We start from the raw sequence: 55068 nt of genomic DNA on the forward strand, positions 1-55068 counted from the left end.
TGGCGATGGCGAGATGGTCACCGCCGACGGCTACAGGCTCGACCCGGTCATCCGGGTGCCGGCCGAGGCGATCGACATCTCGATCAATGAATCCGGCCTGGTCTTCGCCAAGCTGGAAGGCCAGGTGCAGCCGCGCCAGCTCGGCCAGATCTCGCTGGTCAATTTCGCCAATGATGCCGGCCTCGAGCCGCTCGGCGGCAATCTCTACCGCGAGACCGTCGCCTCCGGCCAGCCGAACGAGGGCAACCCGACGAGCCCCGGCTTCGGCAAGCTGCGGCAGGGCTATCTCGAGGCCTCCAATGTCGATCCCGTCAAGGAGATCACGGCGCTGATCTCGGCGCAGCGCGCCTATGAGATGAACGCCAAGGTCATCACCGCAGCCGACCAGATGGCCGGCACCGTCGCAACCGGCATTCGGTAGGGACTGATCATGGCCCGTGCTCTCGCGCTCTCATCGCTCCTGGCGGCCGTATTCCTCTGTGCCGGCGCAGCCGTGCCGCTGCGGGCCCAGACCAACGAGACCATGCTGCCGGTGCCGACCGTCACGCTCTATCCCGGCGATCTGATCACCGACGCGCATATCACCGAGCGGCCGTTCCGAACCGGTTTGCGCACGCCGCTCGCCGCGATCGAGAACCGGCTCGCCATCGTCGGCAAGGTCGCGCGCCGCACCTTGCTGCCGGGCCAGCCGATCCCGAGCAATGGCGTCGACGATCAGAAGGTGGTGCGCCGCGGCGTGCCGACCCAGGTCGTCTTCCGTGAGAACGGGCTCGTCATCACCGGCATCGTCGAGCCGATGCAGGCCGGGGCCGTCAACGAGATGGTCAAGGCGCGCAATCCCGATTCAGGGCTCACCGTCATCGGTGTGGTCCAGGCGGACGGGACCATTCGCGTGGGTATGGAATGATGCGGCGGATGCCAGGACTGCTGACGGCTCTCGTCGGCGCGCTCGCGCTGATGCTTGGCCTTTCGACCGTTGCCACGGCTGCTGTCCGGATCAAGGACATTGCCGGGCTGCAGGGCGTGCGTGACAACCAGCTTGTCGGCTACGGTCTCGTGATCGGGCTGCAGGGCACCGGCGACAGCGTGCGCAACTCGCCCTTCACCGGCCAGGCGCTGCAGTCGATGCTGGACCGGCTCGGCGTCAATGTCCGCAACGAGACGCTGCGCACGCGCAATGTCGCGGCGGTGATCGTCACGGCCGACCTGCCGCCCTTCGCCGGGCGCGGCAGCCGCATCGACGTCAATGTCGCCTCGCTCGGCGACGCGACCTCGCTGCTCGGCGGCACGCTGATCGTTACCTCGCTGGCTGGGCCGGACGGGCAGGTCTATGCGCTGGCGCAGGGCCGGCTCAACGTCTCCGGCTTCTCTGTGCAGGGCGAGGCCGAGCGGGTCACGCAGGGCGTTGCGACGGCGGCGCGGATTCCGGGGGGCGCGCTGGTCGAACGCCTGGTGCCGGACCAGCTCGCCAGCCTGCATGTGCTCTCGCTCGAGCTGCGCAATCCCGATTTCGTCACGGCGGCCCGGGTCGCCGGCGTGATCAACGCCTATACCCAGAAGCAGTACAAGGTCGCCGGCGCCTTCGCGACCGACCATCGCACGATCAGCCTGACCAAGCCGCTCCAGCTTTCGACGGCGCGCTTCATCGCCGAGATCGAGCGGCTCTCGGTCGAGCCGGATTCGCCGGCGCGGGTCGTTGTCGACGAACGGACCGGCACGGTGGTGATCGGCCGCGACGTCCAGGTCTCGACGGTCGCCGTCACCCACGGCAACCTGACCGTGCGCGTGACCGAGACGCCGACCGTCTCGCAGCCGGAGCCGTTCAGCAACGGCCAGACCGTGGTGACGCCGCGCACGACGGTCGATGCCGTCCAGGGCAATGGCCGCCTCGCCATCATCCAGGGCGCCAACCTGCATACGCTGGTGCGCGGCCTCAACCAGATCGGCCTGAAGCCGGCCGGCGTGATCGCCATCCTCCAGGCGATCAAGACCGCAGGGGCGCTGCAGGCGGATCTGGTGGTGCAGTAGCTGGAGCATTTCCGCCTTTCTCAAAACTGCGAAAATGCTCTATCTATTTGTTTTGACGCATTTTCTTCACGCGAACCGGTCCCCACTTCGCTGGAAAATGCTCTGGTTTCAAAATCCCGGCCCTTTGTCCCGAAGGGCCGCACTGCGGCGTCCCGAAGACGGTCCAGCGGGCCATCCTTCGAGACGCCGCTTTTATTGAAACGGCTCCCTGCCATTGAGCGCCACGACCAGCCTCGCGAAAGCATCGCGACGTAGAACGGCAGGGTCTTCTTCTTACCGGATTGGTGATGATGGCATCCGACAGGTTTGCACTCACATCGCTGCGCAGCGCCTGCGTTGTTGCACTGGCGCTGGCGCTCTCGCCCCCAGCCGCGTTCGCCCAGCCACCGCGGATCCCGCAGCCGGCCGCCGCGACACCGCAGGCCTCCGCGACCCCGCCGGCAGCCACCGCGCCGACGCCCGATTCCGAAGCCTTCTGCACCAGCATCCGCGACCCGGCCGCCGAGGCGCGCTTCGCCTGGCAGGCCAAGACGCTGAAATCGCTCGAAGGCAAGCTCGCCGACACGCTCGCCAAGCTCGAAGAGAAGAAGGCCGAGCTGCAGCAATTGCTGGATCAGCGCGATGCCGAGACCAAGCAGGCCGAGACCCGCATGGTCGAGATCTTCTCGCGCATGCGCCCGGAAGCCGCCGCGCTCCAGCTCGCCGCGATGGACCAGGGCATCGCCGCCTCGCTGCTCGGCAAGCTCGCCCCGCGCAATGCCAGCGCCGTCCTCAACGAGATGGAGGCGTCGCGCGCCGCCCAGCTCGCCCAGGCGATGAATGGCGAGCGCCTGAAATCAGCCAAGGACACCTCTCCCGCCCCCGGAGCCCGGACCCGATGAAGGCCATATCCCTTGCGGCAGCCTGCGCCGTCCTGCTCGGCGGCTGCATGAACGACATTTCCGAATTCAACCGCGCGCCGATGCTCTCGCGCGTCGGCAGCGGGCTCGATGTGCCGCGCGACCCGATCCCGGTGACCTACAAGACGGCCTATTCGCCCGAGTCCTCATTCAACTCGCTCTATTCGCGCCATACCGAGGACCTGTTCCGCGATACCCGCGCGATGAAGGTCGGCGACGTCGTGACCGTGAGGATCGCGATCAACGACAAGGCCAAGCTCGACAACAATACCGACCGCTCGCGTGACTCGCGGGCTCAATTTGGGCTCGATTTCCTGGCCGGACTCGCGGGCAAGTCGACCGCGGTCGCGAAAGTCGATTCCAACATCGACTCGCAGAGCTCGTCGCGGGGCAGGGGCCTGACCGACCGCTCGGAAGAGGTTCAGCTCTCGGTCGCCGCCGTCGTCACCGAGATCCTGCAGAACGGCAACCTGGTGATCAGCGGCTCGCAGGAGGTGCTGGTCAATTACGACATCCGGGTGCTGAACATCGCCGGCATCGTGCGTCCGCGCGACATCACCGGCAACAACACCGTCTCCTACGACAAGATCGCCGAGGCGCGCATCGCCTATGGCGGGCGCGGCCGCAGCATGGAAGTGCAGCAGCCGGCGTGGGGCCAGCAGCTCTACGACAGGATCACCCCCTTCTGATGGCGCGGACAAAGCAGCTGACCGGGCCGGAGAAGCGCAGCTGGCCCGGCGAGAACATGCGCATGATCGGCGGCCTCGTGCTGGTCACGGCGCTCGCGATCGGAGCCGGGATGTTTTCCGGCACGCGCCTTGCCGGCACGGTCGAGAGCAATGTGATCAAACGCATCGAGTCCTCGCCGCCGGCATTGGCGGCCGACGCCGCCATGGCGGGCGCGCTGGTGCTGAAGAAGCTCGCGCCGATCGTGACCAATCTCGCTGCGCCCGACAATACCTGGGTCCGGCTCGAGGCGGCGGTGCTGATCGACCGGAAATCGGCGATCAATGCCGAGCCGATGATGGCCACTGTCGCCGAGGACATGCTCGCCTTCCTGCGCAGCGTCTCGGCGCGCCAGCTCGAAGGCGCGGCCGGCCTCAAGAACCTGCGCGAGGACTTGAACGAGCGGATCGCGATCCGTTCCAAGGGGCTCGTGCGCGACGTCGTCATCGAAACCCTGGTCGTGCAGTGATCAAGCTTGCTATCGTCTCGGCTCTGCTGCTCCTGGTCGCCATCACCGGAGCGGAGGCGCAGTCCCTCGGCCTCGACGGGCTGCTGCCGCAGGGCGGCGCCTCGGTCTCCGGCCGCCTCGTCCAGATCATGGCCATGCTCACCGTCCTCTCGGTGGCGCCGGGCCTGATGATGATGGTGACGAGCTTCAGCCGCTTCGTGATCGCGCTCTCGTTCCTGCGCTCGGGCCTCGGCCTGCAGAGCACGCCGGCCAACCTGATCCTGGTGAGCCTGGCGCTGTTCATGACCTTCTACGTGATGGCGCCGACCTTCGACAAAGCGTGGCAGGAGGGCGTGCAGCCGCTGGTCGAGAACCGGATCAGCGAGGGCGAGGCCTATGGCAAGATCACCCAGCCCTTCCGCGAGTTCATGCTGGCGCAGACAAGGCCCGCCGATCTCAAGCTCTTCGCCGACATGGCGCCGGAGAGCATCCGCCCGACCGATCCGCAGACGCAGACGGTGGACCTGCGCGTGCTGATCCCCTCTTTCATGATCTCGGAACTGCGCCGCGCCTTCGAGATCGGCTTCCTGATCGCCTTGCCCTTCCTGGTGATCGACATGATCGTGGCGACGATCGTGATGTCGATGGGCATGATGATGCTGCCGCCGACGGTGATCTCGCTGCCGTTCAAGGTGATCTTCTTCGTGCTGATCGACGGCTGGAACCTGCTGATCGGCGGCCTGCTCAGATCGTTCAACTAGCGGGCGAGGGGCGCTGCGCGCATCAAGTCGACCTGTCATCGGTCTACTAGTGGACCCCCGAGACCCGGTGTTTCACGCAGCCGGATCAGGCTTTCGGCGGTCGCGACGATGGCGGCGTCCCGCGAGCGCGGTGCCCAACCGAGCAGGCGTATCGCCTTTTCGCTGGTTGCGTTCATGTTCAGCCCAAGCAGGGGGAGGGCGCCCTTCATCACCGGATTTCTGAGGGTGATGAGACGGACCAACCAATTGGGCAAAACCCGCGTCGGGACCTTGCTGGCGGCCGCCCCCAGGCGCTGGCGCAGCACCCTCGCGACATCGATCACCCACATGCTTTCGCCGGAGATTGCGAGGAAGCGCTCTCCCTTGGCGGCCGGATGGGTCATGGCGAGCAGATGCAGGTCCGCCACGTCTCGTACATCGACAAATCCGGAATTGATCTTCGGGCATCCCGGCTGTCCGGCCAGCAGATTCCTGATCAATCCGATGGAGTGCGAATAGTCTGGACCAAGAACAGGTCCGAGAACGGCGGTCGGGTTGACGGCCGACAGTTCCAGCCGGCCTCCCTCCCGCGCGATGAAATCCCAGGCTGCCCGCTCGGAAAGGGTCTTCGATTTCTGGTAGGGCCAGACATGACGCGCCGTAAGGTCGCTCCAGTCCGACTCGTCGAACGGCCTGGTCATCGGCTTGTGTCCAGCGCAGATCGCACCGAAGGCGGAGGTCAGCACCACACGCTTGACCCCGGCGTCGCGGGCGGCGCGTAGGACCCTCAGATTGCCTTCGACGGCCGGCTTGATCCAATCCTCCTCGCGGAGCTGCTCACCTGTTGGTGTCGGCGACGCGCCGTGCAGCACATAGGTGCAGCCGGCGACGGCCTGCGCCCAGCCCTGGTCGGCGGTGAGATTAGCGACGGTGAATGACAGGCGGTCACCCGGCTCGGCGCCGCCGACCTTGAGATGCGCGCGCACCTCGGCTTCCCGCGACGGCGAACGGATCGTGGTCCGCACGCGATACCCGGCCTTCAACAGCGCCAGGATGCAGTACTGCGCAATAAAGCCCGTTCCGCCGGTTACGAGTACCAATTGGTCGTCCATGCTGATGCCCCGAGTCCATGCCGATCGGGGCGGCCGAAGCCGCTGCCCGGCGGTCGATCACCGCTATGGCTCAGCCGAGATAGGGCAGGGCATTCGGACTGTGAATGCTTGAAAATCCGCTTTACTTGCGCAAAAGTCCGGAATGAACGCCGACCCCTTCTCCGACATCCTCAAATTCACGAACGCGGAATCGCTCGTGACCGGCGGCTTCACGGCGGGAGGTGCATGGGCCATTCGCTTTCCGGCGCCGGACAAGATCAAGTTCTTCGCCATCGTAAAGGGCGAGTGCTGGGTCAGCATCGAGGGAGAGGCGGAGCCGCTCCATTTCGAAACCGGAGATGTGGGCCTGCTGTCGGCGAAGCGATCATTCGTGCTGGCCAGCGACCCGAGCCTGCCGCCCGTCGATGCCATGGGCCTGTTTTCCGGCGCCGGCAAAGCGGTAGCAATTTTGGGGGACGGCACTGATTTCGCCCATATCGGCGGCCATGTCCTGCTCGATCCGGCGAGCGGCCGGCTGCTGGCGGATGTTCTGCCGCCATGGATTCATGTGCCCGCGGCGTCGCAGCAGGCGGCGGCCTTCCGCTGGCTGCTCGACCAACTCGTCGAAGAGCGGGCCTCCGACCTGCCGGGGGCGCCGCTCGCCTCGGCGCAGCTCGCCCAGCTCCTCTTCATCCAGATCCTGCGTGCGCATCTCAAGACGTCAGGTGCGATGCCGGCCGGATGGCTGCGTGCGCTGGGTGACGCACGCGTCGCTCCCGCCCTTCGATTGATGCATGGTGATCCCGGTCGGGCCTGGCATCTCGACGAGCTCGCCAGGTCATGCGCGATGTCCCGAACGACCTTCGCTTCGCATTTCAAGGCCGTCGCGGGCGTCGCGCCGCTGAGCTATCTCACGCAATGGCGGATGCGCCTGGCCGAACGCACCTTGCGGGACGAAGCCACCGCGGTGGCGGTCCTCGGCCAATCGCTGGGCTACACGTCCGAGAGCGCTTTCAGCAGTGCCTTCAAGCGCGTGACCGGCATTTCACCCAAGGCCTACCGGAATGCCGCGCGAGCGTCCGCTCCGCACATCGCCGGAAGCCGGAGCAACGCCGCCGCTCCAGGATGAACGCCAAGGGACCTGCCCCGTGTTGATCGCGACTGGGGTTCAGGCTCTTCCTCAGACCGAGGCTGGCGCCGTGACCGGGCCTCTACTGGGCCATGGTCCAGTAGAGGGGCGGCCGATTTATCGGTACGCCTGCTTGAAAGCCTAGCGATCATCGTCGGCCAAAGACGATGGCTGACAACCCGAGAGCAGTATCCCGCGCGGACGCAGCTCGTTGCTGCATTGCGACCGTCCGGTGGCTTGCCGGCCGCAATCCGCGGTCGCGTCGGCAAGCTATGCCTGCTTCCAAGACCTCGGGTGCGGAGTTCCGAAGACCTGGAAGGGGAGGATACGCCATGCAGGCCGAGATTTTCGCCGGAACAACCAATATTTCGCCCGCTGACAATCGATCGAGGCTCAGCGGCATCATCGACAGCGCGTACAAGACGACGCGAGCGGCTCTTCTGGGCGCGACCGCGTTCATCTGTGCCGCGACGGCGACGCCGGCCGCCGCGCAGGTGCCGGCGCCGGCACCCGCCCAGGCGCCGGCCCGACCGAACATCCTGTTCATCATGGGTGACGATATCGGCATCATGCAGCCGAGCATCTACCATCGTGGCCTGATGGTCGGGGAGACGCCCAATATCGACCGGATCGGCCGGGAGGGCGCTCTCTTCACGCATTACTATGCCGAGCAGAGCTGCACGGCCGGCCGCAACGCCTTCTTCACCGGCATGCATCCGCTCCGCACCGGGATGATCCCGCCCCAATTGCCGGGCAGCCCGTCCTATCTGCGGCCCGGCACCCCGGCGCTCGCCAAATTCCTGCTCGATCTCGGCTACAATACCGGCGAGTTCGGCAAGAACCATCTCGGCGACCACACCGATGCGCTGCCGACCGCGCACGGCTTCCAGGAATTCTGGGGCTATCTCTATCATCTCGACGCCATGCAGGGCGTGAGCTTCCCGGACATCAACAGGACCCCGACCCAGCAGACCGTCGCTCCACCATGCATCAACACGCCGATCCCGGGGCTGACCCCGGTCCCCGGCGCGGTGGATCCACGAACCTCGGTTTGCCTGACACCGCCGCGTCCCGTGATATTCTGCACATCGTCCAACGGCACCTCGGCCAACCAGACCTGCCGGGATGAGGGGCCGCTGACCCTGGAACGCTCGAAGACCGTGGATGAGGAAATCTCGGCCAAGGTCGTCGACTTCCTCGAGCGCAACGATCCGAGGCGGACGAACAAGCCGTTCTTCGCCTGGTACAATCCGGCGCGCATGCATGTCACGACGGTTCTGTCGCCGAAATACGAGGCCATGATTGGCGAGCCCGGCGGCAAGGACTGGGGCCTCAACGAGGCCGGCATGAAGCAGATGGATGACAATATCGGCGTCGTGCTGAAGAAGCTCGAAGACATGGGCCAGCTCGACAACACGATCATCGTGTTCACCACGGACAATGGCGCTGAGACCATCACCTTCCCGGACGGCGGCACCACCCCGTTCAAGGGCGGCAAGCTGAGCACCTGGGAGGGCGGCATGCGCGCCCCGGCGCTCATGCGCTGGCCAGCCGGCGGAATTCGCCCGGGCACGGTCAAGAACGACATCTTCGCTTCGCTCGACTGGCTGCCCACGCTCGTCAATCTCGCCGGCGGAGACAAGGGCGATGCGTTGAACCAGCGCATCATGGCGGGCAGCTATCCCGGCATCGTCAAGACCAAGCTCGACGGCGTCGATCAGGCTGAATACCTGCTCGGGCGCTCGGACAAATCCGCACGTGACACGTTCTTCTATTACTCGGGCAAGGATCCGTCCGCGGTCCGATACAAGAACTGGAAGATCTACTTCGCGATGGTGTCGGACTCGCCGGCCGGCTTCATCTCGGGCGTCCAGCCCTTCGCCTGGGCGCAGGTGGTCAATATCAAGCGTGATCCCTTCGAGACCTCGATCGGTACGCAGTTCAAGACGCTCATGGGCATGGGCGGAACGATCGGATCGCCCTCCACCGCCTATATCTACGATTGGAACATGCTGCCGATCGGCCAGGCGCTGTGGTTGAAGGAGCTGTTATCCTACAAGGACTTCCCGCCGATGCAGGATCCGGCGAGCTACAACCTTGAGCAGGTGATGGACCAGATCAAGAATGCCAAGGGGCGGTCCGACTGAATTCCGGCGAAAGCGAGGAAGCGGCCATCCGCAATCGGGAGGCCGCTTCCCTCGAGCCGAGCCTCATGACTGTCGGTCGTTCACCGCGGCGGCCGCGCGGATGAGACAGCAAGCCGGAGCGCGGCCAGATTCATCCGCAGCAAGCCTGGCCGCGCCGACCGGTGCGGCCAGGCGTTTCGCCCGACAGGCTTCGTTCAATAGGGCGAGGACGACGGCCATTCGATCGAGCTGCCTAGCAGTCGGCCGATATCGGCAGCATCCTTGGGTTGCATTTCGTGATGCGCTATGGTCTAGACCTTTCCTGAGCGGAAAGGTCATCGAGGGATGGACGAAGGGCTGCGCACACAGGAGAAGGCTCGGCAGCAGTTCGGCGCCGTTCCGCTTCGCACGGCCGCGGACGGGTCGCTCGAAATTCTGCTGATCACCACGCGCACGACCGGACGCTGGACCATCCCGAAGGGCTGGCCGATCAAGGGCCTGAAGGCCCATGAGGCCGCCGCGCGGGAAGCGCTGGAAGAGGCCGGCGCCATCGGAACGATCGACCGGACGCCGGTGGGCCGCTATCTCTATTGGAAGCGGATGGACGGATATTTCCAGCTCTGCGAGGTGGAGGCCTATCTGCTCACGGTCGAAAGCCAGCTCGACGACTGGCCGGAGCGCGACCAGCGGCGGCATGAATGGTTCAAGCTGAACGACGCTGCCGACCTGGTCGAGGAGCCGGGACTGAAGGCGGTGCTCCGTTCGCTCGACAGCGCCTGAGGCGCGCGCATAGCGATCTGCGCAACCGTGAAAAGCGGGCATGGCCGATGTCGCGATCCAAGCTCGTCCCGAGAGGACGGTTATGGGCGACGCCGATATCCGCTGGTGACGCCGGGTGAACCTACCACGGTCATCGTGCAGGTCGGGCCGCCGCCTTGTCCAGACATCCAGGCTGCGCGCTCGCCGGACGCCAAAAAAATCACTCAAATTTTCGCGTTGGGCCGCAGTCCCTTTCAAGTTAGTTCGACGGAAAATAGCCGGCGAATAACCTTCGGCAATACCGAATGCGGGATAAGCAAAGCCGTGTTCAGCTAATCGAGTTCCGCGCTTAATATATCGAGTTCCGAATATAAGATAAATACGTGGTATCGGCCTATATTTTTAGCATTTAAACATCGTATTCTGAATTCAAGAAACCGTTAATCTTGCGTCATATTCATCGCCCATCCCGCGGCCAGAACATTGCTGTGGTTGGAAACACGCGACCTCGGTCGCGCAGTGATCACCTGTTGGCTCCCACACCTTCGTTCGTCGCACCTGCGCGTTCCGCGCGCGGGCTGGTTGCCTTTTGACTTCGACGAGGATTGCACATGGCTTTTGGTCCCGGTTCCATCGCTTTCACCGGCTACAGCGCGGACAGCGCCGACGCTGTCTCATTCGTCACCCTGACCGACATGCCCGCGGGGACGGTGATCTACTTCCACCAGGGCAAATGGGACGGGGATAGCTTCAAGAACGGCGGCGGTTCGCATTGGAGCTGGACCGCGACCAGCGATGTGCCGGCCGGCAGCGTCGTCAACATCGCCATGTCCGCCTCGGCGCCGCCGACCAGCAATATCGGGAGCCTTGCTGTTCAAAGCTCCGGCGGCACGATCAGCCTCTATCTCGCCGATGCCCTCTATGCCTATGTCGGCGCGTCCAACGCTCCGGAGGCTTTCCTCGCCGCCATCAGCCCGAAAGACTTCCTGGGACAGTCTTATGACCCGCTGACGCTCGCGGGCACGGGCCTCGTCGAGGGCGAGACCGCCGTCGCCCTCGGAACCACCCTCCCATCGGGCTTTGCCGAGATCGGCGCCTATGACGGGCCGCGACTGGGTTCCGGCAGCTTCGCGGACTACCTGGCGCTGATCAACGACCCGGCCAACTGGATCTCGCAGAGCGCGCCCGGCACCGAGGCCTCCGACGGGGTCGGCCCCGACGTGCCGTTCTCGCTCGCCGGCTTCTCGGACGATCCGAACGCCCAGTCGGTCAGCTTCGCCGCGGATTCCCTTCAGATCACGCAGGCCGAGGGCGATAGCGGCGACACGCTCTTCACCTATACCGTAACGCGGACCGGCGGCACGACCGGTACCATCCACTTCACCGGCTCGATCGGCCTGGCCGGATTGACGGGCGCCGACGATTTCGGCGGCACCGTGCCCCTCAATTTCTCCGGCACGATCGCAGAGGGACAGAGCTCCGGCACGTTCACCGTGCGCGTTTCGGGTGACATGCAGTTCGAGCGCAGCGAGATCTTCAAACTCCTGTTGCAGACCGTCACCAATGTCGGCGGCCCTGATGCCGTTCTCGGCGAGGACACTCTGGCGGGCGGGACGGTCGTCAACGACGACCCGGCGCAGACGAGCATCGCCTTCGTCGGCATCAACACCGATGGCGGCGACAATCTCGCCTTCGTGGCCGTCTCGGGCATTGCCGCTGGCACCGTGATCTACTTCAGCGACAACGCCTGGAACGGCTCGGCCTTCACGGGCAGCGAAAGCGTGTGGAGCTGGACCGCCGGCTCCGACATCCCGGCCGGCACCGTCATCACGATGGACAAGCTGAACGTCGCGGGGGCTGCCTCCAGCAATCACGGCACGATCAGCTTCATCACCGGCAGCTCGGCCAATCTCGACGAGAACAATCTCGTCGAGCAGGTCTACGCCTATCTCGGCGCCCCGGGCCAGCCGAGCGCCTTCCTGACGGCGATCTCGAACGGCGCGCTCAGCCTGACGGGGACCGGTCTGACGGTCGGCGTCGACGCGCTCGCGCTGACCCCGGCGGGATCGGACATCGCCTATTATAACGGCCCGCGCACCGGCATGACGACGATGGAGGAGTATCTCGCCGCCATCAACAACCCGGCGAACTGGCTCAAGCAGGACACCTCCGCCGACAACGCCAATGACGGCATCTTGCCGGAGCTGCCCTTCCCGGCACATTCGTTCTCGACAGATCCGAACGTGCAGGTCGTTCAGTTCGCGGCCGGCTCGCTCAACCTGGCCAAGAGCGAAGGCCAGAACGGCACCGAGACCGCCTTCACCTTCACCATCGAGCGCACCGGCGGCACCACGGGCGATGTCGCTTTCAGTGTCCGCGTTCCAGCCGGCACCTATGCGACCGCCGCCAACGGCGCCGATTTCGTCGGCGGCGCGCTGCCGATGATAACCGGCACGATTCCGGCCGGCGCGAGCTCGACGACCGTCACCATCCTGGTGAAGGGCGACGGCCTGTTCGAAGTGGCCGAGCGCTTCCTGCTGGTGCTGGAGTCGGCGTCCAATCCGAATGCCAGCAGCATCGTCGTCGGCAACGACTCGATCGCCGCCGGCACGATCAACAATGACGACAGCGCCCCGACCAAGATCCTCGCCGGCGAGACCCACTCGGCGCTGATCAACGTCGCCACCCAGCTCGTCATCGACCAGGGCGGCAGCCTCGTGGTCCCGACAGGAAACGCCATCAACTGGCAGTCCGCGAGCGCCAATGTCGTGATCGAGAATTCCGGCCTGATCGGCGGCGGGATTACCAGCGCCAACAACAATGGCGGCTCGTTCACGCTCAACAATCAGGCGACGGGCGTGATCCGGGGCGTGATCGACCTCGGCTCGGTCAAGGCGGGCACGCCGGTGACGCTGAACAATGCCGGCCGCATCGAATTGACGACCGACCGGATGGATCTCCGTGACGCCAAGGCCGGCCCGATCGTGGTCAACAACCTCGCCGGCGGCCTGATCCTGCAGACCACCGTCACTCCGGACGTCCTCCGTCCCGGCGCCGGCAGCGTCGTCAACAACTACGGCACGATCAAGCATGCCGACGGGCTGGTCGGCGGCGGCGACGGCGTCGATCTCGCCGCTGACGCCGGCAACGTGAACAACTATGCCGGTGGCGTCATCGAAGCCTCGCGCCATGCCGTCACCGGCGACGGCAAGATGCGGGTCTACAACGAAGGCACGATGATCGGCCGCAACGGCTCGGCCGTGAACATGGACAATGACGGCACCGAAGCGGAGCGGGCTGTCATCATCAACCGCGGCACCATGGAAGGCCGCTCGGCCAATCTCGCCGATAGCGATGGTGATGCCATCGATATCGACGGCCTGCTGACGCTGGACAACTATGGTCGCGTGGCCGGTCTGGGCCATAACGGCTACCATGACGGCGAGCCGAACGTGTCGGAGGGCATCGCCATCGGCGGCGGCATCATCCGCAACTATGCCGGCGGCGAGATCTACGGCCATGGCCGCGCGATCCAGATCGACAATTCGAGCAACGCCAACGCGCTCGGAGCGTCGACGATCACCAATGAAGGCCTGATCCGGGGCGCCGGCAACCTGCCGACCAATGTGACGCCGGCGGAGATCGCCCTGTTCGCCGAGCGCATGCGCGGCGGCGAGGCTATCAACATCGTCGGCAGCTTCGGCGATACCCTGACCAACTCCGGCACCATCATCGGCGGCGTGAAGATGGGCGGTGGCGACGACGTGTTGACCAATTCCGGCACGATGACCGCGACCGGCGGCTCGGCGATCGACATGGGCGACGGCAACGACCGCGTGACGCTCGAAGCGGACGGGGAAGTCGCAGGCGCAATCCTGCTCGGCGCCGGCAACGACACGCTGACCGCCGTCTCCGGCGATATCGAGATCGATGGCGGCGCGGGCAACGACACCATCACTAGCGGCGAGGGCGACGATATCGTGTTCGGCGGCGCAGGCGACGATGTGCTCGATGGCGGCGAAGGCGACGACATCCTCTCCGGCGACGACGGCGACGATGTGCTGAAGGGCGGTGTCGGCGATGACGCGCTGATCGGCGGCATCGGCAACGATGTCCTGTTCGGCGGCGAGGGCGACGATGACCTGATCGGCGGCGAGGGGGTCGATACGGTCGATTACTCCGACGCGGCCGCGGCCATCGTGGTCGATCTCGCCGCCAACGCGGCCGAGGGTGACACGATCGGCTCCGATACGCTGACGGGCATCGAGAACGTCGTCGGCGGCGCCGGCAACGACCTGATCACCGGTGACGATCTCGCCAACGTGATCGACGGCGGGGCCGGGAACGACACGCTGAACGGTGGTGCGGGCGACGACCTCATCCTCGCCGGCGCCGGCGATGACGTCATCGACGGTGGCGCGGGCTTCGACACGCTCGACCTCTCCGGGCTCACCGGTCCTCTCTCGCTCGACTTCGCTCGGGGCCTCGTCTCGGGCGCCGGCATCGGTTCCGACCGCTTCTCGAATATCGAGCAGGTTCTGTTCGGTGCGGGCGATGACGTGCTGACCGGCGGCAATGGCAACGACGCCTTCGACGGCGGCGCCGGCAACGACACGCTGAAGGGCGGCGCCGGTGACGACACACTCTCGGGCGGTGAAGGCGACGACCTGCTCGACGGCGGCTCGGGCAACGATGCGCTCGATGGCGGCAACGGCATCGACACGATCAAGGCGGGCTCGGGCGATGACACGATCGATGCTGGCGCGGGCAACGACATCATCGATGCGGGCTCTGACAACGACATCGTCCTGGCCGGTGCCGGCGATGACAGCGTCGATGGCGGCTCGGGCGATGATCGGCTCACCGGCAGCGTCGGCGACGACGCCCTGACCGGTGGCTCGGGCCATGACGTCTTCGTCTTCGCCGCGGGCTTCGGCAAGGATGCGATCGCCGATTTCAGGACGACGGGTTCCAGCTCGGACGTCATCGAGTTCGCGACCAATGTCTTCGCCGATTTCGGCGCGGCGATCGGTGCAGCTCATCAGGTCGGTGCGGACACCGTCTTCACGATCGATGCCGGCACCGCGCTGACACTGAAGAACGTTCAGCTCGCCAGCCTTCACGCCGACGATTTCCACTTCGTCTGAGCGTCACGGCCAATGCCAAGCGAAAGGGCGCCTTCCGGCGCCCTTTCCGATTCCGATCAGGTGGTCGCTCGGGGACGGCCTATTCTCTGTCTTCGCGACGGGGTGGCTTGAACTCCCGCGCCACTGCTTCGGTGCCCCGCGCCAGAATTCCGGCGTCGATCGCCACCGCCGTGAAGAGCGTTCCCATCTCGATGCAACGCTTGGCGAAGGCGGTATCCGGCGTCAGGATGCCGGCGGGCTTGCCCACCGCGCGGATGCGCCGTATCGCGTCCTTGATCGCCGCCACGACCTCGGGATGGCCGGCATTGCCGACATGGCCGAAGCTGGCCGCCAGGTCGGCCGGGCCGATGAAAATGCCATCCACGCCTTCGACCGCCGCGATCGCCTCGATCTGCTCCAGGGCTTCGCGCGTCTCGACCTGGACGAGCAGGCAAAGCTCGTCCGCTGCAAGCTTTCCATAATCTGCGATCCGCCCGAAGCGCGTGGCGCGGGTCAATCCGGATACGCCGCGAATGCCGTCCGGCGGATATTGGATCGCCGCGACCGCCGCGCGCGCCTCGGCGGCATTCTGGACATAGGGTATCAGCAGGCTCTGCGCGCCGAGATCGAGAAAGCGCTTGATCAGCACGGCGTCGTTGCTCGCCGGGCGCACGATGGCCGAGACGTCGTAGGGCGCCACCGCCTGCAACTGGGCGAGCACCGTGAGCGGGTCGCCCGGCGAATGCTCGGTGTCGAACAGCAGCCAGTCATAGCCTGAGCCGGCCACCGCCTCCGCCGCATAGCTGCCGGGGAGGCTGCACCAGAGGCCGATCTGCTGGCGGCCCTCGCGCAGCGCGCGCTTGAAGCGGTTTTCCGGAAGCTTCATCACCATGCCTCAGACGAAGGAGACGCCGATGGCCCCGAGCGGGCCGTAGTCGGCATGGATGATATCGCCCTTGCGAATGTCAACCGGCCTGGTGAAGGAGCCGCCGAGCACGATCTGGCCCTTCTTCAATCCCGCACCGACATCGCGGAGCTTATTGACCAGCCAGGCGATGCCCGCTGCCGGATGGCCCATGATCGCCGCCGAGACGCCGGATTCCTCGATGATGCCGTTCTGCGAGAGCGTGGCGCCGATCCAGCGCACGTCGACATCGAAGGGGCGGATCGTACGGCCACCGACGACGATCGCGCCGAAGGCGGCATTGTCCGCGATCGTATCGACGATCGCGCGCGGGACCTCCGTGCGATAGTCGATGATCTCCAGCGCCGGAACGACGAATTCGGTCGCGCGCATCACATCGTAGATGCGGCAGCCCGGACCCGTGAGGTCCGCGCCCATGATGAAGGCGAGCTCGACCTCGAGGCGAGGCTTGATGAAGGCCTCGGTCCTGATCTGCGCGCCGTCATTGTAGAGCGCATCGTCGAGGATGCGGCCATAATCGGGCTCGCTGATCTTCGAGGCCATCTGCATCGCGCGCGAGGTCAGCCCGATCTTGTGGCCCGCGACGCGCGCGCCATTCGCGATGCGGGCCTCGGCCCAGAGATCCTGGACGCGATAGGAATCGGCGATCTCCATCTCGGGAAACAGCTTGGAAAGCTGGGTGCAGGGCTTGCGCTCGCGCTCGGCCCTGAGGATGAGGTCTGCGGCCTTGCGGCGATCGTCTTCGCTAAGCATCGGGGTCTCTTTTCAGCGCGGGAGCATCGGTCCGGGGGGCGACGGTCGCTCTCAGGCAGCGCCCGGCCTGGCGCCGTTGCGTCCGAGAAGGCGGTCGCCATTGCGCCATTCGCCGATGTTCCGCTCGGAGACCCACTGCGCGAGCTCGTCGTGCCGGACGATCCAGACGCCTGGAAAACCCTTGATATAACGCAGGATGCGGTCGAGCTGCGCCGCCATCAGTGGCCGCCCGCCGAAATGGCAATGCAAGGTGATGTTGAGATAGGGCGTCGGCTCGTTCTCGTAGAGATAGTCGAACGTGTCCTTGTAGACCTCGAACCAGTCGCGCGGATTGGCGCGCAGGACGCGATGATCCGCGAAATCCGTATGCGGGATCGCCACCAGCCGGCCGGACTCCGTATCGACGCAGAAGGGCAGATCGATATGATTGTAATCGCCGTACCAGAGGAAGCCGGCCTCGGCGATCAGACTCTCCGTGCTTGCCGTCGGCGCCAGGACGGGGCTGAGCCAGCCCTTGGGAGGCGCTCCCGTCAGCTTCTTGAAGACGTCGACGCATTTCTGGATGAGAGCCCTTTCCTGATCCGGGTTCAGATAGGCCATCAGCGCATCCTGCGTATAGGAATGGGCCGCGACCTCGTGGCCCGTCTTCAGCATCGCCTCGACCGCATCGGGGACAAGTTCCATCGAATGCGCGTTGGACACGAAGGTCGAGGGGACCTGGTGATCGTTGAGGATCTTCAGCAGCCGCCAGACGCCGTTGCGGGTTCCGTAGGTGCCCCAGGTCATCGCGGCGCGATCATGGGTGCCCGGCTTCAGCGAGGTGGTCTGGACCGAGAATGGTGGTCCCTGGTCGCCGGACCAGGTTTCCAGCAGGCACGTCACGACGACGGCAATCCGGGCACCGTTCGGCCAGGCAAATCCATTCACGTCAGGGGGCGACGCAACCATCTCGGAGACTCCAATCCATCATAAGGTCATAGGCAGATCTCGCGGCCGGTCCGTCGAAGCGTTCCCGCGCTCCGGCCACGATCGTTCGTTGACGCGAATACGCTTGACGTTCAGGCGGCCCGGAGGCCTGCCGCCTTCATGATCGGCAGCAATTGCTCGCGCTCGAGCGCGAGGAACTTGCGCGCATTGGCCGAGCCCGGCTCCTTCCAGGGTTCGAGCCCGGAGACGGACAGGACTTTCGCAAAATCCTGATCGGCCAGAACCTTCGCCGCCGCCGCTTCCAGCCTGGAGGCGATCGCATCCGGAGTCTTGGCAGGCGCGATGACACCACAGCTCAAGCGAACGACGAGGTCGGGCACGGTTTCACTGGCGGTCGGAATCTCGGGGACGGCCGCAAGGCGCTGCGGCGAGAGGACGGCGAGAATCCGGATCTTCCCGGCGCGATGCAGCTCGAGCACCTGCCCGGTGATGTTGGGGGTCGCCACCTGCACCATGCCCGCGACGACATCGTTCAGCGCCGGTCCCGCGCCGCGATAGGGCACGTGGTCGAGCTCCGGAAGGCCGGCCCTCTGCTTGAGCGACTCGCCGGCAAGATGCGTGACGGTGCCGACCCCGGCCGAGCCGTAAGACAGCTTGCCCGTGTTCTTGCGGGCGTAGTCGATGAATTCCTTCAGGGAATTGGCGGGTATGTTGGGATGGACGACAACCGAGGTCGAAGAGGTCGCGAGCATCGATATCGGCAGGAAATCGGTCAGCGCGTCGTAGGGCGGATTGTCCTTCATATAGGGCGCGATGGTGAGCGAGCTCGTGTCCCCGAACAGCAGCGTCTGGCCATCCGGGTCTGCGCGCCGGACGGCGCTCGCGCCGAGAAGACCACCGGCCCCGCCCTGGTTTTCCACGACGAAGGAACCGACCAGAGCGCTCATCTTCTCGGAGAAATGCCGCGCGACCGCATCGACGACGCCGCCCGCGGCGAACGGAACGACAAGCTTGACCGGGCCGTTCGGATAAGCGGCTTGCGCATAGCTCCGCGGGGCGTGCAGTCCCGCGACCGCTGCCACCATTCCACCGATCATCAATTCCCTGCGATTCATCCTGACCTCCCCGCCGATGCGCCCGATTTCGAGATCACTTGGCCGATCTCGGCACACACACATTATTCTTCATGCGAAAGCACCGCGGCTCGCTGCGAGCGGCAATCAATCGCCAGTCATGATCAGCAAATTTGCTTGGGGCGATGCCGCTACACGATGAGTATTGGCCGTAGCTCGCAAATCTTGCTTGCGAACGAAGCCTTCCCTGTCAGCGGCAACTGCGACTTGCCGAGGGTTTGCCTCAGATTATTCTGGATCTCTCCCCGTGCGGCCGATCGCCTTCTTCCCATTAGAGGTGCATGTGACTTATTGATCAAACGAGAAATTTATATCATTTGATGAGCTATGCTTATGAATATGAACATGCGATCGGCGATACTGCGGCGTGGATGGCTGCTTCGCTCCAAGGGCACCCTCCAATGCGCCTTGCTCGACGGTGAGGCGCGATGAATGTCACCATCCGGCAGTTGCGCGCCTTCGCCCTGGTGGTTCAGCTGAAGAGCTTCACCAAGGCGGCGGCGCAACTGCACCTGACGCAATCGGCGCTGAGCCTTCTCATCCGGCAGCTGGAGGAGAATCTCGAGGTCCAGCTCATCGAGCGCTCCACGCGCCGCCTCGAGCCGACAGCCCTCGGACTTGAGCTGATGGCGAGCGCTGAAAGGCTGTTGGACGATTTCGATGCGGCCATCGCGAACGTGGCCGAACTCGGGGCAAAGCAGCGCGGCAAGGTCACGATAACCGCGCCCTACATTCTGGCGACTGCTTTCCTCGCGCCCGTGGTCGGCGCGTTCAAGGCTCGCCATCCCGGCATTTCCGTGGTGCTGCGCGACTCGTTGCCGGAGGAAGTGGTCGCCCAGGTCCGTAACGGCGCCGCCGATCTCGCGGTCGCCAGCTATCAGGGACCCGAAGCCGGCCTGCGCTGCACGCCGATCTTCGAGGAACCGCTGGTCGCGGTCTATCCAAAGGCCCATGCGCTCAACGAGCTGCCACGCGTGTGCTGGCGAGACCTCGTCGATCTCCCCGTGATCCTCCTCAGCCGCCAGAGCCTGCTGCGCCACTTGGCCGACGAGGGATTCGTGCGGGCCGGCTTCGCGATCAAGCCGGCATATGAACTGGCCTATGCGGGCACTGCGATCGCCTTGGTCAAGGCCGGCTGCGGGGTTGCGATCCTGCCAAGATCCGTCGAGGTCCTGGTCGACGCGGCCGTCAGCTTCAGCGAAATCGAGGGGCCCGAGATCAGGCGCGACGTCGCGGTGATCACCCGCGACGGCAAGACCTTCTCTCCGGCTGCGGAGATATTCATCGAGGCGCTGCTGGACCATGCGAAAGCAATGACGTTTCCGACGCCGGTCCGGCACCCGAGCAAGCGCTCGACGCCCGGGACCGGCGCGCCGCAGTTCCGGCGCAGGTAGCCTGGGCGCCCGTGAACGCGCCCCAAGGCGCGTGCGCTCAGGCCGCGAGGCGAACGGGCCGACGGGAGACCACGACCGCGAGCAGCAGCATCGGGATGGCCGGATTGACGATCTGGATCGCAATGAGGGCGGCTTGACCGATCCAGCCGACGAGATAGGCCTTGAGCGAGAGCATGAGCACCGCGTGGATCAGGATGCCGCCAAGCACGGTCGCGACGACGGCGCGGGCCCCCAGTTCCGGCCGCCGCAAGGCAACCCAAAAGGTCCAGAGCGATAGCGGCAGGAACAGCAGGACCGCCGTGACGAGTCCTGGATTGTAGCTGCCGCTCGCCAGGGCCGGGCCGATATGCGCGGCTGCGTTGACCGCCGGCACGCTGAAATAGCTGAGCGCGATCTCCGGCCAGCGGCGCCCGAGCAATGCCGAGATCGGGCCGGCCAGCCAGACCACCGGAATGTTCACCGCGGTGATGAAGGCTTCCGGGATCGGGCAGGCAGCCGCATCGGGAAAGCCGAATGTGCCACACAGCGTGCCGTGGAAAGCGTAGGACGCGCCCTCGGCGTCGATGCCGTGCTCCTCGAACTGATGGAGCAAATAGGCGGCGGTCGCGGCCCAGGCGAGCCACACCATGTCCTGGCTGCGTGGCCGAGTGCGGTCGCCGCGCATCTCGCCGAAGAGCAGGCCGGCGAGCAGCGCCGCGGCGAGGCCAAGTCCGAGCCATGGCCAAAGGTGAGAGAACGAAGGCATCGCGGAAGCCTAGAAGCCGTGTCGTGTCGCGGCCACCCCCTTCGCTGACGCTGTGCCTATGCACCGGGTGCCTCGAACCAGGCGGGCCAAGTGGCGGCCGTCATGGGGCGTCCGTCATGGGGCGTCCGTCATGGGGCGTCCGTCCCTGCAGATCGCTCAGCCGCGCCCGCAAAGACGCGCGCCACCCAGTCGATGAAGACTCGCACGCGCGGCGAGAGCTGGCGGCTGCGCGGATAGAGTAGTGAGACAGGGGTCGGCGTCGGCGCGTTGTCCTGCAGTACCGGGAGCAATGTGCCCCGAGCGAAATCGGCTTCGAGATGATAGCGCGGCGCCTGGATCAGGCCGAGGCCGAGGCGGGCGGCCGTGACATAGCTTTCGGCGCCGTTGACCGAGACGGTCGCCGGCAAGGTGATGTGACGAACCGCACCGGCTTGCGTGAATTCCAGCGGCAGCACGCCGCCCGTCGCCGATGAGCGGAAGCCGACCACGCGATGACCGTCGAGCCTCTCGATGCTTTCGGGCAGGCCGTGGCGCTCGATGTAACCTGGGGCGGCGCAGGTGACCTCGTCGAGCATGGCGACGCGGCGGGCGATCATGTCGGAATCCTGCAGATCGCCGACACGCAGCACGCAATCGATGCCCTCGCGCACCAGATCGACCAGCCGGTCGCCTTCGCTCATGTAGAGTTCGATCTCCGGATAGTCGGAGAGGAAGGCCGGCAGGTGCGGCAGGACGAAATGGCGCGCCAGCGTGCCGTGCACGTCGATGCGCAGCAGCCCCTTGGGCTTGACCCCGGCAAAGGCCGCTTCCGCATCTTCCAGATCGGCGATGAGCCGCAGGCAGCGCTGGTAATAGGCCTCGCCGTCGAGTGTCGGGCTGACGCTGCGGGTGGTACGCTGGAGCAGGCGCACGCCGAGCCTGGCTTCGAGCTGCTTCAGCGCGTCGGTCACGGTCGAGCGCGGCAGGCCCAAATCCTCGGCGGCCAGCGTGAAGCTGCGCCGCTCGACGATGCGGGTGAAAAGGCGCATCGCGTCGAAACGATCCATTGTTCTGCTTATCCGAATTATATTGCCGGAAAGTGCCTGATTATCCGCTTCAAGGGAAGGGGCATTGTCTCGTCATCCCGCCGTTGGAGCGGCGAGCCAGAACGGAGATCGACCCATGACCGAGCATGCAAACAAGGTTGCCATCGTCACCGGCGCGTCGCGCGGCATCGGCGCCGCGATCGCGGAGCGCCTGGCCCGTGACGGCCTGACGGTGGTCGTCAACTATGCCGGCAATGCCGGGGCGGCCGAGGCGCTGGTGCGCAAGATCGAGGCGGCCGGCGGGCACGCCATCAGCGCCCAGGCCGATGTCAGCGACCCGGCTGCCGTGGTGCGGATGTTCGACTCGGCCGAGGCCGCTTTCGGGGGCGTCGATGTGCTGGTCAACAATGCCGGCGTGATGAGCCTGAGCCCGATCGGGGAGAGCACCGACGAGCTGTTCGACCGCCAGATCGCGATCAACCTCAAGGGCACGTTCAACGGGCTCCGCGAGGCGGCACGGCGGCTGCGCAATTACGGGCGCATCGTCAATTTCTCGACCAGCGTCGTCGGCACGAAGATGGAAGCCTATGGCGTCTATGCCGCGACCAAGGCGGCGGTCGAGACCTTGACGGCGATCCTCTCGAAGGAACTGCGCGGCCGCTCGATCACCGTCAATGCGGTGGCGCCCGGCCCGACGGCGACGGATCTCTTCCTCGACGGCAAGTCGCCGGAGCTGGTCGAGCGCCTGGCCAAGATGAACCCGCTGGAGCGGCTGGGCACGCCGGAGGACATCGCCAATACCGTGTCCTTCCTGGTCGGGCCGGATGGCGGCTGGGTCAATGGCCAGGTGCTGCGCGTCAATGGCGGCATGGTCTGAAGGCGATGCCAGGGCGGGAGGCTGCGCCGGGAGCCTCCCGCTTTTTTCAGCCGCGCAGGAAGGACAGCAGCGCGGGGATGGTTTGATCAGGCGCCTCGTCGATCAGCCAATGACCGGAGCCCTTGACGACGACACCCTCGACATTCTCGGCAACGAGCCGGCCCTGGGCGATCAGGAACTCGCCCGAGGCCTTCTCGCCGGTGAGCACCAGCATCGGCATCCCAAGCCGGGTCGCGGCGAAGCCGGCAAAGTCCCTGGCGTCGCCTTCGAAGCTGCGGAACACCTCGAAGCCGGCCCGCATCGCGCCCGGTTGCGCATAACTCGCCGCATAGAACTGCCGGTCCGCCTCCGAAACCGACTTCTCAGGATCCGCGGCGAAGTCGTTCCAGAAATGCTCGAAATAGATGCGCTCGCGGCCATCGACCAAGGCCAGCGGCGTCTTGCCGTAGAAGTGAAAATGCCAGAGATCGCGCAGGAGCCAGACGGTCGTCCAGTCGCCGACACCCGGCAGGAAAGCGTCCATCAGCGCGATGCGGCTGACCTCGCCGGGATATTGCGCGGCATAGGCATAGGCGACCATCAGGCCGATATCGTGCCCGACAACGGCGGCGCTGCCCAGGCCGAGGGCAGCGGCAAGCGCGTGGATGTCCTGCGCCATCGTTTTCTTGTCGTAGCCAGCCTCCGGTTTGTCCGAGGCGCCGAATCCGCGCAGGTCCGGCGCAATCACCTGATGGGTCTTGGCGAGTTCGGCGATCAGCGGGCGCCACATATGGCTGTTCTGGGCATAGCCGTGCAGGAGCAGGACCGGCTTGCCTTGGCCGGCGAACAGGTAGTGGAGGTTGATGCCTTGGACCCTTGCGAAGCGGCTTTCGATTGTGACGGTCATTGGCGTGGTTCCATACGAGGCGAGGAGGGCTGAGCGTGAAATGTCACGGTCGGTCCCAGTCTTCCCACTGATTTGCCGCGACGCAAATCGCCAAAAGAGCATTTCCGCGTTTCTTCGAAACGTGGAAATGCTCTAAGCTTTTGTTTTGTCGCATTTTCTTCACACGGGCCGATGCCAGCTTCGCTCGAAAATGCTCCAGCGGGCGGGCATGACGATCAGATGCGCCGGAAGACGAGGCTGAGATTGTTTGCCGGCATTTCGGTTACCTCTGGCGCGACGAAACCGGCCTCAGCGGCGAGCCCCGCGACGGCGTCGAGCTCGCGCAGGCCCCAGGCGGGATCACGCGCCCTCAGGCTCTCGTCGAAGGCGAGATTGCTCGGCTCGAGCGCGCGGCCGGGGCGGCGATAGGGGCCGTAGAGATAGAGCACGCCACCCCGGGGCAGGATGCGGCCGGCCTCGGCGATCAGCCCCTCCGCAGCGCTCCAGGGCGCGATATGGATCATGTTGATGCAGATGATCGCGTCGGCGGCCCGGATCGGCCAGGCTGGAGCGGCGGCATCGAGCTGGAGCGGGGGGCGGATATTCGGCAGGCCGCTATCACCGGCATGGGCGGCGATACTGGCGAGCGCCTCGGCGGTCGGATCGCTCGGCTGGAAGGTCAGCTCCGGCAGCGCCGCGGCGAAATGCACGACATGCTCGCCTGAGCCGCTGGCGATCTCCAGAACCAGGCCGGACGCGGGCAGGGCGGCGCGCAGGACGGCAAGGATCGGCTCCCGATTGCGCAGGGCGGAGGGCGCGGACAGGCGTGGGTCGCTCATCTATTCGGTCCGATCTCGAAGAGGGTGCCGTGGTTGCATGCTGAATACCGGCGATATTCTTCGCGGCTACCCATCGCCACGCCGGGGCGATGCGTTATAAGGGACTTCAAAGCAGGCCGATAGCGAGTGCGGCCATGCATGCTGCGGGCGGGTTTTGTTAACCGAGATCTTGATCGTCGTTGCCCTGACCGTGATCAACGGTCTTCTCGCCATGTCCGAACTCGCGGTGGTCTCGTCCCGACCGGCACGGCTCAAGGTTCTGAGTGATCAGGGCAGCAGGGGCGCCACCACGGCGTTGCGTCTCGCCGAGAATCCCGGCCGCTTTCTCTCCACTGTTCAGATCGGCATCACGCTGGTCGGCGTGCTGTCGGGCGCCTTCTCCGGCGCTACGCTCGGCCAGCGGCTCTCCGAATGGCTGGCGGGGCAGGGCTTCTCGCCTTCGGTGTCGGACGGGTTGGGCGTCGGCATCGTCGTCGTCATCATCACCTATCTCTCGCTGATCATCGGCGAACTGGTGCCGAAGCAGATCGCTCTGCGCGATCCCGAACGCATCGCCGCGCGCGTCGCGCCCTCCATGTCGTTCCTCTCGCGCATCGGTGCGCCGCTGGTCTTCCTGCTCGATATCTCCGGCAAGGCGGTGCTGACCCTGCTCGGCCAGAAGGGCGAGACGGAGGAGCGGGTCACCGAGGAGGAGGTCCGCACCATCATCGCCGAGGCCGAGACGGCCGGCGTGCTGGAGCGCGACGAGCGCGAGATGATCTCGGGCGTGATGCGGCTCGCCGACCGCTCGGCCCGGGCGCTGATGACGCCGCGCCGCGAGGTCGAGATCATCGACCTGTCCGATACGGCCGAGGAGATCCGCACGCAGGTGCGCGAGACGCGACGCTCGCGGCTGCCGGTGCAGGATGGCGAGGCCGATGCGATCACCGGCGTCATCCTGGTCAAGGACATGGTCGATTTCCTCGCTGGCGGCGATATCGAGGATTTGCGTGCGCTGGTGCAGGAGGCGCCGATCGTGATGGACACGGCGAACTCGCTGCATGTGCTGCGCGAGATCCGCTCCTCGCGCGTCCATATGGCGCTGGTCTTCGACGAATACGGCCATTTCGAAGGCATCATCACGCCGGGCGATGTGCTCGAGGCGATCATCGGCGCCTTCCAGGAGGACGAGGAAGACGAGCAGCCGATCGTGACGCGCGCAGACGGCTCCTATCTCGTCGCCGGCTGGATGCAGGTCGACGAATTCTCGCACGAGCTCGGCATCCATATTCCGCGCGATGCCGATTTCCAGACCGTGGCCGGCTTCATCCTGGCCGAGCTCAACCGGCTGCCCAATGTCGGCGAATCCTTCGAGAAGGGCCATTGGCGCTTCGAGGTGGTCGATCTCGACGGGCGAAGGATCGACAAGGTGCTGGTCTCGCGGGTGGAGTGAACGACCGTTCGATAGGGCTATCGGCGAGTCCGCCTGACGCGGTTGCCAGCCGGCCGCAATCGCAAATTGACGAGGCGAGGTGGCGGTGGTGTAATTGCCGCATGGGGTTCATCGCGACGACCCCGTGAGGCGTCAGCCCAAGGTTCGCGTCCACCTCCTGTCAGGGAATGGACGCCCATGGCCTCGTTCACGCAAATCTCCACTGCCCAATTGTCACGGCTCGTCGGCCTGCCCGACGCGCCTCTCCTGGTCGATGTCCGCACGCCCGAGGATTTTGCGGCCAGCCCCAACCTGTTGCCGGCTTCGGAGCGCCGCGCCCATGGCGATGTCGCCGATTGGGCACGGGCCTATCGCGGCCGGCGCGTCGTCGTCATCTGCCAGCGCGGCGAGAAGCTCAGCGAAGGCGTCGCCGCCTGGCTGCGCCATGACGGCGCTGCCGCCGAGACGCTGGAGGGCGGCTACGAGGCCTGGCGGCGCGATGGCGGAGCAATGGTCGCGGCGGGGAAGCTGCCGCCGCGCGATGCGAACGGGCGCACCATCTGGGTGACGCGGGCGCGGCCGAAGATCGACCGCATCGCCTGTCCCTGGCTGATCCGACGCTTCGTCGATCCGGAGGCGGTCTTCCTCTATGTTGCGCCGTCCGAGGTCGGCGCGGTCGCCGAGCGCTTCCAGGCGACGCCCTTCGATATCGACGGCGTGTTCTGGAGCCATCGCGGCGAGCGCTGCAGCTTCGACACGATGATCGAGGAATTCGGCCTGTCCGTGCCGGCGCTCGAGCGGCTGGCGGAGATCGTGCGCGCGGCCGATTCGGCGCGGCTCGACCTCGTGCCGCAGGCGGCGGGTTTCCTTGCCGCCTCGCTCGGCCTCTCACGCATGTTCAAGGACGACCTCGAGCAACTCGACGCGGGATTGTTGCTCTACGACGCCTTTTATCGCTGGTGCCGGGATGCGACAGAGGAGACGCATAACTGGCCCGCCGGGCCGCAAAAGCTCTGAGGCCCGCGACGATGGACACCACGACGAACGAGGTGGCGCCGCGCTCCGCAGTGGAGGTTCCGACGCTCGCGGAGGCGCTGCGCGTCTGGGCCAAGATCGGCGTGCTCAGCTTCGGCGGCCCGGCCGGGCAGATCGCGATGATGCATAAGGAACTGGTCGAGGAGCGGCGCTGGATCGGCGAGCAGCGTTTCCTGCACGCGCTGAACTACTGCATGCTGCTGCCCGGCCCGGAGGCGCAGCAGCTTGCGGTCTATATCGGCTGGCTGATGCATCGCACGCTGGGCGGCCTGATCGCCGGGCTGTTCTTCGTCCTGCCCGGCGCGCTGGTGATGCTGTGCCTCAGCATTCTCTATGTGCTCTACCGCCATGTGCCGCTGATCGACGGCATCTTCTTCGGCATCAAGGCGGCGGTGCTCGCGGTCGTCATCGAGGCCGGACTGCGGATCAGCCGGCGCGCGCTGAAGAGCGCTCCGATGGTGGCCATTGCCGTCGTCGCCTTCTTCGCGATCTTCTTCGTCGGCGTGCCGTTTCCGGCGATCATCCTGGCAGCCGGGCTGATCGGCTGGCTCGGCCATCGCTACCGGCCCGATATCTTCGACCGCAACGGCCATGGCGCGGCGACGGGGCCGGATGTCGGCGGCATCATCGACCGGCTGTTCGAGCGCGGGGAGATGGAGCACACGCGGCCCTCACGGGCCAAGGCGCTGAAGACCCTGGCGGTCTGGCTGCCGCTTTGGCTGGGACCGGTCGCATTGCTCTGGCTGCTGACCGGCGCGAGCAGCGTCTGGACGCAGATCGGCAGCTTCTTCAGCATGATGGCGGTGGTCACCTTCGGCGGCGCCTATGCCGTACTGGCCTATGTTGCGCAGGCGGCGGTCGAGACCTATCACTGGCTCGCGGCCGGCGAGATGGTCGATGGTCTCGGGCTCGCCGAGACCACGCCCGGGCCGCTGATCCTGGTGCTGCAATTCGTCGGCTTCCTCGCCGGCTTCCGCGCGCCGGGGGCGTTGCCGCCGTTGCTCGGCGGCAGCCTGGGAGCGCTCCTGACGATCTGGGTGACCTTCGCGCCCTGTTTCCTCTGGATCTTCCTGGGGGCGCCCTATGTCGAGACCTTGCGCGGCAACAAGGCTCTCTCGGCGGCTTTGGGCGCGATCACGGCGGCCGTGGTCGGCGTGATCATGAACCTCGCTGTTTGGTTCGGCCTGCACGTCGTCTTCCGCCAGGTTCGGCAGGTCGCGTTCCTCGGCCTGTCGCCGGACCTGCCGGTGCTCGCCTCGCTCGACTGGCGCGCGGCCCTGCTTTCGGCTGCGGCGATGGTCGCGATGCTGCGCTTCAAGGCGGGCATGCTACCGACGCTCGCGGCCTGCGGCTTCGCCGGTCTCCTGCTGACGCGCTTCGCCTGATCAGCGGCGCGGCGGCTCGCCGGGCTCGATGATGCGGTATTCGGCGTCGATGACATCGACGCGCTCGCGGTCCGGCTGCGGCCGGCCGAAAGGATTGCGCGGGTCGATGCCGGCGGCCTTCAGCTTGCTGCGGATGCGCCACGCGGCGAAGGCGCCGACTGCCAGAACGACAGGGATCAGGATGAGCGCGAGGCTCGCCGCGAGCACGAAGAGCGCGACGCCGACGACCAGGCTTGCCGCCATGGTCAGCCAGGAGGCCCAGCGTGGCATGGTGCGGCGCGGGCCGGAGAGCTCATAGAGGTTGACGCGGATCATAAGTCGCTTTCGTCCAATGGTCCTGAACCCATAGATAGGGAGGGAATACGGCGAAGGCGAGATGTCCAGGCGTCGCGTTCGATCAACCCTCATCCCGAGGGGCGCTCGCATAGCACGTCTCGAAGGATGGTTCAGGCGACCCGAGCCCCTCGTGGAACATCCGTTGAGACGCCGCCAAGACGCCGCCAAGACGGCCCCTCGGGGACGAAGGCTCCGTGAGCCGCTAGTCCTCGTCGCGCCAATCGTAGAGCCAGTCGAAACGACTGCGCATGCCGTCGGGGCCGAGGCGTTTGAGCATCAGGTTGCGGGCCCAGCTCAGCGGCGGGCCGAGATGGTAATTGTGGGCGTTGGCGCGGCTCGCCGCCTGCACGCGGGCGGCACGCGCCTGACGGGCCTTGGCGTAAGCCGCGAGCGCGACCGGCACGGCCGCGCCGCCGCCTTGTCCGACATGGGCCGAGAGCTCGCGTGCGAGAACGGCCGCGTCTTCGATCGCGAGCGCGGCGCCCTGGGCGAGGAAGGGCAGGACGGGGTGGGCGGCGTCGCCGAGCAAGGCGAGGCGACCCTTCGCCATGGCGGCGGGCGGACGGTCGAACAGCGACCAGACCTGCCATGCCGGCGCCGCCCCGACGAGCCCGCGCAGCGCCTGCGAAGCCTGCCTGGTTTCCTGCTCTGGCAGGCCCGGCTCGCCCTCGCGGCTCCAGCCCTCGCGGGCCTCCCGCGCCGCACGGATCAGGACGAGATTGATCTCGCGGCCGCCGGCAACCGGATAATGAACGGCATGGTGGCTGGTGCCGAGATGCAGATTGACCTGGCCGACGCCGCTCGGCGCCTCGCGGACCGGGATGAGGGTGCGCCAGGCCTCGTAACCGGTGAAGCTGGGCGGCGCGCTGTCGCCGCTGAGGTCCCGGACGCGCGACCAGAGCCCGTCGGCGCCAATGAGGGCCAGCGCCTGCATCGTTTCGGCCTGGCCGGATTCGGAGAGGAAGGTCGCGGTGATCCCGTCCTCATGCTGCTCCACCTCGCGCAGGCCGCGGCCGACGCTGAGGCGGATGCCGGGCAGGGAGCGGGCAGCGTCGAGCAGCACGGTATGGAGATCGGTGCGACGCAGGGCGCGGAAGGGCGTGTCGGCATCGCCCGGGCTCATCGGCATGGCGACGAGCTCGCGCCCGTCGCGCCAGCGCCTGACGACCAGGCGCTCGGAGCGCACGGCGGAGCGCCTCAGGGGCAGGCGCAGGTCGAGCGCATCGAGCACGCGGCCGGCATTGGGCGTGACCTGAATGCCGGCGCCGGTCTCGCCGAAGCCGGTGCGCTTCTCGGCGACCGTGACGGCGAAGCCGCGGCGCGCCAGGGCGATGGCAGCGGTCAATCCGCCGATGCCGGCGCCTGCGATCAGGATATGGGGAGCCGACACGAGCTGCTCCCGGCCGAAACCGGCCTGCGGCCTCGGATCACGCCGCCTTGGCTGCGTCTTGGTACTCGCATTCAGGCGGCGTGCAGGTGCCGTGTTTCAGCGAGGGCTCGTATTTGAACAGGGTCGAGCAATAGGGGCAGACGATCTCGTGGTCCGAGCCCATGTCGAGGAAGACATGCGGGTGGTCGAAGGGCGGCTTGGCGCCGATGCACATGAACTCATGGGCGCCGACATGGATGACGGCGACACCGGCGTCGTTGTGGAAATGCGGGATGCCCGTATCGGCCATGATCGTATCCTGCGAATGACTGCGCCGGAGGTTTAGCCTGTCGCGGGGCGGGGCGCCAGTGCGGCATCGCCTCGCGTCTCATTGCTGGTCGCGATAGCAGGCGCGGGCGATCGCGCGGGTGCGCTCGGTCTCGGCGCTGTTCAGCCTGTCGGTCAGCGCCTTGCTCCAGAGATTCTCCTGCTTCAGGCCTTCGACGGCGCAGTCGCAGACATTCGTGCATACCCGCAGCTCCGTGCCGGCATCCGCGCAGCTGCGCTGGCAGGTCAGCACGAAGCTGCGCTCCTGGGGGGCGCTGACCGGCATGATCTGCAGGGCCAGCATCAGGGTGCCGATGAAGACCGGCTGGTGCACGAGATAGACGGCGAGGCTATGGCGCCCGCCCCAAGCGAGGACGCGCGCCGGCAGGATGCGAGCCTGCCAATTCTGCCAGCGTCCGCCCAGGGGCAGCACGATCTTGGCCAGGGCCATGCCCGCCAGAACGCAGCCGAACCAGGGGAAGACCGGCACGAAATCGGCGGTGCGGATCGGGACGCGGGCAAGCCCCAGCCAGAGCAGCCAGTCATGGTCTAGCCAGGGATGAACGACGAAAAACGGCACGGCGAAGACAGCGGCCGCGCTGATGATGACCACAGGCGCCGGCAGCCGCAGGAAGGGCAGGGCAAGTAGGCTCGCCAGCGCGATCTGATGCAGGATGCCGAAGAAGATGTAGCTGTCCGGCATGGCGAAGCGGGTCGCGAGCGTGACCAGCGCGGCCGCCCCCGCAACCATGGCGAAGCGGCGGAAATAGGCTCTGCGGTTCAAGCCTTTGCGGGTCGCCAGCACCAGGCTGAAACCGACGATCGTCAGGAATGAGCCGGCGATGCAGCGCGCGAACCAGCGCCAGGAGGGATCGACCGGGATATCGGTCTCGATCAAGCCGAAATAGGAGAGGTCATAGGCGAAGTGGAAGACGAACATCGCCAGAAGCGCGAGGCCGCGGGCGACGTCGATGAGATCGATGCGGCTGGGGGCGGCGCTGGCGGTCGTCTGGCTCATGCCCCCTCATAGGCAAGCTGCACGCAGGCCGCTACCCAAAGCCGCGTGTCCATGGCAGTTGCTATGCATTCATCGCGAGTCCGGTTGTCCCAGATGCAGAATTTTTCCTCCGACGGCGTCCAGATCGCCTTCATCGACCTCGAGCCGACCGTCGAGCCGCGCCATGAGACCGTGGTGCTCGTCCACGGCTTCGGCTCCAGCCACATGGTCAACTGGGTCAATACGCAATGGACGAAGACGCTGACCCATGCCGGCTATCGCACCGTGGCGCTCGACGATCGCGGCCATGGCGAAAGCGAGAAGCTCTATCATCCGGCCGCCTATTCCTCGCAGATCATGGCCGAGGACGTGCGCCGTCTGATGGACCATCTGCGCATCCCCTCGGCCCATGTCATGGGCTACTCGATGGGCGCGCGCATCTCGGCGCATCTGGCGCTGGCGCATCCGGAGCGGCTCGATTCGCTCATCCTCGGTGGGCTCGGCATCCACCTGGTCGAGGGCGTCGGCCTGCCGCTCGGCATCGCCGACGCGATGGAAGCGCCCTCGCTCGACGTACTGACCGACCCGATGCAACGCATGTTCCGCGCCTTTGCCGAGCAGACCAAGAGCGATCTCATGGCGCTTGCCGCTTGCATCCGCGGCTCGCGCCAGACCTTGAGCGTCAACCAGGTTGGCAGCATCTCCGTGCCGACCCTGGTCTGCGTCGGCACGAAGGATGATGTCGCCGGTTCCGCCTCGGAGCTGGCGGCGCTGATCCCCGGCGCGAAGTCGTTCGATATCGACGGACGCGACCATAACCTCGCAGTCGGCGACAAGACGCATAAGCAGGCGGTGCTGGACTTCCTCGCGGCGTTGTGAGGCGCCGGCCGGATTGCAAATAAGTATTTTCTTCCAATTGACTGCGGCGCACGGCTCGGATTTTGATTCCGGCCGCTGCGCGTCTGGCTCAGGGCTGCGGCGCTTTCGCGTTTGGCGCCGGCACCCGCCAGCATGCTAGACTGCTTTTCCATCGGACAGGGCAACCGGAGAATGATCATGCCGTCAGGCCGCTCCGTCATTGATACGCGCGACCCGGTCACGGGGCTCGATCGGGTCGACCCGGTCTGGGCGCGCCTGCGCCGCGAGGCCGAGCAGGCGATCGAGACCGAGCCGGCGCTGGCCGGGCTGATGCTCGCCTCGATCCTGAACCAGCCGAGCTTCGAGGCTGCCGTCAGCCATCGCGTTGCCGCCCGGCTCGCGCATCCGGCGCTTGCCGCCGACCTGATCGAACAGGCCTTCGCCGAGGCGGTCGCGGCCGATCCGGAGATCGGGCTCGGCTTCCGTGCCGATATCGTCGCCGTGGTCGATCGCGACCCAGCCTGCAACCGGCTGATCGAGCCGCTGCTCTTCTTCAAGGGCTTCCACGCGCTGCAGGGACACAGGCTGGCGCATTGGCTGCTGAAGCAGGGCAGGCGCGATTTCGCGCTCTACCTGCAGAGCCGTTCCTCTGAAGTGTTCCAGACCGACATCAACCCGGCTGCACGTATCGGCAAGGGCATCTTCCTCGACCATGCCACCGGGCTCGTCGTCGGCGAGACGGCCGTGATCGAGGACGATGTCTCGATGCTGCAGGACGTGACGCTGGGCGGAACCGGCAAAGAGGGCGGCGACCGCCATCCGAAGATCCGCAAGGGCGTCCTGATCGGCGCCGGCGCCAAGGTGCTCGGCAATATCGAGATCGGCCAATGCGCGCGGATCGCGGCCGGCTCCGTCGTGCTCCAGGCGGTGCCGCGCAACAAGACCGTCGCCGGCGTGCCGGCCAAGGTCGTTGGCGAGGCCGGCTGCGCCGAGCCGGCGCGCTCGATGGACCAGATCCTGAAAAAGGATTGCGGCGCTTATATTTAGCTCGTCCGCTCAGTCCGCATCCTAGGGAGCCGCGATCTGCGATCGCTCCTCAGGATGAGGGCTGAGAGTTCGCGGATGACCCAAGCCATTCCATAACCGCCGCAACTCGCGGATGGCTTGGGCCATCCGGTGGTGCCAGCAGCGTCAGCCTGTCGGGCATGGTGAGCCGATATTCGAACGGCGCCGCCAGCCTGCCGGCCTCGAGATGCGGGCCGATCAGGCTCATCCGCCCCATCAGCACGCCCGCGCCCGCCAGCGCGGCGTCGAGCGCCAGCGCATAGAGCGAGAAGGCTGGTCCGCCGTGCGGGTCGATGGTTTTTGGCGCTCCAGCGGAGGCGAGCCAACGGGCCCAATCGTCCCGCCAGACGGCATCATGCAAGAGCGTCTCGTTGGCGAGATCGGCGGTGTTCTCCAAACGCCTGGCGATGGCTGGCGCGCAGACCGGCAGGATCGCGTCGGGGTCGAGTGCTTGCGCTGTAGTGGGGGCGTCTTCGAGATAGAAGAGCGCGAGATCATAGGGCTCGCGCTTGAGGTCCGGCGGTTGCTCCATCGCGGTGATCGAGACGAGCAGCCCCGGAAAGGCCTGCTGCAGGGCTGGCAGGCGTGGCGACAGCCAGAGCTGGGCGATGCAGGGCAGCGCTGCGATGGCGAGCGCACGGTTTTCATGCGCGGCGCGCAAGTCCTGAACCGAATGGGCGAGCATGTCGAAGCTGCGCGAGAGCCGCGGCAGTGCGGCGCGGGCGGCCGGTGTCAGAGCCACGCCCTGCGCCAGCCGATCGAATAGCCTGATGCCGAGCCAGGCTTCCAGTTGCCGGATCTGCTGCGTCACTGCGCCGGCCGTGACGCCCAACTCCTCGGCCGCCTTGGTGAAGCTCTCGCAGCGCGCTGCCGCCTCGAAGGCCCGAAGTGCATTGAGCGAGGGCAGGCGCGGGCGCGGCGGGGCGAGCGGCATGAGATTTCCTGACGAGACTTAGATTATCTCAGTCTTGCGGCGACGATAACTCGTTTGCGCTCCCGCCGGCAAATCGCTCCAATCACGGTGGTTTCGCGGGGCGGCCCGCGATTGCGGGAGAGCATTCATGACGGCTTTGGGCAGGCGCGACTGGGTGCCGGGGGCGAGCGAGGATTACGTGCTGGAGATCGCCGGCGCGGTGGCCGGCCGGAGCCTCGATGCCACACAGTCGCGGATCGAGGCCCTGATGGCCGAGAATCGCGTCATCCACGAGCGTGATTGCGTCAATCTCAACCCGGCCACGAACATCATGAATCCGAAGGCCGAGGCGGCGCTGTCCGCCGGCCTCGGCGCGCGGCCCTCGCTCGGCTATCCCGGCGACAAATACGAGATGGGGCTGGAGGCGATCGAGCAGATCGAGGTCATCGCCGCCGAACTGGCCGCCGAGGTTTTTGGCGCGAAATATGCTGAGATTCGCGTGCCGTCGGGGGCGATCGCCAATCTCTACGCCTTCATGGTGGCGGCGAAGCCGGGCGATTGCATCATCGCGCCGCCTGCCGAGATCGGTGGCCATGTCACGCATCACGGCGCGGGTGCGGCCGGCCTTTACGGGATCGTCACCCATCCGGCGCCGATCGATCCGGAACGCTACACGGTCGATCTCGACAAGCTCAGGCAGGATGCGTTGCGCTTGCGGCCCAAGCTGATCAGCATCGGCGGCAGCCTCAACCTGTTTCCGCACCCGATCCGCGAGATCCGCGCCATAGCCGACGAGGTCGGCGCGCTCGTGCTGTTCGACGCGGCGCATATGTCCGGCATGATCGCCGGCCATGGCTGGCAGCAGCCGCTGGAGGAGGGCGCCCATCTGATGACGATGAGCACCTATAAGAGCCTTGGCGGGCCGCCTTCTGGACTGATCCTGACCAACGGGGCCGATCTGGCGAAGAAGCTCGACGCCATCGCCTATCCTGGGCTGACCGCCAATTTCGACGCAGCGAAATCGGCCTCGCTCGCCATCTCGCTGCTCGACTGGAAGCAATATGGCCGCGCCTATGCGCAGGCGATGGCCGAGACGGCCAAGGCCCTGGGCGAGGCGCTGGTCGAGCGGCAGGTGCCGGTCTTCGCGCGGGAGCGCGGCATCACGACCTCGCATCAACTGGCGATCGAGGCGGCGGCTTTCGGCGGCGGGCAAGCGGCGGCGAAGGCTCTGAGGCAGGTGAATATCCTGAGCTGCGGCATCGGCCTGCCGCTTCCGGCGGTCGAGGGCGATGTGAACGGCCTGCGCCTCGGCACACCGGAGATCGTGCGCTTTGGCATGGTGCCATCAGACATGCCGGAACTTGCCGCCTACATCGCCGAGGGGCTGGACGGGGCGCGACCGGTCGAGGTCGTGGCGAAGGATGTCACGGCGTTTCGGCAGCGGTTCACGACGCTGCATTTCATGCGGTGACGCACGTCCACTGCGTCATGGTCGCCTTTATGGCGACCATCCACGTCTTGAGCACTGCATCAAAGAAGGCGTGGATGGTCGGGACAAGCCCGACCATGACGAGGCGGATCAGGCGGTCCTTGCGTAGCGCTCGAGCATCTCGGCCTTCAGCGTCTCCTCGGAGACGACATGGGCGCCGCCGAGCCAGACCGACTGGACCTTGCCGTCGGCGCCGCGCACCAGGCGGGCGGGCTCGCCGGGGCTGTTGAAGCCCGAGGCCCTGACGATGCGGCCGAGATCCTTGGACTCGACCGAGATCTCCTGCGCGTCGAGGAACGGGTTGAACAGGGCCGGATTGGCTTGGAGCACCTTGCTCTCGAAGGGCACCAGATCGCCGCAGCCCCAGATCGTCCACCAGCGGCCGCACCAGTCCAGGGTCGCGGGCGAGGGGGCGCCATTGCTCTCGAACGCCTTCAGGATCTCGATGATGCCGTCGAGCCAGGGATGGGCGAGCCCGTCGATCGCGTTGGTCAGCACGGTGATGGTCAGGTCCTGCTTCGGCAGCACGGCAGTGCGGGTGATGAAGCCCTGGAAACCGCCGGAATGGGCGAACCATTCCCAGTCGCCCGTGCCGCCCGAGATCGTGCCGAGCCCGTAATGGCGGCCGAGGCTGCTCTCGGAATCGGGCCAAAGGCGCCGGCTCATCTCGCGCCGGCTGAGCGGAGACAGGATGCTGCGCTCGGAATTGGGCGAGAGCTGCGCAAAATAACGGACGACATCGGCGGCGGTGGCGACGAAGCCGGCAGCCGAGACCATGCCGTGGCACGGGTTGTCGCCTGGGATGACGAGGCGCTTCCCGAGCGGCGCCTTAGGACTGTGCCCCTTGGCCATCGGGCCTGACCAGAGCGTGATGTCGGGCCTGGTCTCGGTCAGCTCGGCGGGGCCGACGACCTCGCGGGCGATCCAATCGGCATAGGCCCCGCCGGTCACCGCCTCGATGACCATGCCGAGCAGGGCGAAGCCGTGATTCGAATATTTGAAGCGCTCGGAGGCAGGATAGGGCTGCGCGACCGAGAGGTCGGCCAGCACCTCCTCCTTGCTGCAATAGGGCTTGCGGTCGAAGAACTGGCCGTTATCCGGCCCGTCGCGGGTCAGGCCGGCGCTGTTGGAGAGAACCTGGCCGATCGTGGCCGCCGAGACGTCTGGATGCAGGCCAGGCACATAGGTCCCGACCTTGTCGTCGAGCCGCAGCCGCCCGGCCTCGACCAGGCGAAGCAGCCCGGCCGAGGTGAAGCTCTTCGAATGCGAGGCGATGCGGAAGCCGTGGCGGGGCGTGAGCGGCTCGCCGGTCGAGAGATCGGCGCTGCCGAAAGCGGCTTCGAGCACAACCTTGTCGCCGCTCGCGATGGCGATGGCGCAGCCCGGCTGATCGTGGTGGGCGCGCTGGAATTCGACCCAGCTCGAGACATAGGCGAGGGCGGCCGGCAGCCACGGCGTCATGGGGCGCTTCCATCGTTAGGTGAAAATCTGGCCGAGCATGTCATGATCGCGGCCGCGGCGGGAGATCGCGCAGCGCCCCTCATCATGCAGATTTGATGGGACGGCGCGGCGGGGTTGCAGTGAAACCGGCTGCAACCAGCCTTCCGGCTTGCCCTATGGGCTTGGCCATGGCATCCGTCCGACCAATCTGAAAGGACCGATCCAGTGGACAAGAAAGAACTCGCCAAGCTCGAAGCCTATCTGCGGCGCACCTTCGCCAACCATGCGATCAGCGTGCGGGCCCGCATGAAGAAGACCGATTCAGCCGAGGTCTATCTGGGCGAAGAGTTCATCGGCATCATCCATGTCGATGATGAGGACGGTGATCGCTCGTTCAATTTCACCATGGCGATTCTGGACGTCGATCTCGACGACTGAGCGCCGGCCGACGACATCAAGCCCTCGGTCCGGGATGTCGCTGCGAGGCGCGCCGGAGCGAGGGCTTTTTGCTGCCTTCAGATCATCGGGCCGATGCGGTTAGCGCATCAGCCCATCGATCGTGCGCCTGACCCCGCCGATCATCAGCTCCCAATCGGCGATGACCGTGCGCGGAAAGCGGATGTTCACGTCCATGCCGCGATGGCGGAAGGTGACGCGGCAGAGCTCGTCCAACGCCGCAGCGCCATTATCGAGCGGGCAGCGTGCCGCGAAGCCGCGCCCGTCCGGCACCGAGACATAGAGCTCGTCACCATCATAGGGCGAGCCTTTGCGGAAGCCACGCACGACGAGCCCGCCCGGATTGGACCAGACTGTCGGCGTCAGGAAACGCGCATAGACGGACAGCTGCGTTGCCGGCTCGTTGACCTTGTCCGGCGGGCTCAGCGTGATCAGCAGCTTCTTGCGGCTATGAGCGGTCACCGGGCCAAAGCTCGGCCAGTCGAGCCGCAGCCGGACCATGCCCACCACCTGGCCGCTCTCCTCAGCCTCCGTGCCGGTCAGATCCTGGGGAACGGCGAGCGTGACATCGCCGATGCGGGCCGGCTGAATTTCCGTGCGGGTCTCTGGGACCAGGCGCGGCGCGTAGAACAGCAGCGCCGTCGCTGCGATCGCAGCGAAAAGCACCGCGCCGGCCGCCGTCAGCAGGGCGCCGTCGGCTCGCGGCAAGGGTGGCGGCGGTCGGTTCAGGCGGGCGCGCACCAGGGTCGCGAGATGATGGGGAGAGGCGGTGGGATGGTGGTGATCGTAGGCGGTCACGGGCGACACCTTGGGCAGAGTGTCGCTAGATCATCGGACCGGATATCGTATCCGGTCTGATGATCTAGCTCCTTGTTTTCGCATCGGCATCTTCCGAAAACCGCAATCCACTTTTCGGTGCCGATGCGCCAGTGGAGCAGATGCCGCTTAATCCTTCGTAAACCATAAGCCCGCGCCGCCGCCCGGCCGATGGTTAACCATCGCTAACGACTTTTCTTCACTCTTTGTAAACCATGCGGCAAGCTCCGGTCGTTCCCGGTCCGGAGCCGCCCCGTGTCGATCAATCCCACCGCTCTGGAAGCGCTCCAGTCCCTGCTCATCGGCTTCGCCTTCGCCGGGCTCCTGGCCAGCGCCTTCGAGCTGTTCACACAGAAGCGCGCCGATTTCCGGCTGCTGCAGGCCGGCGGGCTGACGGCCGTGGCGAGCGTGCCGGTGGTGGTCTTCAGCGCGCCCTTCCTGATCCTGCGCAATACCGTGAACGGACGACGCATCGAGGGCAGGCCCTTCGTCTTCGTGATGCTGGCCAGCATGATCGCCTCGGCCTGGAGCGTGGCCTCGGGCCGCGTCGTGCTCGACCTGCTGCTTCTCGTCGGCGGAGCTTGACGGGGCGGGGCGCTCACCTGCATTCCTCGGCGGTCTTTCGCACAAGGGATGATCAGGCATGCCGCTCTATTCGCTCGACGGGACCGCGCCCGAACGTCCGGCTGACGGAGACTGGTGGCTGGCGCCAGATGCGCATGTGATCGGCCGGGTCAGGATCGGAGCCGAGGTCGGGATCTGGTTCGGCTGCGTGCTGCGCGGCGACAATGAATGGATCGAGATCGGTGCGCGCAGCAATATCCAGGAAGGCTGCGTGCTCCATACCGACATGGGCTTCCCGATGACGATCGGGGAAGGCTGCACCATCGGCCATCGCGCCATCCTGCATGGCTGCACGATTGCGCCAAACAGCCTGATCGGCATGGGCGCGACCGTGCTGAACGGCGCCAAGATAGGCCGCAACAGCCTGGTCGGCGCCAATGCGCTGGTCACCGAGGGCAAGGAGTTCCCCGACAATTCGCTGATCGTCGGCGCGCCGGCGCGGGCGATTCGCACGCTCGACGAGAAGGCGGCGGCCGGGATCGCCGGTACTGCCGCGGGCTATGTCGCGCGCTGGCGTCAATTCGCTGCCGGCCTCAAACGCCTGGACTGAATCGCAGCGGGCAGCCTGAAAAAAGTCGGGCCGGCGCCTCGGGGAGAAGCGCCGGCCCTGGGCGAAACCCGGCCTGGGGACGGGTGGGGTGGGGACGTGACCGAGCCTCGCCGTCCATCGAGGGGTGCGGCGCGCTGCCCGCGCCGGCCCTCAAGCTCTTGGTCGCGGCCCTAGCGAGCCGCGACAATTCTCGTGTGTCAGCGCGCTGAGGCGACCGTCGAGGTCGCAAGCCCGCCGAGCGAGGTCCAGCCGACCTGCACTTGCGACTCGCGCTTGACGTAGACGTAGCCCGTCTGGTTCCAGGGCAGGATCGCGTTGCGCTTGTTGTCGAGGATGTAGTCGCCGCGATCGGTGCGGATCATCAGCACGGCATGGCCGGCATTCTCCTCGTCGATCACGACCGTGACCAGCATGGCGCGGCGCGGAACGCCGGCCTCGGCGAGGCGCTTGCGCTTGAGCAGCACGTAATCCTCGCAATCGCCCTTGCCGTCCTCGGGGATGTCCCAGCGGTCGACGACGCCCCAGTGATCCTGGTCGGTCACCGCCTCGATCTCGCGATTGGCCCGCATGTTCACACCGACCATCGTCTTCCAGAGCTTGGGCGTCATCTCGACCTGCTCCGGCTGCGACGCGTTGACGGCGCATTCGGTCGGGCGGCGCTTGCAGAAATCCGTCCAGGCATAAGGCGCCCGGGCATCGCCTGACGCCATGATCGGCGCGCTGGCGATCGGCAGGCCGGCAGCCTGCGACTGAGCATGAACTGATGAAGCCCCGGCAACCACGATCAGTGCAGCCAGAAGCGAACCCCGATAAAGCGAAAGCATGTCGTCCCTTCCTTGTCCCTGAGGCCGAGATTGCGCGGGGCGGATGGACGTCGCTTGAAATGAATACGAGCAATTTTATGTAATTCTGCTCGGCAGTCGCAGTTCAAACATCAGTATAAACCGAGGTCGAATGCGGAAGTAAGAAATGAGTGCGCTGATGTTAGAATTCTTTAACTGTCAGGTTTTCGTAAGAAATTGAACGGATTTCGTTAACGCTGATCGTTTGCTTCGCGTTGAGGCTGTGGACAGGGGCGGCCGACCGCTGGTGCGACCTAAGTCAGCCCTATTCGGCGCGGTCGGAGCTGTGCCGATTACGCTGCCTTCCCGGGAGCGTTTGCTCGAATTGAGACTTGGATGTCGGCCGCATGGCGAGCTGACATCAGGCGCCCGTGAGGGATCCCCTAGCGCTTAGATCGCATTTTCTTCACGCGAACCGGTGCGCACTTCGCTCGAAAATGCTCAAGCCGGCGAATGCATCCGGGGGGCGGAATTGGCCTGGAAGGAGAGAGGCGGCGAGCTAACGCATCGGCCCGGAAATTGGCTCGCGGTTTTTGGAGAAGCCGATGCGAAAACAGGGAGCTGGATCATGGAACCGGATACCATATCCGGTCCGACGATCTAGCGCCGGCGCGTCCGGCTCAGAGCTCGAGATTCTCGTCGAGCACGTCAGCTGAGAGCGGGAAGCGGAACTCGGCCGCATAGCCGCCGTCGAAGCGGCGGACGATCTTCGCGGAGGTGCCGCCGATCTTGACCGCGCCGTTGAGCGGCAGGTCCTGGTCGCTGGAGAAGGCCGTGCCGGACAGCGAGATGTCGATGATGCGCACGACATGCTCCGAGCCGTCTTCCAGCGTCAGGATGGCGCGCGGGTTGCGCGGCACGATGCGCTCGTGGCGGCGGTCCTCAGGCAGGCCGAGCTCGTCGCGATTGGCGAGCCAGGTGAGCTGGGCGGTGAATTTCTCGCGCTTGCGGCTGGTCGCGGTGATGGTCATCGCGAAGCCTTCCATCGTGGTGCGCACAGCGACGCCCTCGATTCGGCCGAGATGCTCAAGATAGACGATGACGCGCTCGCCGGGAGCGGCCTTGACCGGGGCGGTGAGATGGAGGCCGCCCGGGGAGATGTCGATGGTCTGGCAGGGGTATTCCATGCGGTTCGGCAGCATGTAGCGACCGAGCAGCACGACCTTCATGCGCTGGTGCCGCCTGCGCTCGACAGGGCGTATGGCCGTACGGGATGTGTTGAGCGCGCTCAGCATGGGTCCGCCTGATTTGGGCCGAACCCTACGGCGGTGCGGTTAACGCGAGGTTAGATCGGTCAAATTCTTCCGCCGGGAAGCACGAGGAATTTCGGCGGGGCTGAACGGGCGGCGGGTTCGGGGGCCGGCTTGTTCTGATGCGCGGGCCAAAGCATGCGCAGCGAAATCATACGCATCGAATCGAGTGTATCGAGGCCGAGCCATTCCGGCGCGGTGGCTGGCGAGAGCGCGCCGAGCACACGCGCATGGGTGCGGCCGCGATAGCGCAGCGGCAGCAGCAGCAATTCGAGATAGATCGGCGCGCCGCTGGCGGTCTCGGCCGAGAGGCCGGCGACAGCGCCGGCGGTCTCGTCCATGACGGTCTGCACCAGGCGGCGCATGTCGCCCTGCGATTCGACGTCCGGCCAGAGCGCGGCGAAGGTGCGGCCACGCAATTCGCTGCCGAAGAGGGCGCAAAGCCGTGTGCCGGCCAGCCGGAAAACCGGGCCGATCGGCTCATTCTCGAGCACAAACGTATCGGCCAGAGCATGGCGCAGCGCGCCGGGTTCGATCTCGCCCCGCTCCGGTGCCGCACGCTCGCCCCGCAACGTATCCCAGTACTCGAATACAAGACGGGTGCTCATATTTTTCATTGTCGACATCCTGTCCTGCCGTTGCCCCGGCCGCGCGCAGATGTACCGAAACGGCGCATCTTTGCTCTGGACCGGAACCGTCGGGTCCTCGCCGATTCGAAGGACGCAGTGAGCATGCCGTCTTGCCATGTGCCGGAACGTGGGGGAGCGGCAGGGTCGCGTTAGGGTTAACGAAGTGTTGCTATTGTGGATAACCGATTAAAATGTATATCAAATTCGAGACAAATTCCTCGGCACCTGGGGCAGACGGGGTGGAGGGGGATGTGACCGCGGCGCCGGGCTTAATGGCTCGCGCGCCGGTCGCAGCCGAAGGGGGGGAGGGCCATCGGCTCTCCCCTTTTTCGTTGAATTTCCAGGGGTGGCCGAGCTGCCGGCTTGCCTCCGTCTGCCGCTTCGGCAAGGGTGGCGCCGCATGTCCGAACATCCCGCCGACCACTCGCTTCCGCCGCCCAAGAGCGAGCCCATCTTCAACCTGCCCGCCGTCGTGGTCTGGCTGATCCTGCTGCTCGCAGGCATCCAGGCCGGGCGCGAGTTCCTGTCCGCCATGGCGGATTTCAGCGTGGTGTCGTGGTTCGCCTTCGTGCCGGCACGGCTGAGTCTCTGGCTCGATCCGGAGCGTGCCACGGAGATCGCCACGGCGCTGACGCAGACGCTGTCCGGGCAGGATCTGGCGGATCGGGCCCAGCTCGTCGCTTTCATGCTGGGCGATAGCGGGCCGCGGCTCTGGACCCTGCTCAGCTATGGCCTGCTGCACGGTTCCTGGCTGCACCTCATCTCGAATGTCGTCTGGTTCGCCGCCTTCGGCAGCCCGGTGGCGCGCCGGCTCGGCCCGGGCCGCTTCCTCAACCTGATGGCGCTCTCCACCATTGCCGGGGCGCTGCTGCACTGGTGGTCGCGCGAACTCGACGTCCTGCCGCTGGTCGGGGCCTCGGCGGCGGTCTCCGGCGCGACGGCAGCAGCGATCCGATTCGTCTTCTCACCTGGCCTGCGTTTCGGCGAATTGTCGGATGACGCGGTCGTGCGGGCGATTCCCGCCGAGCGCTTCGGCCAGATCTGGCGCAACCCGCGGGCCCTGCTGTTCATCGCGATCTGGTTCGTCACCAACTTCATCTTCGGCGCTGGGCTGATCCCGATCCTCGGTGAAGAGACCAGCATCGCCTGGGAAGCCCATATCGGCGGCTTCCTGGTCGGGCTCCTGCTGTTCCCCCTGCTCGACCGGGGAGCGGTCAGGCACTGACACGGGTCGGTAAAGTATACTTCGCCTTGCCGTTGCCGCCGTCTTCCCTCACACTCTCGCCATAGCGAAGGACATGTGCGGCCATTTGGCGAGGCACTCCGTCATTGGCCGGGCTTGCACCCGCAAAACCGCGCGCCGGCTCACGGCGCCGCCAGCCAAGGAGGACTGTCTACATGAACGTTGCGCAGATTCTCGGCAATAAGGGCCGCGACGTCGTCTCCGTCCAGCCGCATCGCACCCTTGCCGAAGCCATCCGTACCTTGGGAGAAAAGCGTATCGGCGCCGTCGTGGTGACCGGGGCCGATGGCAACCTGCTCGGCATTCTATCGGAGCGCGACATCATCCGCGCCATGGCCGAGGGCGGCGCGGCCGCGCTCGAACACCCTGTCTCACGGGTGATGACCGGCAAGGTCGTGACCTGCCGTTCCGAAACGAGCACGGACGAGCTGATGGAGATCATGACCGTCGGCCGCTTCCGCCATCTCCCCGTTATGGAGAACGGACGAATCGTCGGCATCGTCTCGATCGGCGACGTGGTGAAGCATCGCGTGGCCGAGATCGAGGCGGAGAGCCGGGCCATGCGCGACTATATCGCGATGGCCTGAGACAGTTCGATCATTCCGCTGGCGTGGCCGCTTGGCAGCCGCGCCAGCTGGCTGACGCCGGGGAATTCCCGGAACGGGCTTTTGGATATTCCTGGGCGTGTCGCTAGCGGTTGACCTGCCAGGCCGCTTCGTCGCGCCGCAAGGTGGTGTTCTGCACGACAGCCTCGATCTCATCGAGCATGCGCTCTGCCGCGTGGCGCCCGAGCGCGACCGCTTCGTCGGCGCGATGGAAATCGAACAGGCCGACACGTGCGAGCTTGGGACCGATCATCACATCGGGCGGATCACCCGCGAGGCGCGAGCGGGAGATGCGGTCCTGCGTGATGTTGAAGGCATCGATCATCACGCCGGCGAGCCCGGGCTGCTCGTTGACGGTGCGTCCGACCATGCCGCGCACGCGGCGCGCCGCCCCGGTGATGCCACCGAACCAGCGTGAGACCGGGCGTTCCTCACCGTCTTGCTGGCCGTCGGGAATGGGGTCGGGGTCGGCGCTGTGATTCTGGATCGTGGTGCCACGACCAGAGAGATCGCTGTTGAGGTTGACGCAGATCACGATATCGGCGCCGAGTGCGCGCGCGGCGGTGACCGGGACGGGATTGACCAGCGCGCCGTCCATCAGCCAGCGCCCGCCGAGTCTGACCGGATCGAACACGCCCGGCAGGGCATAGGAGGCGCGCAACGCCTCGACGAGAAGGCCGTGTGTGAGCCAGATCTCGTGGCCGGTGCCAAGTTCGGTCGCGATTGCGGCGAAGCGTACCGGCAGCTCCTCGATGCGCTGGCCGACGAGGTCGCGCTCGAGCAGACGCTTCAGCCGGCTGCCGGCGATCAGCCCGGCGCCGCCGATATGGAAATCCATCAGCCCGACGACGCGGCGCTTGGTCAGGCTATTGGCGAATTCCGAGAGCGCGCTGAGCTTGCCCGCTGCATAGCAGCCGCCGACCACGGCGCCGATCGAGGTGCCGGCAATGACGTCGGGGGCATAGCCCGCCTCCATCAGCACATCGAGCACGCCGATATGGGCCCAGCCGCGGGCAGCGCCACCGCCGAGGGCGAGACCGATCTTGGGTCGGCCTTGCCGAGCTGGTTCCGGGCTGAGATCGTTCATCGAGGCCGTGCCTTCGCTCATGCCGAAAGCCCGTCGAGCGGCATCATCCCAGAGCATGGTCCCCGACCCTCCGTGGGAAGAGCACTATCCCGCAGCAAGATGAGGGGAAGCTGAACGAAGACCGGCATGAGGGCGCCTAACAGGCGTATTTGACCAAAACATGTAAGCTTGGTGAAAGCATCGCCAATGCCTGACCGGCTTAGACGAAAGTCAGCGGCGCCTGCGCGTCCTCGCGCAAGGGCTTCACCCGGTAGAAGCAGGAGCGCCGGCCGGTATGGCAGCAGCCGCCATCGCCGGCGACATTGACCTTCAGCAGGAGCGCGTCCTGGTCGCAGTCGACGCGCATCTCGACAATGGTCTGGATTTGCCCGGAGGTGTCGCCCTTGTGCCAGAGCTGGCCGCGCGAGCGCGACCAGTACCAGGCCTCGCCGGTCTCTATGCTGCGGGCCAGTGCTTCCGCATTCATATGCGCGACCATCAGCAACTCGCCGGTCGCGGCGTCGGTAGTGACGCAGGTGATCAGGCCGTTGGCGTCGAAGCGCGGCGCGAACTGGTCGCTCTCCTCCAGCGCGTGCTTGTCCTGGAGAACGGGATAACTGGTCATCGGTGGCTCCGGGGCGGGGCAGGGCACATCCCGCGACGCGCCCTGCATAGTGCGAATGTCCGAAGCCGCCAATGCCAGCTCGCAATCGCATCACAGGCCGGGCGACTTCACCATGGTGAAGAAGCGGACCTGCTCGGCTGGATCCTTGAACACACCGGTATATTGCGTGGTCATGGTCGAGGAGCCCTGCTTCTGCACGCCGCGCATCGACATGCACATATGTTCGGCCTCGACCAGCACGGCGACGCCGCGCGGGGCGAGCGCCTTGTCGATGGCCTGGGCGATCTGCGCGGTCATCGTCTCCTGGGTCTGGAGGCGCCGGGCATAGACCTCGACGACGCGGGCCAGCTTCGACAGGCCGACGACGCCCTTGGCCGGGTAATAGGCGATATGCGCCTTGCCGACGAAGGGCACCATGTGGTGCTCGCAATGCGAATGGAAGGGGATGTCGCGGACAAGGACCATGTCCTGATAGGCCTCGACCTCCTCGAAGACGCGCGAGAGGATCTCGTCCGGATCCTCATCATATCCCTTGTAGAGTTCCTTGTAGGCCTTGACGACGCGCTGCGGCGTCTCGGCCAGGCCCTCGCGCGCGGGATCGTCTCCGGCCCAGAGGATGAGCGTGCGTACGGCCGCCTCGGCCTGTTCCTGCGTCGGCTGTGTCACCAGAAACTTGTCGGCAGAGGGGCTGAGCGCCCGCTCGACGGACAAGGACTTAACCACAGGGTTCATGTGGTGCCTCCCGTTACGGATGATGGCTCCCGGCGCAAACCTGCCGGCCGGAGAATGTCTCCGCGGCAAGCGTCGCGTCGGGGGATTGCGACAAGTTCGGTCCGGCTCTGCGTTAGAGCATGATAATGTCCGGAAATCGGCATGACATCCCGGCATCACACTCCAGCGAGATCAGGCTATCGGCCATCTCCCGCCCGCAGCGCTTAGTTCCTATATTGGCATGGAGCGCCGGTCATTCCAGAGCCGGCGGGGACCATGCCATGTTGAGCGACGTCTACAACAAGCGAATCCTGGAATTGGCAGGAAACATTCCGCTGCTCGAGCGGCTGCCCGATCCGGATGCGACTGCAACCGCCCATTCCAAGCTGTGCGGCTCCACCGTGACCGTCGACCTGAGGATGGATGGCGATGTCGTCACCGGCTTTGGGCACGATGTCAAAGCCTGCGCGCTCGGCCAGGCCTCGTCCTCGATCATGGCGCGCCATGTCGTCGGCGCGACCGCTGAGGAATTGCGGCTGGTGCGCGAGCAGGCACGCGCGATCCTGAAGGAGAATGGCGAGCCGCCCGAGGGCAAATGGGCCGATCTCGCCGTGCTCGTGCCGGTGCGCGACTACAAGGCGCGCCACGCCTCGACCATGCTGACCTTCGATGCGGTGGTCGCCGCGATCGGCCAGATCGAAGCGAAGCGAGCCGGCGCCGCGCCGGAACTCGCTGCGGCTGTCAGATAGGAAGGCCGAGCGACTTCCTGATTTCCGCCCTTGTCTCGTCGAAACGCTGGCGGAAGGCGCGGTCGAGCAGGAGAGCGGTCGCGACAAGGCGCCCGGCTTTCTCGCCGGCGGCCAGGTCGCTGCGATAGTGGAAGCCGCAGATGAGGCGGCTTTCGCCATAGGAGGCGACGCGCTCCTCGAACTTGTCCTTCATCTCCGGGGCCGCCTCGCTGAGCAGCGCGGCATAGAGGGCCGCGGTCGCGGCATGCCCCGAGGGGAAGGACGTGCCGTCCGGCCGGCCGCCCGGGCAGGGCTTGACCCTGACCCTGTTCCAGACGGCGAAGGGCCGGGTGCGGTTGGTCAGGCGGCGGACGCTGAGCAGCGTGATGCTAAGCTCGATCTGCGCCTCGCGCAGGAGCAGGCGGACTTCGCGATGCTCGTTGAGATGGGCGTCGATGCCCATGCCTTCGAGGAAGCGGTTGAGCGTCTGGTACTGATCGGCGATCGCGGCCTTCTCGCGTTCGGGAGTGCGGTTCAGCGTGAGCTGCAGCACCTCCTCGAATTCCTGGCGCTGCTCGGGCGAGTTCATCGCGGGCGGCAGGCCGATCGCCTTGGCGATGTCGATCTTGCTGGAATCGAGCCAGATCAGGTTGGTACGTTGCTGGGCCGCGGCCTGCCCCGGTGAGAACAGCAGGGCAGCCGGGACGAGAAGGGCAGCCGCCTTCAGTGGGAGGCGGAAGAGCGATCGCGGAGCGTGACGGGGCATGACGAATCCCAGAACAGGGCAGACGGGCGAGCAAAAGGATGAAATGGCAACCGACCGGGCCTTGTCACGTCTTTTCGCTCAAGCTCCCCGTCGTGGCGCACATTGGTTGATCCGCAGTTACCAGCTCAGCCTTTCCATGCTGATCGGGCGGCAATGCCGGCATTGGCCGAGTTGCTCCGAGTATACGGACCAGGCGATCCAGCGTTACGGGCTGTGGCGCGGCGGCTGGATCGGCTTCGCCCGCATCTGCCGCTGCACGCCGCTCGGCACCAAAGGAATCGACCTCGTCTGCGAGGAATTGCCGCCGGATTCGGCCTGGTACAGGCCGTGGTCCTATGGGCGCTGGCGCGGCGTCAATGGGCCGCCGCCGCTGCAGGATGATGCCGGGCGCTAGCTCAGGTGCTTGTTTTCGCATCGGCTTTTCCGAAAATCGCAGCCCAGTTTTTGGGCCGGTCCGTTAGCGGCATAATCGCGGACTATCCCAAAGCGGCTATCCCGAATGGGACTGGACGCCTCGCGCCGCCGCGGCGAGCTTTCATGATCACCTCTCTGGAGCCGGTCATGAAGAGAACAGCGCTGCTCGTGATCGTCGCCGGGCTTTTCGCGTCGCAAGCGAGCTTCGCCCAGGACGGCTGCACTGCCTCGACGCAATCCTGCTCGCAACTGATGAAGACCTGCGAGACGCGGTGCCAGGGAGCGGCGAACAATGCCGGGCGTTGTATCGCGATATGCACCAGGACCCAGGAGACCTGCCGATCCACCGGCATCTGGAAAACCGGCATGTCCGCCGGTTGCTGGCGCACGACCAACCGCAGCTAGACCATCGGACCGGATATCGTATCCGATCCGATCGTCCAACGCCTTGCCTTGGCATTGGCTTTTCCCGGAAGGCCGCTATCCACTTTTCGGGCCGATGCGCTAGTTGCCGGTGCGCTTCGCGTTCGCCTGCTGAAGCGCGGTCCGGCAGGTGTCGGAGAGCTGATCGCGCTTCGCCTTGAAGCAGTTGGCGATGCGGCCGCCGCCCGGCATCACGCCCGAGCACAGCTTTTCGTAATCGGCCTTGCAGGCGCCGCGCAGGGCGGCGCTGTCCTGCGCGAAGGCCGGCTGGATGGCGAAGGCGGAGATGACGATCAGGGCGAGGCGACGCTTCATGATGGTGGCTCCATTGTGTCGGTCAGGGGGCATCATGCAGGCGAAGGCTTGCCGGCCCGTGGGCGCGACATGACAAGATAGACAGATCCCGCGAAAGCATGGCGGCAATTCATGCGGGCGATTGCCTGCCGGCAGCGGCTCGTATAGGCGATGGCGCGCAGGCTGCGCAGCGCGCGCCGCGTCTCGGCATGGCCCTCACCCGGATACGGGCGCTGCCGATCATCCTTCAGTATCCGGCCTTGGCTTACGGGGCTCGTATCCCCGAGTGAGCAGGAACGCGACGATGACGATCTCCCTGACATTCCCCGATGGCGCGAAGCGCGAGTTCCCCTCCGGCATCACCGGAAAGGACATTGCCGGCGGCATTTCCCCCTCGCTCCTGAAGCGCACCGTGGCGATGGCGCTCGACGGCACCGTCGTCGACCTTGCCGACCCGATCACCCAGGATTCGAGGATCGAGTTCCTGACGCGGGACGATCCGCGCGCGCTCGAGTTGATCCGGCACGATACCGCCCACGTGCTCGCGGAAGCGGTGCAGGAGCTTTATCCCGGCACGCAGGTCACTATCGGTCCGGTGATCGAGAACGGCTTCTACTACGACTTCTTCCGCAACGAGCCGTTCACGCCGGAGGATTTCGCGCCGATTGAGAAGAAGATGCGCGAGATCGTCGCGCGCGACAAACCCTTCACCAAGGAAGTCTGGACCCGCGACAAGGCCAAGGCTTTCTTCCGGGACAAGGGCGAGAGCTTCAAGGTCGAGCTGGTCGACGCCATTCCGGAAGACCAGGCGCTGAAGATGTATGCGCAGGGCGACTGGATCGACCTGTGCCGTGGCCCGCACATGACCTCGGTGGGCAAGGTCGGCAACGCCTTCAAGCTGATGAAGGTGGCCGGCGCCTATTGGCGCGGCGACTCGAACAACCCGATGCTGACGCGCATCTACGGCACCGCCTTCGCGAGGCAGGAAGAGCTCGACGCCCATCTCAAGCAGATCGAGGAGGCGGAGAAGCGCGACCACCGCAAGCTCGGCCGGGAGATGGACCTGTTCCATTTCCAGGAGGAGGGGCCAGGCGTCGTGTTCTGGCACTCGAAGGGCTGGCGCCTGTTCCAGGAGATCATCGCCTATATGCGGCGGCGGCTCGCGGCCGATTATGAAGAGGTCAACGCTCCACAGGTGCTCGACAAGTCGCTCTGGGAGACCTCGGGCCACTGGGGCTGGTACCAGGACAACATGTTCGCGGTGAAATCGGCCTCGGCCTTCGAGAACCCGAACGACCAGGAGCGCGACCACAAGGTCTTCGCGCTCAAGCCGATGAACTGCCCGGGCCATGTCCAGATCTTCAAGCATGGTCTCAAGAGCTATCGCGATCTGCCGATCCGTCTTGCGGAATTCGGCAACGTGCACCGCTATGAGCCGTCAGGCGCGCTGCACGGGCTGATGCGCGTGCGCGGCTTCACGCAGGACGATGCGCATATCTTCTGCACCGAGGAGCAGCTCGCGGCCGAGTGCCTGAAGATCAATGACCTGATCCTCTCGGTCTACGAGGATTTCGGCTTCACCGAGGAACTCGTCATCAAGCTCTCGACGCGGCCCGAGAAGCGTGTCGGCTCCGATGCGCTCTGGGACCATGCCGAGGACGTGATGGAGAAGGTCCTGACCCAGATCGCGGCGCAGTCCGGCAACCGGATCAAGACCGAGATCAACCCGGGCGAGGGCGCCTTCTACGGGCCGAAGTTCGAGTATGTGCTGCGCGACGCCATCGGGCGCGACTGGCAATGCGGCACGACGCAAGTCGATTTCAACCTGCCGGAGCGCTTCGGCGCCTTCTATATCGGCTCGGACGGCGAGAAGAAGCAGCCGGTCATGGTGCATCGCGCGATCTGCGGCTCGCTCGAGCGCTTCACCGGCATCCTGATCGAGCATCATGCCGGGCATTTCCCGCTCTGGCTGGCGCCCGAGCAGATCGTCGTCTGTCCGATCGTTTCGGATGCCGACGACTATGCCGAGCGCGTGGTCGAGGCCGCCTTCGGCCATGGCCTGCGGGCGCGCGCCGATCTTCGCAACGAGAAGATCAACTACAAGGTGCGCGAGCATTCGCTGGCGAAGGTCCCGGTGATCATCGCCGTCGGCAAGCGCGAGGCCGAGGAGCGCACGGTCACCATCCGCCGCCTCGGCAGCCAGGCGCAGACCGTGCTTCCGCTCGACGAGGCGCTGAAGCTGCTGAGCGAGGAGGCGACCCCGCCCGATCTCGTCCGGCGCAAGGCGGCCAGGCTGGCCGCCGAATAGGGCTGCCGCCCACACCTTGCGGAAAGCGGGCTCGCGAAAGCGCAGCCCGCTTCCATCAACAGCCTGAGCCGGAAAGCGGTTCTCAATCCCGCCGTATCGTGCTGTAGAATGTCGCCGATGCTGGGGGCAACCTATCGAAAGCGGCTCGAAGCCGATCTGACCCGCTGGGTGGCCGATGGGCTGGTCAGCGCGCAGAGCGCCGCGACCATTCGCCAATCGCTCGGGCGCGACAGCGGCCTGCGCCTGCCCGGGCTGCTCGGCATGCTCGGCGGGCTGCTGATCGCGTCGAGCGTCGCGGCCTTCGTCGCAGCGAACTGGGAGGAGATGCCGCGGCTGCTCAAGCTCGGCATGATCCTCGTCGGCATCGTCGGCGCGCTCGGCATCGGCGCGAAGCTGGAGAACCGGGGCTCGACGCTCGGGGCCGACGCCGCCACGACCTGCGGCACGCTGATCTTCGCGGCCGGCGTCGCGCTGGTCGGCCAGATGTACCATTTGCCGGCCGACTGGCCCGGCGGCGCATTGCTGATCGCGCTCGGCGCGCTCGCCGTCGCCGCCCTGCTACGTTCGAACGGCGCGCTCATCGTCGCCTTCATCGCGCTGACGAGCTGGAGCTGCGGGCGCTGGGTGGAGAGCGAAGGCGCAATCATCCACCTGCCTTTCCTGATCCTCTATCTGCCGGCGCTCTGGCTGGCCCTGGGGCGGCGTGCGCGGCTGGTCCATCATGTCGCCGTGCTGTCCTTTGCGGTCTGGCTCGGGCTGCTCCCGGGTGACTGGCTGAGCGGGCGCTTCGATTTCGGCCTGCTGGCCTATTGGCTCGCCCTCTCGGTGCTCTATGTCGCGATCGGAGCCTTCGCGCTCGATCGTGGCGGGCCGGTGCTGTTCAGCGCCTGCCTGCCCTGGGGACTGATCGGGCTGATCATCGCGCTCGACGTCGAGCTCTTCCGCATCCTCGACCGTGACTATGCGCGCGCCGGCATGGCGAGCTGGCCGGTCTATCTCGCCTATGCCCTGGCCCTGCCGAGCGTCGCCGCACTGGCTGCGCTGGCGCGTGAGCGACGTTTCGCAGTGAGCCTGGCGATCGCGCTCGTGCTGTCGCTCCTGGTCCCGATCATCTTCTGGAGCGGCGGCGTCGTCAGCCTGCCCGGCAAGGTCGTCGTCGGGGGCCTCATCCTCGCGGTTGCGGTCGCTCTGATCGTCGCCGGCGCGGCGGGGGGCTTGAGGCGCGTGACAGTGGCCGGAACCGGGCTGTTCGGCCTCGCCATCCTCGTGCTGCTCTGGAAGACGGTCGGCACGCTGCTCGACCAATCGGTGTTCTTCCTCATTGCCGGTGCGGCGCTGCTCCTGCTCGCAGGCGGGGCGCGGCGCCTCTTCGCGCGACTGGCACGGCCGCCGGAAGGGGAGGCAGGCTGATGCAACTCCCCTCTGCCGATCGTCTCATTGGCCGTCTGCCCGTCTGGCCGCGTGCCGTGCTCGCCATGCTGGTTCTCTGCGGCGCGCTCGGGCTGATGGTCGAAAGTCGGGCGCGCATCCTGCGCGACGGCGCCGAGGTCAGGCTGAAGACCGCGCCGATCGACCCGCGCGATCTCTTTCGCGGCGACTATGTCGTGCTGAATTACGAGATCAGCACGGTCGAGCTCGACAAGGCGCCGGGTGATCGCGACCTGCGCGTGGGCGAGACGATCTATGTGCGGCTTGCGCCGGGCGCGGATGGCTTTGCCAGGGCCGTCGGCGCCAGCAAGGCCAAGCCTGCGCCGGTAGCCGGCGAGACGATCATCGAAGGGCGGGTCGACCGCTCCGGCACTTGCCTGACGGATGCGGACGGCAATATCGACTGCGCGCGCGGTCGTAACGGCGTGCGCGTCGATTACGGCCTCGAGAGCTTCTTCGTGCCGCAGGGCGAGGGGCTCGCGATCGAGCAGACCGAACGCGGCCGGATCGAGGTCGTGGCCGCTGTCGCACCGTCCGGCCAGGCCGCGATCAAGCGGCTGCTGATCGACGGCAAGCCTCTTTATGATGAGCCGCCCTACTGATTGTTTTTCCGGCGAGCGACACTGCGCAGCGAGCACGAGGGCCGTTTTCACGGCCTTTTTTATTGCTCGTGTTCCCCGGCACGCTCACCCATCGATGGCTTGCGGCCAGACATTTCCGTTCACGGATAGGGGGACTGCACTGCATCACACAGAGATGTGAGCGATGACCCCATGGCCGCCGCACTGTCGCCGTTATATGAACGGCAGATGAACAAGCCCGTCAGGTTTCGTTCATGGCGTTGGCCGGTGCGCCTTCGGTCTGATAGCCGTCTGGAGATGTCGCATGTCGCAAAGCTTCCCGTTCCTGCGATATCTCCTCCTCGGCAAGGGCGGTGGGGCGGGCGCCGCGGCGACAATCCTTGCGCCGCTTGGTCGCGATGGGCGCATCGATGCGGTGCGAGGGCTGGCGCTGCTGATCATCTTCATCAACCACATGCCCGGGAACGTCGTCTCCGGCTTCATGCCTCATAATTTCGGCTTCTCCGATGCGGCCGACATCTTCGTCCTGCTCGCCGGAATCTCCGCCGTGCTGGCCTATGGCGCGCTGATCGAGCGACGCGGGCTGGGCGTCGGCGCGGCACGCATCGGAGCGCGGCTCTGGACGCTCTACATCGCCCATATCGCCGTCTTCCTGATCGTCTGCGGCGTGGTGGCGCGCGCAGTGACCGGCACGCATAACCCTCTCTATATCGAGGCGATCAATATCCAGCCCTTCTTCAACGACACGCCGGCCGCGGTGGTCGATGCGCTGACGCTGACCTATCAGCCCTATTATCTCGACATCCTCCCGCTCTACATCGTGCTGCTGGGCCTGTTTCCCGTGCTCTACCATCTCGTGCGCTTCAGCCCGGCGCTGGCGCTGTTGATTTCCGCGCTGGTCTGGCAGGGAGCGGTGCATCTCGGCCTCAACTTCCCCAATACGGGCGCGGCAGGGTGGTTCTTCAACCCGTTCGCCTGGCAGTTCCTGTTCACGCTCGGCGTGGTGATCGGCCGCGCCATGCTGCTGCGGATCGAGGCGCCGCGCTCGCACCTGGTCGATCTGCTGGCGGCCGGCTTCCTCGTCTTCGCGCTGCTCGTGAAGGTATCGTCGGGCAATCCCTTCGGGCTCGCTATCCTCAATGACTGGATCGAGAACCTGCAGATCGGCAGCGACAAGACCAATCTCGCCATCGTCCGCGTACTGCACCTTGGCGCACTCGCCTGGCTGTTCATCCGCTTCGTCCCGGCGGGCTCCGCGCTGGTCTCGGGCGTGGTCGGCCGTAATCTTGCCGTGATGGGGCGGCATTCGCTGGAGGTGTTCTGTGCCGGGATCGTCTTGTCGATCGCCGGGCAGATTATTCTGGCCGAGACCTATTTCGCCCTCGGCGTGCAGTTGCTCGTCTGCCTGACCGGCATTACCATGCTGCTCGGGCTGGGGATGTTCCTGTCGTGGTATCAGTCGGTCGCGCAGCAAGGCTCCGTGAGCAAACCGTCGGCGGCGCTTGGCGCCTCGCCCTCGCAATCCTGAC

Annotated in this window: 55 protein-coding genes (1 of these 55 running past the window's edge); 31 read left to right on the forward strand and 24 right to left on the reverse strand. The window is 66.0% G+C overall.

All coding sequences use genetic code 11. The features are described from left to right. The 7 genes from flgG to fliP form a co-directional block, all read left to right on the forward strand. On the forward strand, positions 1-421 hold the 3' portion of the coding sequence (gene flgG / locus EV560_RS24825; protein ID WP_131858500.1) for a flagellar basal-body rod protein FlgG. It extends 368 nt beyond the left edge of the window; only the last 421 of its 789 coding nucleotides appear in the window; the start codon falls outside the window, past its left edge; the stop codon is at positions 419-421. 9 nt (positions 422-430) lie between these two features. Further along, the gene (gene flgA / locus EV560_RS24830) at positions 431-907 is read left to right on the forward strand and encodes a flagellar basal body P-ring formation chaperone FlgA (RefSeq protein ID WP_248312183.1); all 477 of its coding nucleotides are present in this window, start codon (positions 431-433) and stop codon (positions 905-907) included. Further along, on the forward strand, positions 904-2028 hold the full coding sequence (gene flgI / locus EV560_RS24835; protein WP_131858502.1) for a flagellar basal body P-ring protein FlgI: 1125 nt from the start codon (positions 904-906) through the stop codon (positions 2026-2028). Before flgA ends, flgI begins: the two co-directional genes overlap by 4 nt. Before the next feature lie 290 nt (positions 2029-2318). After that, positions 2319-2909: a MotE family protein gene (locus tag EV560_RS35860; protein WP_165923607.1), complete on the forward strand. Its 591-nt coding sequence runs from the start codon at positions 2319-2321 to the stop codon at positions 2907-2909. Beyond that, positions 2906-3616, forward strand: coding sequence for a flagellar basal body L-ring protein FlgH (gene flgH / locus EV560_RS24850; protein WP_131858505.1), 711 nt, complete (start codon positions 2906-2908; stop codon positions 3614-3616). The genes EV560_RS35860 and flgH overlap by 4 nt, the downstream gene beginning before the upstream one ends. Further along, positions 3616-4122 (forward strand): flagellar basal body-associated FliL family protein, encoded by a 507-nt coding sequence (locus EV560_RS36495; protein ID WP_248312184.1) that lies wholly within the window; start codon positions 3616-3618, stop codon positions 4120-4122. Before flgH ends, EV560_RS36495 begins: the two co-directional genes overlap by 1 nt. Beyond that, positions 4119-4862 carry a flagellar type III secretion system pore protein FliP gene (gene fliP / locus EV560_RS36500; RefSeq protein WP_465247036.1) on the forward strand — a complete coding sequence of 248 codons (744 nt, stop codon included), beginning with the start codon at positions 4119-4121 and terminating at the stop codon, positions 4860-4862. Before EV560_RS36495 ends, fliP begins: the two co-directional genes overlap by 4 nt. 35 nt (positions 4863-4897) lie before the next feature. Here fliP and EV560_RS24860 read toward each other — a convergent pair whose 3' ends face one another. Continuing rightward, positions 4898-5953 (reverse strand): SDR family oxidoreductase, encoded by a 1056-nt coding sequence (locus EV560_RS24860; RefSeq protein WP_131858507.1) that lies wholly within the window; start codon positions 5951-5953, stop codon positions 4898-4900. 142 nt (positions 5954-6095) lie between these two features. Between EV560_RS24860 and EV560_RS24865 the strand changes: the two genes are divergently transcribed. From EV560_RS24865 to EV560_RS24880, 4 genes are all read left to right on the forward strand, one after another. Beyond that, positions 6096-7061, forward strand: coding sequence for an AraC family transcriptional regulator (locus tag EV560_RS24865; protein ID WP_131858508.1), 966 nt, complete (start codon positions 6096-6098; stop codon positions 7059-7061). 548 nt (positions 7062-7609) lie between these two features. After that, a complete protein-coding gene (locus EV560_RS24870) occupies positions 7610-9208 on the forward strand; it encodes an arylsulfatase (RefSeq protein WP_248312194.1) in 1599 nt (532 codons plus the stop codon). Positions 9209-9532: 324 nt separating this feature from the next. After that, positions 9533-9967, forward strand: coding sequence for an NUDIX hydrolase (locus tag EV560_RS24875; RefSeq protein ID WP_131858510.1), 435 nt, complete (start codon positions 9533-9535; stop codon positions 9965-9967). 590 nt (positions 9968-10557) lie between these two features. After that, positions 10558-15093, forward strand: coding sequence for a hypothetical protein (locus EV560_RS24880; protein WP_131858511.1), 4536 nt, complete (start codon positions 10558-10560; stop codon positions 15091-15093). Between the two features lie 79 nt (positions 15094-15172). Here EV560_RS24880 and hpaI read toward each other — a convergent pair whose 3' ends face one another. The 4 genes from hpaI to EV560_RS24900 form a co-directional block, all read right to left on the reverse strand. Then, positions 15173-15958 carry a 4-hydroxy-2-oxoheptanedioate aldolase gene (hpaI, locus tag EV560_RS24885; RefSeq protein ID WP_131858512.1) on the reverse strand — a complete coding sequence of 262 codons (786 nt, stop codon included), beginning with the start codon at positions 15956-15958 and terminating at the stop codon, positions 15173-15175. Between the two features lie 9 nt (positions 15959-15967). Beyond that, positions 15968-16750 (reverse strand): 2-oxo-hept-4-ene-1,7-dioate hydratase, encoded by a 783-nt coding sequence (gene hpaH / locus EV560_RS24890; RefSeq protein WP_131858513.1) that lies wholly within the window; start codon positions 16748-16750, stop codon positions 15968-15970. A gap of 51 nt (positions 16751-16801) precedes the next feature. Beyond that, positions 16802-17698, reverse strand: a complete 897-nt coding sequence (locus EV560_RS24895) for a polysaccharide deacetylase family protein (protein WP_131858514.1) — start codon at positions 17696-17698, stop codon at positions 16802-16804. 110 nt (positions 17699-17808) lie between these two features. Beyond that, positions 17809-18792 (reverse strand): Bug family tripartite tricarboxylate transporter substrate binding protein, encoded by a 984-nt coding sequence (locus EV560_RS24900; RefSeq protein ID WP_165923608.1) that lies wholly within the window; start codon positions 18790-18792, stop codon positions 17809-17811. A gap of 446 nt (positions 18793-19238) precedes the next feature. Here EV560_RS24900 and EV560_RS24905 point away from each other — a divergent pair, with 446 nt between their 5' ends. After that, entirely contained in the window at positions 19239-20204 is a 966-nt protein-coding gene (locus EV560_RS24905) for a LysR family transcriptional regulator (protein ID WP_131858516.1), read from the forward strand. A gap of 37 nt (positions 20205-20241) precedes the next feature. On the opposite strand, the gene EV560_RS24910 is transcribed toward EV560_RS24905, so the two are convergent. Both EV560_RS24910 and EV560_RS24915 read right to left on the reverse strand, forming a co-directional pair. Next, complete coding sequence (locus tag EV560_RS24910; RefSeq protein ID WP_131858517.1) at positions 20242-20949, reverse strand: HXXEE domain-containing protein; 708 nt, start codon at positions 20947-20949, stop codon at positions 20242-20244. Between the two features lie 128 nt (positions 20950-21077). Next, positions 21078-21995, reverse strand: a complete 918-nt coding sequence (locus EV560_RS24915) for a LysR family transcriptional regulator (protein WP_131858518.1) — start codon at positions 21993-21995, stop codon at positions 21078-21080. A gap of 115 nt (positions 21996-22110) precedes the next feature. On the opposite strand from EV560_RS24915, the gene EV560_RS24920 reads away from it, so the two are divergent. After that, on the forward strand, positions 22111-22851 hold the full coding sequence (locus EV560_RS24920; RefSeq protein ID WP_131858519.1) for an SDR family oxidoreductase: 741 nt from the start codon (positions 22111-22113) through the stop codon (positions 22849-22851). Positions 22852-22897: 46 nt separating this feature from the next. Here EV560_RS24920 and EV560_RS24925 read toward each other — a convergent pair whose 3' ends face one another. Beyond that, the gene (locus EV560_RS24925; protein ID WP_207908105.1) at positions 22898-23737 is read right to left on the reverse strand and encodes an alpha/beta fold hydrolase; all 840 of its coding nucleotides are present in this window, start codon (positions 23735-23737) and stop codon (positions 22898-22900) included. A gap of 215 nt (positions 23738-23952) precedes the next feature. Then, a complete protein-coding gene (locus EV560_RS24930) occupies positions 23953-24555 on the reverse strand; it encodes a DUF938 domain-containing protein (protein ID WP_131858521.1) in 603 nt (200 codons plus the stop codon). A 169-nt stretch (positions 24556-24724) separates the two neighbouring features. Here EV560_RS24930 and EV560_RS24935 point away from each other — a divergent pair, with 169 nt between their 5' ends. The 3 genes from EV560_RS24935 (at position 24725) to chrA (ending at position 28386) form a co-directional block, all read left to right on the forward strand. Continuing rightward, positions 24725-25987 carry a hemolysin family protein gene (locus EV560_RS24935; protein WP_165923609.1) on the forward strand — a complete coding sequence of 421 codons (1263 nt, stop codon included), beginning with the start codon at positions 24725-24727 and terminating at the stop codon, positions 25985-25987. A 177-nt stretch (positions 25988-26164) separates the two neighbouring features. Beyond that, positions 26165-26983 carry a chromate resistance protein ChrB domain-containing protein gene (locus EV560_RS24940; protein ID WP_131858523.1) on the forward strand — a complete coding sequence of 273 codons (819 nt, stop codon included), beginning with the start codon at positions 26165-26167 and terminating at the stop codon, positions 26981-26983. Between the two features lie 11 nt (positions 26984-26994). Further along, positions 26995-28386 carry a chromate efflux transporter gene (gene chrA, locus EV560_RS24945; protein WP_131858524.1) on the forward strand — a complete coding sequence of 464 codons (1392 nt, stop codon included), beginning with the start codon at positions 26995-26997 and terminating at the stop codon, positions 28384-28386. Here the strand turns inward: chrA and EV560_RS24950 are convergent, their stop codons facing one another. The 4 genes from EV560_RS24950 to EV560_RS24965 all read right to left on the reverse strand — a co-directional run bounded on the left by EV560_RS24950 (position 28387) and on the right by EV560_RS24965 (position 31436). Further along, positions 28387-28701 (reverse strand): hypothetical protein, encoded by a 315-nt coding sequence (locus tag EV560_RS24950; RefSeq protein WP_131858525.1) that lies wholly within the window; start codon positions 28699-28701, stop codon positions 28387-28389. Positions 28702-28924: 223 nt separating this feature from the next. Continuing rightward, complete coding sequence (locus tag EV560_RS24955) at positions 28925-30112, reverse strand: FAD-dependent monooxygenase (protein WP_165923610.1); 1188 nt, start codon at positions 30110-30112, stop codon at positions 28925-28927. Between the two features lie 37 nt (positions 30113-30149). Then, positions 30150-30401 carry a zinc-finger domain-containing protein gene (locus tag EV560_RS24960; protein ID WP_131858527.1) on the reverse strand — a complete coding sequence of 84 codons (252 nt, stop codon included), beginning with the start codon at positions 30399-30401 and terminating at the stop codon, positions 30150-30152. Between the two features lie 78 nt (positions 30402-30479). After that, positions 30480-31436 carry a heparan-alpha-glucosaminide N-acetyltransferase gene (locus tag EV560_RS24965; RefSeq protein ID WP_131858528.1) on the reverse strand — a complete coding sequence of 319 codons (957 nt, stop codon included), beginning with the start codon at positions 31434-31436 and terminating at the stop codon, positions 30480-30482. 93 nt (positions 31437-31529) lie between these two features. Here EV560_RS24965 and EV560_RS24970 point away from each other — a divergent pair, with 93 nt between their 5' ends. Beyond that, the gene (locus EV560_RS24970; RefSeq protein ID WP_131858529.1) at positions 31530-32294 is read left to right on the forward strand and encodes an alpha/beta fold hydrolase; all 765 of its coding nucleotides are present in this window, start codon (positions 31530-31532) and stop codon (positions 32292-32294) included. A 177-nt stretch (positions 32295-32471) separates the two neighbouring features. Next, entirely contained in the window at positions 32472-33320 is an 849-nt protein-coding gene (cysE, locus tag EV560_RS24975; protein ID WP_131858530.1) for a serine O-acetyltransferase, read from the forward strand. Between the two features lie 49 nt (positions 33321-33369). On the opposite strand, the gene EV560_RS24980 is transcribed toward cysE, so the two are convergent. Then, a complete protein-coding gene (locus EV560_RS24980; protein ID WP_248312185.1) occupies positions 33370-34272 on the reverse strand; it encodes a LysR substrate-binding domain-containing protein in 903 nt (300 codons plus the stop codon). 127 nt (positions 34273-34399) lie between these two features. Here EV560_RS24980 and EV560_RS24985 point away from each other — a divergent pair, with 127 nt between their 5' ends. Then, positions 34400-35722 (forward strand): serine hydroxymethyltransferase, encoded by a 1323-nt coding sequence (locus tag EV560_RS24985; RefSeq protein WP_131858531.1) that lies wholly within the window; start codon positions 34400-34402, stop codon positions 35720-35722. Positions 35723-35830: 108 nt separating this feature from the next. Here the strand turns inward: EV560_RS24985 and EV560_RS24990 are convergent, their stop codons facing one another. Then, positions 35831-37201, reverse strand: a complete 1371-nt coding sequence (locus EV560_RS24990) for a serine hydrolase domain-containing protein (RefSeq protein WP_131858532.1) — start codon at positions 37199-37201, stop codon at positions 35831-35833. Between the two features lie 204 nt (positions 37202-37405). Between EV560_RS24990 and EV560_RS24995 the strand changes: the two genes are divergently transcribed. Further along, positions 37406-37618, forward strand: coding sequence for a DUF3126 family protein (locus tag EV560_RS24995; RefSeq protein WP_131858533.1), 213 nt, complete (start codon positions 37406-37408; stop codon positions 37616-37618). A 99-nt stretch (positions 37619-37717) separates the two neighbouring features. On the opposite strand, the gene EV560_RS25000 is transcribed toward EV560_RS24995, so the two are convergent. Beyond that, complete coding sequence (locus EV560_RS25000; RefSeq protein WP_131858534.1) at positions 37718-38434, reverse strand: hypothetical protein; 717 nt, start codon at positions 38432-38434, stop codon at positions 37718-37720. Between the two features lie 273 nt (positions 38435-38707). Here EV560_RS25000 and EV560_RS25005 point away from each other — a divergent pair, with 273 nt between their 5' ends. Together EV560_RS25005 and EV560_RS25010 are read left to right on the forward strand one after the other, a co-directional pair. Further along, positions 38708-39037, forward strand: a complete 330-nt coding sequence (locus tag EV560_RS25005) for a DUF6949 family protein (protein WP_131858535.1) — start codon at positions 38708-38710, stop codon at positions 39035-39037. A gap of 58 nt (positions 39038-39095) precedes the next feature. Further along, complete coding sequence (locus tag EV560_RS25010; protein WP_131858536.1) at positions 39096-39626, forward strand: gamma carbonic anhydrase family protein; 531 nt, start codon at positions 39096-39098, stop codon at positions 39624-39626. A 197-nt stretch (positions 39627-39823) separates the two neighbouring features. On the opposite strand, the gene EV560_RS25015 is transcribed toward EV560_RS25010, so the two are convergent. The 3 genes from EV560_RS25015 to EV560_RS25025 all read right to left on the reverse strand — a co-directional run bounded on the left by EV560_RS25015 (position 39824) and on the right by EV560_RS25025 (position 42335). Continuing rightward, complete coding sequence (locus EV560_RS25015) at positions 39824-40450, reverse strand: transglutaminase-like cysteine peptidase (RefSeq protein WP_131858537.1); 627 nt, start codon at positions 40448-40450, stop codon at positions 39824-39826. Positions 40451-41088: 638 nt separating this feature from the next. Then, positions 41089-41703, reverse strand: coding sequence for a PilZ domain-containing protein (locus EV560_RS25020; protein ID WP_131858538.1), 615 nt, complete (start codon positions 41701-41703; stop codon positions 41089-41091). A 59-nt stretch (positions 41704-41762) separates the two neighbouring features. After that, on the reverse strand, positions 41763-42335 hold the full coding sequence (locus EV560_RS25025) for a PAS domain-containing protein (protein WP_131858539.1): 573 nt from the start codon (positions 42333-42335) through the stop codon (positions 41763-41765). 412 nt (positions 42336-42747) lie between these two features. Here EV560_RS25025 and EV560_RS25030 point away from each other — a divergent pair, with 412 nt between their 5' ends. Both EV560_RS25030 and EV560_RS25035 read left to right on the forward strand, forming a co-directional pair. Beyond that, positions 42748-43572, forward strand: a complete 825-nt coding sequence (locus tag EV560_RS25030) for a rhomboid family intramembrane serine protease (protein WP_131858540.1) — start codon at positions 42748-42750, stop codon at positions 43570-43572. A 173-nt stretch (positions 43573-43745) separates the two neighbouring features. After that, positions 43746-44177, forward strand: a complete 432-nt coding sequence (locus EV560_RS25035) for a CBS domain-containing protein (RefSeq protein WP_131858541.1) — start codon at positions 43746-43748, stop codon at positions 44175-44177. A 103-nt stretch (positions 44178-44280) separates the two neighbouring features. Here EV560_RS25035 and EV560_RS25040 read toward each other — a convergent pair whose 3' ends face one another. The 3 genes from EV560_RS25040 to folE form a co-directional block, all read right to left on the reverse strand. Continuing rightward, on the reverse strand, positions 44281-45339 hold the full coding sequence (locus EV560_RS25040) for a patatin-like phospholipase family protein (protein WP_131858542.1): 1059 nt from the start codon (positions 45337-45339) through the stop codon (positions 44281-44283). Positions 45340-45481: 142 nt separating this feature from the next. Beyond that, the gene (gene hisI, locus EV560_RS25045) at positions 45482-45886 is read right to left on the reverse strand and encodes a phosphoribosyl-AMP cyclohydrolase (protein ID WP_131858543.1); all 405 of its coding nucleotides are present in this window, start codon (positions 45884-45886) and stop codon (positions 45482-45484) included. 90 nt (positions 45887-45976) lie between these two features. Continuing rightward, positions 45977-46618 (reverse strand): GTP cyclohydrolase I FolE, encoded by a 642-nt coding sequence (folE, locus tag EV560_RS25050; protein WP_131858544.1) that lies wholly within the window; start codon positions 46616-46618, stop codon positions 45977-45979. Between the two features lie 260 nt (positions 46619-46878). Here folE and EV560_RS25055 point away from each other — a divergent pair, with 260 nt between their 5' ends. Then, positions 46879-47346, forward strand: coding sequence for an iron-sulfur cluster assembly scaffold protein (locus EV560_RS25055; protein WP_131858545.1), 468 nt, complete (start codon positions 46879-46881; stop codon positions 47344-47346). Here the strand turns inward: EV560_RS25055 and EV560_RS25060 are convergent. Further along, positions 47339-48091 carry a phosphatase PAP2 family protein gene (locus tag EV560_RS25060; protein WP_131858546.1) on the reverse strand — a complete coding sequence of 251 codons (753 nt, stop codon included), beginning with the start codon at positions 48089-48091 and terminating at the stop codon, positions 47339-47341. The two genes, EV560_RS25055 and EV560_RS25060, sit on opposite strands and share 8 nt — an antisense overlap. A 43-nt stretch (positions 48092-48134) precedes the next feature. Here EV560_RS25060 and yidD point away from each other — a divergent pair, with 43 nt between their 5' ends. Next, a complete protein-coding gene (gene yidD / locus EV560_RS25065; protein ID WP_131858600.1) occupies positions 48135-48485 on the forward strand; it encodes a membrane protein insertion efficiency factor YidD in 351 nt (116 codons plus the stop codon). A 167-nt stretch (positions 48486-48652) separates the two neighbouring features. Further along, complete coding sequence (locus EV560_RS25070) at positions 48653-48910, forward strand: hypothetical protein (RefSeq protein WP_131858547.1); 258 nt, start codon at positions 48653-48655, stop codon at positions 48908-48910. A 99-nt stretch (positions 48911-49009) separates the two neighbouring features. Here EV560_RS25070 and EV560_RS25075 read toward each other — a convergent pair whose 3' ends face one another. Next, positions 49010-49243, reverse strand: a complete 234-nt coding sequence (locus EV560_RS25075) for a cysteine rich repeat-containing protein (protein ID WP_131858548.1) — start codon at positions 49241-49243, stop codon at positions 49010-49012. Positions 49244-49526: 283 nt separating this feature from the next. Here EV560_RS25075 and thrS point away from each other — a divergent pair, with 283 nt between their 5' ends. The 4 genes from thrS (at position 49527) to EV560_RS25095 (ending at position 55067) form a co-directional block, all read left to right on the forward strand. After that, a complete protein-coding gene (gene thrS, locus EV560_RS25080) occupies positions 49527-51530 on the forward strand; it encodes a threonine--tRNA ligase (protein WP_131858549.1) in 2004 nt (667 codons plus the stop codon). Positions 51531-51647: 117 nt separating this feature from the next. Then, on the forward strand, positions 51648-52940 hold the full coding sequence (locus EV560_RS25085) for a DUF2157 domain-containing protein (protein ID WP_165923611.1): 1293 nt from the start codon (positions 51648-51650) through the stop codon (positions 52938-52940). Continuing rightward, positions 52940-53560 carry a GDYXXLXY domain-containing protein gene (locus EV560_RS25090; protein WP_131858551.1) on the forward strand — a complete coding sequence of 207 codons (621 nt, stop codon included), beginning with the start codon at positions 52940-52942 and terminating at the stop codon, positions 53558-53560. Before EV560_RS25085 ends, EV560_RS25090 begins: the two co-directional genes overlap by 1 nt. Before the next feature lie 283 nt (positions 53561-53843). After that, on the forward strand, positions 53844-55067 hold the full coding sequence (locus tag EV560_RS25095) for an OpgC family protein (protein ID WP_131858552.1): 1224 nt from the start codon (positions 53844-53846) through the stop codon (positions 55065-55067). Position 55068: the final 1 nt, after the last annotated feature.

It is taken from the genome of Allobosea sp. BK604, assembly GCF_004341515.1.
Classification (GTDB): domain Bacteria; phylum Pseudomonadota; class Alphaproteobacteria; order Rhizobiales; family Beijerinckiaceae; genus Allobosea.

What these genes read in the sequence shown, in the direction of transcription:
- flgA (WP_248312183.1), top strand. Translation starts at nt 431, where the DNA reads ATGGCCCGTGCTCTCGCGCTCTCATCGCTCCTGGCGGCCGTATTCCTC.
- flgI (WP_131858502.1), top strand. Translation starts at nt 904, where the DNA reads ATGATGCGGCGGATGCCAGGACTGCTGACGGCTCTCGTCGGCGCGCTC.
- EV560_RS35860 (WP_165923607.1), top strand. Translation starts at nt 2,319, where the DNA reads ATGGCATCCGACAGGTTTGCACTCACATCGCTGCGCAGCGCCTGCGTT.
- flgH (WP_131858505.1), top strand. Translation starts at nt 2,906, where the DNA reads ATGAAGGCCATATCCCTTGCGGCAGCCTGCGCCGTCCTGCTCGGCGGC.
- EV560_RS36495 (WP_248312184.1), top strand. Translation starts at nt 3,616, where the DNA reads ATGGCGCGGACAAAGCAGCTGACCGGGCCGGAGAAGCGCAGCTGGCCC.
- EV560_RS24860 (WP_131858507.1), bottom strand. Translation starts at nt 5,953, where the DNA reads ATGGACGACCAATTGGTACTCGTAACCGGCGGAACGGGCTTTATTGCG.
- EV560_RS24865 (WP_131858508.1), top strand. Translation starts at nt 6,096, where the DNA reads ATGAACGCCGACCCCTTCTCCGACATCCTCAAATTCACGAACGCGGAA.
- EV560_RS24870 (WP_248312194.1), top strand. Translation starts at nt 7,610, where the DNA reads ATGGGTGACGATATCGGCATCATGCAGCCGAGCATCTACCATCGTGGC.
- EV560_RS24875 (WP_131858510.1), top strand. Translation starts at nt 9,533, where the DNA reads ATGGACGAAGGGCTGCGCACACAGGAGAAGGCTCGGCAGCAGTTCGGC.
- EV560_RS24880 (WP_131858511.1), top strand. Translation starts at nt 10,558, where the DNA reads ATGGCTTTTGGTCCCGGTTCCATCGCTTTCACCGGCTACAGCGCGGAC.
- hpaI (WP_131858512.1), bottom strand. Translation starts at nt 15,958, where the DNA reads ATGAAGCTTCCGGAAAACCGCTTCAAGCGCGCGCTGCGCGAGGGCCGC.
- hpaH (WP_131858513.1), bottom strand. Translation starts at nt 16,750, where the DNA reads ATGCTTAGCGAAGACGATCGCCGCAAGGCCGCAGACCTCATCCTCAGG.
- EV560_RS24895 (WP_131858514.1), bottom strand. Translation starts at nt 17,698, where the DNA reads ATGGTTGCGTCGCCCCCTGACGTGAATGGATTTGCCTGGCCGAACGGT.
- EV560_RS24900 (WP_165923608.1), bottom strand. Translation starts at nt 18,792, where the DNA reads ATGAATCGCAGGGAATTGATGATCGGTGGAATGGTGGCAGCGGTCGCG.
- EV560_RS24905 (WP_131858516.1), top strand. Translation starts at nt 19,239, where the DNA reads ATGAATGTCACCATCCGGCAGTTGCGCGCCTTCGCCCTGGTGGTTCAG.
- EV560_RS24910 (WP_131858517.1), bottom strand. Translation starts at nt 20,949, where the DNA reads ATGCCTTCGTTCTCTCACCTTTGGCCATGGCTCGGACTTGGCCTCGCC.
- EV560_RS24915 (WP_131858518.1), bottom strand. Translation starts at nt 21,995, where the DNA reads ATGGATCGTTTCGACGCGATGCGCCTTTTCACCCGCATCGTCGAGCGG.
- EV560_RS24920 (WP_131858519.1), top strand. Translation starts at nt 22,111, where the DNA reads ATGACCGAGCATGCAAACAAGGTTGCCATCGTCACCGGCGCGTCGCGC.
- EV560_RS24925 (WP_207908105.1), bottom strand. Translation starts at nt 23,737, where the DNA reads ATGACCGTCACAATCGAAAGCCGCTTCGCAAGGGTCCAAGGCATCAAC.
- EV560_RS24930 (WP_131858521.1), bottom strand. Translation starts at nt 24,555, where the DNA reads ATGAGCGACCCACGCCTGTCCGCGCCCTCCGCCCTGCGCAATCGGGAG.
- EV560_RS24940 (WP_131858523.1), top strand. Translation starts at nt 26,165, where the DNA reads ATGGCCTCGTTCACGCAAATCTCCACTGCCCAATTGTCACGGCTCGTC.
- chrA (WP_131858524.1), top strand. Translation starts at nt 26,995, where the DNA reads ATGGACACCACGACGAACGAGGTGGCGCCGCGCTCCGCAGTGGAGGTT.
- EV560_RS24950 (WP_131858525.1), bottom strand. Translation starts at nt 28,701, where the DNA reads ATGATCCGCGTCAACCTCTATGAGCTCTCCGGCCCGCGCCGCACCATG.
- EV560_RS24960 (WP_131858527.1), bottom strand. Translation starts at nt 30,401, where the DNA reads ATGGCCGATACGGGCATCCCGCATTTCCACAACGACGCCGGTGTCGCC.
- EV560_RS24965 (WP_131858528.1), bottom strand. Translation starts at nt 31,436, where the DNA reads ATGAGCCAGACGACCGCCAGCGCCGCCCCCAGCCGCATCGATCTCATC.
- EV560_RS24970 (WP_131858529.1), top strand. Translation starts at nt 31,530, where the DNA reads ATGCAGAATTTTTCCTCCGACGGCGTCCAGATCGCCTTCATCGACCTC.
- cysE (WP_131858530.1), top strand. Translation starts at nt 32,472, where the DNA reads ATGCCGTCAGGCCGCTCCGTCATTGATACGCGCGACCCGGTCACGGGG.
- EV560_RS24980 (WP_248312185.1), bottom strand. Translation starts at nt 34,272, where the DNA reads ATGCCGCTCGCCCCGCCGCGCCCGCGCCTGCCCTCGCTCAATGCACTT.
- EV560_RS24985 (WP_131858531.1), top strand. Translation starts at nt 34,400, where the DNA reads ATGACGGCTTTGGGCAGGCGCGACTGGGTGCCGGGGGCGAGCGAGGAT.
- EV560_RS24990 (WP_131858532.1), bottom strand. Translation starts at nt 37,201, where the DNA reads ATGACGCCGTGGCTGCCGGCCGCCCTCGCCTATGTCTCGAGCTGGGTC.
- EV560_RS25010 (WP_131858536.1), top strand. Translation starts at nt 39,096, where the DNA reads ATGCCGCTCTATTCGCTCGACGGGACCGCGCCCGAACGTCCGGCTGAC.
- EV560_RS25015 (WP_131858537.1), bottom strand. Translation starts at nt 40,450, where the DNA reads ATGCTTTCGCTTTATCGGGGTTCGCTTCTGGCTGCACTGATCGTGGTT.
- EV560_RS25020 (WP_131858538.1), bottom strand. Translation starts at nt 41,703, where the DNA reads ATGCTGAGCGCGCTCAACACATCCCGTACGGCCATACGCCCTGTCGAG.
- EV560_RS25025 (WP_131858539.1), bottom strand. Translation starts at nt 42,335, where the DNA reads ATGAAAAATATGAGCACCCGTCTTGTATTCGAGTACTGGGATACGTTG.
- EV560_RS25030 (WP_131858540.1), top strand. Translation starts at nt 42,748, where the DNA reads ATGTCCGAACATCCCGCCGACCACTCGCTTCCGCCGCCCAAGAGCGAG.
- EV560_RS25035 (WP_131858541.1), top strand. Translation starts at nt 43,746, where the DNA reads ATGAACGTTGCGCAGATTCTCGGCAATAAGGGCCGCGACGTCGTCTCC.
- EV560_RS25040 (WP_131858542.1), bottom strand. Translation starts at nt 45,339, where the DNA reads ATGCTCTGGGATGATGCCGCTCGACGGGCTTTCGGCATGAGCGAAGGC.
- hisI (WP_131858543.1), bottom strand. Translation starts at nt 45,886, where the DNA reads ATGACCAGTTATCCCGTTCTCCAGGACAAGCACGCGCTGGAGGAGAGC.
- folE (WP_131858544.1), bottom strand. Translation starts at nt 46,618, where the DNA reads ATGAACCCTGTGGTTAAGTCCTTGTCCGTCGAGCGGGCGCTCAGCCCC.
- EV560_RS25055 (WP_131858545.1), top strand. Translation starts at nt 46,879, where the DNA reads ATGTTGAGCGACGTCTACAACAAGCGAATCCTGGAATTGGCAGGAAAC.
- EV560_RS25060 (WP_131858546.1), bottom strand. Translation starts at nt 48,091, where the DNA reads ATGCCCCGTCACGCTCCGCGATCGCTCTTCCGCCTCCCACTGAAGGCG.
- yidD (WP_131858600.1), top strand. Translation starts at nt 48,135, where the DNA reads ATGGCAACCGACCGGGCCTTGTCACGTCTTTTCGCTCAAGCTCCCCGT.
- EV560_RS25070 (WP_131858547.1), top strand. Translation starts at nt 48,653, where the DNA reads ATGAAGAGAACAGCGCTGCTCGTGATCGTCGCCGGGCTTTTCGCGTCG.
- EV560_RS25075 (WP_131858548.1), bottom strand. Translation starts at nt 49,243, where the DNA reads ATGAAGCGTCGCCTCGCCCTGATCGTCATCTCCGCCTTCGCCATCCAG.
- thrS (WP_131858549.1), top strand. Translation starts at nt 49,527, where the DNA reads ATGACGATCTCCCTGACATTCCCCGATGGCGCGAAGCGCGAGTTCCCC.
- EV560_RS25085 (WP_165923611.1), top strand. Translation starts at nt 51,648, where the DNA reads ATGCTGGGGGCAACCTATCGAAAGCGGCTCGAAGCCGATCTGACCCGC.
- EV560_RS25090 (WP_131858551.1), top strand. Translation starts at nt 52,940, where the DNA reads ATGCAACTCCCCTCTGCCGATCGTCTCATTGGCCGTCTGCCCGTCTGG.
- EV560_RS25095 (WP_131858552.1), top strand. Translation starts at nt 53,844, where the DNA reads ATGTCGCAAAGCTTCCCGTTCCTGCGATATCTCCTCCTCGGCAAGGGC.